We start from the raw sequence: 57,391 nt of genomic DNA on the forward strand, positions 1-57,391 counted from the left end.
CCAAGGTACCTCTCATGAATATAATTTTTGTCCTGATCCCCATCGCTATCCTGTTTGTGATCATCGCCGGGGTCGTCTTCTTCTGGGCCATTCGCTCCGAGCAGTTTGAAGATCTCGACCGGCAGGGTTCCAACATCCTGTTTGACGAAGAGCAACCTGCCCACAAACCCGTAAAGCCTGCTGACCATGACCCACAACCTTGATCTGGCCGGCGCCCTGCTGGTCGGACTGGCAGGCTCTGCCCACTGTATCGGCATGTGCGGGGGGGTCTCCGCCGCGCTCTCCATGGCGATCCCCGCCAACAAGCAGCATTTTTGGGGGCGGCTTGCCTATCTGCTCAACTACAACCTCGGCCGTATCCTGAGCTATGTCATTGCAGGTGCACTGGTGGGCGGCCTGCTCGCCACCACCAGCGAGCTGGGCGCAGGCAAACACGCCATCGCCGGATTGCGCTTGGTGGCAGCGCTTTTGATGATTGCGCTTGGTCTCTATCTGGCGGGCTGGTGGCAAGGGATCTTGCTGCTGGAGCGGCTCGGCGCCAGACTTTGGCCCCGTCTCAAACCGCTGGCGGGCAAGTTTCTCCCCTTCACCTCACCTGTGCAGGCACTGCCCTTTGGCATGGTGTGGGGTTGGCTCCCCTGCGGGCTGGTCTACTCCATGCTGACCTGGAGCGCGGCGGCGGGTTCGGCCGGTGGCGGGGCGCTCATCATGCTCTTTTTTGGTCTCGGCACCCTGCCCACCCTGTTTGCGTTGGGAGGGCTTGCCGATCGCCTGAGATACTGGCTCACCCTGCGCAGTTTGCGCCTTGGCGGTGCCCTGCTGCTCATTTTGTTCGGGGTACATACCTTCTGGATTGGCATTGCTTCCTTTTGAAACCCTATCCAAAACGGATGAGTTGATGGTAAACTTGTTTGATATAAATCAATTATTCGTATGAGCCTATGATCCCGGAAAAGAAACCTGGCAGACGTATCCAGAGCGGTGGCTGTGCAATTCATTGCCAGGATTGCAGCATCAGTCAGCTCTGTATTCCCTTCACTCTGAACGACAACGAGCTTGATCAGCTGGACAGCATCATCGAGCGCAAAAAGCCGATCCAGAAGGGTGAAGAGCTGTTCAAGGCTGGCGATGAGTTCAAATCGCTCTATGCCATCCGTTCCGGGACCATCAAGTCTTACACCATCACCGAGCAAGGGGATGAGCAGATCACTGCTTTCCACCTCGCTGGCGATCTGGTCGGGTTTGATGCCATCAACAAGCAGGCCCATCCCTCCTTCGCTCAGGCGCTGGAAACGGCCATGGTGTGCGAGATCCCGTTTGAAGTGCTGGATGATCTCTCCGGCAAGATGCCCAAACTGCGCCAGCAGATCATGCGTCTGATGAGCAGCGAAATCATGGGCGATCAGGAGATGATCCTGCTGCTCTCCAAGAAGAATGCCGAAGAGCGCCTCGCCGCCTTCCTGCACAATCTTTCGGTACGCTTCTCCGAGCGCGGTTTCTCCGCCAAGGAGTTCCGTCTCTCCATGACCCGTGGTGACATTGGCAACTATCTGGGTCTGACCGTCGAGACCATCAGTCGTCTGCTCGGCCGTTTCCAGAAGTCCGGTCTCATCAGCGTCAAAGGCAAATACATTACCGTGCTTGATCAGGTCGCGCTGGGCATGATGGCCGGTGCAACTCGCCCGCCCTGCGGCTGATTTTTCCGCTTACCCTCTCGCTTTTCTCCTGCTTTCCCTGCCGGATCCTTTCCTCTGGAATGTGATCCGGTACGTTCCCCATACCCTCCTCCTGCGCTAAGCTGTAATGGCTAAGATTCTGCTGTCATTGGACTTTTCCAAGGAGGAGAAGATGGTCAAATATCAGAATATTCTGGTGGTTATCAATCCAGAAGAGGAGCGTCAAATCGCCCTCGAACGGGCAGTCAAAGTCGCCGAGCTGGACGAAAACGCCCATCTGACCCTGCTGCTCACCATCTATGACTTCTCGTATGAAATGACCGCCATGCTCTCGGTGGACGAGCGGCAAGAGATGCGCGACGGCGTCATTTCACAGCGACGTGAGTGGCTGGACGAGATCCTGACCCCCTATCGGGCACAGGGGATAGAGTGCGAAGTGAAAGTGGTCTGGCACAATCGTCCCTTCGAGTGCGTCATTCAGGAGGTGCTGGAGCAGCGCCACGATCTGGTGGTCAAAGCCACTCACCATCACAGCTTCCTGCAAACCTTCATCTTTACCCCCACCGACTGGCACCTGCTGCGCAAATGCCCCTGTCCGGTGCTGCTGGTCAAAGAGGGTCACTGGCAACGGGGCGGCAACATCATCGCCGCCATCAACTGCTCAAGCGACGATCCGGATCAGAAACTGCTCAACGAACGGATCACCCAGGAGGGAAGCGACATCGCCGAGCTGCTGGGCTCCAACCTCTATCTGGTCAACACCTACCCGGGCACCCCGGTCAACGTGGCCATCGAGCTGCCGGAGTTTGACCCCAACGCCTACAACGAAGCGATCCGCAAGCACCACGAAAGCCTGCTGCTCAGCCATGCCGACAAGTTCGGGATCGGTCATCTCTGGACCCGGGTAGCTGAAGGACTACCGGAAGAGGTGTTGCCGGATATGGCCGAAGAGCTCAAGGCGACCTTGATGATCATGGGCTGCGTCGGGCGTACCGGGCTTTCTGCAGCTTTGCTCGGCAATACCGCCGAACATGTGATTGACCGCCTCTCCTGCGACATCCTGATCCTCAAACCGGCGGACTACAGCTGCCCGGTCGACAGCCGTCGCAATCAATCATAAGGTGCCTGGCACCTTGCCCTCCCCCGGGACATGGCTATAATAACGCGCTTATTTGTGTCCCGGGTTTTACGAGCATGCTAGAAGAGCTGAACGCCAAAGAAAAATACAGTTTTAACAAACTGCAGAAGCGCCTGCGGCGCAACGTGGGTCAGGCCATTGCCGACTTCAACATGATTGAAGAGGGCGACAAGGTCATGGTCTGCCTCTCCGGCGGCAAGGACAGCTTCGGTATGCTCGACATACTGATGAGCCTCAAAGCCAGTGCCCCCATCCATTTCGATCTGGTTGCCGTCAACCTGGATCAGAAGCAGCCCGGTTTCCCCGAGCATGTGCTGCCCGAGTATCTGGATTCCCTCGGCATCGAGTACAAGATCGTCGAGGAAGATACCTACTCCATCGTCAAAGAGAAGGTACCGGAAGGCAAAACCACCTGCTCCCTCTGCTCACGGCTGCGCCGCGGTATTCTCTACCGCACCGCCCAGGAGCTGGGTTGCACCAAGATTGCCCTTGGCCACCACCGCGACGACATCCTCGAGACCCTGTTCCTCAACATGTTCTACGGTGGCAAGCTCAAGTCCATGCCGCCCAAGCTGGTGAGCGACGATGGCAAGAACGTGGTGATCCGCCCGCTGGCCTACTGCAAAGAGAAGGATCTGATCCGCTACGCCGACGTCAAAGCCTTCCCCATCATTCCGTGCAACCTGTGCGGCTCGCAGGAGAACCTGCAGCGTCAGGCCATCAAACAGATGATGCAGGATTGGGATCGCCGCTTCCCCGGTCGTATCGAGACCATGTTCACCGCCATTCAGGACGTGATCCCGAGCCACCTGCTCGACCACAAGCTGTTTGACTTCAAGAGCATCAACCGCGACTCCGGCATCATCGATGGTGGCGACAAGGCGTTTGATCCGCCCGAGATGCCAAAGGCGCCGCTGCTGGACATCGACGAGATGGACATGCTGGATGTGATTGAAGTGCGCTAAGCCGCGCTCACAGGGCAAAACGCCACGCAATAAAAAAGGAGCGATGATCGCTCCTTTTTTGCTTTCTTTATCTGCCTGTTACCAACGTGACAACACCATCGGCATCAGCCCTTGTGCAACCAGGGGGTCAGTCGCAGCACGTCACCCTGCAGGCGCAGTTGCCCGGCGGCGAACGCGGCCAGTTGCTCATTGCTCAGCAGCAGGTGGCCTTCCTGCCAGGGCAGCGCCTCCTGACGGGCACCATCAATCAGATAAGCTGTTCCGCTCTGCTGCACCAGGGTAATGCGTACCCCTTCCATCTTCGGCAGGAAGTGCTTGCCGACCATGCCCGCCATCTTGTCGAGCAGCAACTGCATCTGCTGCTGACGGGCCGCCAGCTCCGCCAGCGGCAGCTCGGGCCCGTTCGGTGCGTCGGCCATCACCTGTACCGTCATATCGCAAGTGGCGTGCTCTTCTTTCAGGCCGACGGTCACGATCCCCTTGTCGAGGTTGAGATCCTCATCAAAAGGCAGGCGCAGTTCGCTATCGACCGTTACCTCGCCCGCCACTTCCTTGCTGTCGGTTGCAACCCGGGCAAAGGTGAGGCCGCAGCGCTGACCATTTTGTGGATCGGTCAGATAAAACCCCAGTCTGGCGTGACCAAACTCCCCTTTGGCAAAGGTCTTCATCTGGCTGTAGAAGGTGCTGTATTGCAGATCCAGCACCGGCTCAGCCAGCGCCAGCCCTGGCAGCAAGAGCGTGGCCAGCAGACCCTGGCGCACAGCCTTGGTCACTCCATATCGACGGGTCATTCAACATCCTTTTGCATCATGCATTGAAATGGTTGGGGCCTTCTGTCACCTCGTTAACCTCTACCCCCACCCCGCAGAGATCCCGATAGAGGATCCCCTTGCAGTTGAAATAGAGCGGTGCCACCCAGATAAGCCCCAACCCCATGGGGATCAGAGCCAGGAAGAAGAGCGCGGTCATCACGCCGTGGAACAGCACAATGCTGGGCCAGCCGCGAGCAAAGAGTTTGAGAGAAACCAGAATGGCCTGGGGCGGCGTCAGGCCACGCTCCAGCACCAGCGGGACGGTAAAGAGCAGCCCCATGCCGATCAGGGCCGAGGGAATGAAAGAGAGCACGGCGGGCAAGCCCAGCAGATCGAATAGCGGGCCAAACAGGCTGGTGAGCAGGCTGCCAAGCAGGCTCAACATGCCGAGACGTACAAAGTGACGGAAGAAGTCGAACACTTGGTTGGCACGGGCGCGCACCCCGACCGACTGCTGCAACCCCAGCATATCGAGGGAGCTGGTCATGGGGGCCATCACCACCGTCATCAGCAGGCTCAGCACCATGGCCACATTCATCTGGCTGTCATCCCCCAGATAGGGCAACAGCAGCACATTGCTGAGCAGGATCCAGATCGCCGTCACTCCGACAATCGCCAGCAGCAGGCCAAATCCGGTACGGCGGGTCTGTTGCCATCCCTCCTGGATGACCCCTTTCAGATCAAGGCGATAGCCCTGGTTCAGAGACTGCTCAAGGGAGCCGCCAATACGCATTTTATTACTCAATTGACTATCCAATATCGAAAACGACCAAATCAGGTGGCACATTATAGCGATTTGGTCTGCTATTCGTAGCCGTTTTTCCTGCGCACTTGCGGCTAATTCGGGCCAAAAAGCCTTTAATTTCATGTGTCGGCTGCATAGAATGCGGCCCTCTTTCAACACGATGGCCACTGGCTGGGGTGAGACTGGCGGATGATGAACAATCCACAGGTAATTGTCGCGCTGAACAAGATCAGCAAAAAATACGATGGCAAGGTGATCCTGAGTGACCTTGACCTTGAAATCTATGACGGTGAATTTCTTACCCTGCTGGGCCCCTCCGGCTGTGGCAAGACCACCCTGCTGCGCCTGCTGGCCGGGCTCGAATCGGTCGACGGTGGCACCATCCATCTGGCCGGTGACGAGATCACCCATATCCCCGCCGAACACAGGCACATCAACACCGTGTTCCAGAGCTATGCGCTCTTCCCCCATATGACGGTGTTTGAAAACGTCGCCTTTGGCCTCGAGATGCAGAAAGTACCGGCCAGCGAGATCCGCCAGCGGGTCGAGGAGACCCTCGCCATGGTGCAGCTCACCGAGCTGGCCAACCGCCGCCCGGATCAGCTCTCCGGCGGTCAGCAACAACGGGTCGCCATTGCCCGCGCCGTGGTCAACAAGCCCCGTCTGCTGCTGCTCGATGAATCCCTCTCGGCGCTAGACTACAAGCTGCGCAAGCAGATGCAGAGCGAGCTCAAGGCGCTGCAGCGTCGCCTGGGCATCACCTTTGTCTTCGTCACCCACGATCAGGAAGAGGCGCTCACCATGTCTGATCGCATCCTGGTGATGGAGGGGGGCCAAATCATCCAGCGCGGCACCCCGCGCGATATCTACGAATCGCCAGCCAATCTGTTCGTGGCCCGTTTTATCGGCGAGATCAACGTGATGGATGGCAAGCTGATCAGCCAGCGCGAGCCCGGTATCTGGCAAGCCGAGGTAGAGGGGCGCGAATGCCTGCTTCATACCGCCTTGCCGTTCCAGCCAGACGACAAGGTGCTGGTGTTGCTGCGCCCGGAAGATCTGCGCATTCTCGATCATGATGACGATCAGAGTGGTGCGCTGCGAGGCAATATCCGCGAGCGCAACTATAAGGGGGCGACGCTGGATTCGGTGATCGAACTCGAAAGCGGCAAACAGCTGCTTATCTCCGAGTTCTTCGACGAGGATGACCCCGACTTTGACTACCGTCTCGGTCAAGAGGTGGCGATCCACTGGGTCGACAGCTGGGAGGTGGTGCTGCCCTATGAGCCTCACTAATCTGCGGGTACCGCACAGCTTTGCCCACAATGGCTTTCGCAACGGGGCCATCGCGCTGATCCTGGGCTGGCTGACACTGTTTGTCTTCCTGCCCAACCTGATGATCATCGGCGTCAGCTTCCTGACCCGTGATGAGTCCGAGCTTATCGCGCCGCTCTTTACCCTGAGCAACTATGGCCGCCTGCTGGACCCCCTCTATTTCGAGGTGCTGCTCCACTCCCTCTGGCTGGCGCTGCTCGCCACCGCCATCTGCCTGCTGGTGGGCTACCCCTTTGCCTGGCTGCTGGCCCATCTGCCAGCGCGTATCCGCCCGCTGCTGCTGTTTCTGGTGGTGGTGCCGTTCTGGACCAACTCCCTCATTCGTACCTATGCGCTGAAAGTGCTGCTTGGCACCCGGGGACTGATCAATGGCTGGCTGCTGGATCTGGGGCTTATCGAGCGACCGCTGCAGATGATGTATACCGAGGTGGCCGTCATCATCGGGCTGGTCTATGTGCTGCTCCCCTTTATGGTGCTGCCGCTCTACTCCAGCATCGAGAAGCTGGATGGCCGTTTGCTGGAGGCGGCGCGAGATCTTGGCGCCAACGGCTGGCAGCGGCTGGTGCGGATCATCTTGCCCCTCACCCTGCCCGGCATCATTGCCGGTTGTCTGCTGGTGTTCCTGCCCGCCATGGGGATGTTCTATGTCTCCGATCTGCTGGGGGGCGCCAAGCATCTGCTGATCGGTAACCTGATCAAGACCCAGTTCCTCAACAGCCGTGACTGGCCCTTTGGCGCCGCCATCAGCGTGATGCTGACGGTGCTGATGGCGCTCTTGGTCTACTGCTACTGGCGGGCGGGCAAGCTGCTCAGCAAGAAGGGGGAGCTGGCATGATGCGCGCACTGAAAGCTCTGTTCCTGCTGCTGGTGTTTGGCTATCTCTATGTGCCCATCGGGGTGCTGATCGCCAACTCCTTCAACCTGTCGAAATATGGCATCGACTGGCGCGGCTTTACCCTGGGCTGGTATGAAAAGCTGTTTGCCAGCGCCAGCCTGATGCAGGCGGCCCAGCACTCCCTGACCATCGCCGCCCTCACCGCCACCGCAGCCACCCTGATCGGCACCCTCACCGCCGTGGCGCTGTTTCGCTACCGCTTTCGCGGCAAACAGTACGTGAGCGGCATGCTGTTTGTGGTGATGATGTCCCCCGATATCGTCATGGCCATCTCCCTGCTGACCCTGTTTGTGGTGACCGGCATTGCGCTGGGCTTCTGGTCGCTGCTGATCGCCCACATCACCTTCTGCCTGCCGTTCGTGGTGATCACCGTCTACTCGCGGCTGTGCGGTTTTGATGTGCGGATGCTGGAAGCTGCGCGGGATTTGGGGGCTGGCGAGTGGATCATCCTGCGCCGCATCATACTGCCGCTGGCGCTGCCGGCGGTGATGGCGGGCTGGCTGCTCTCCTTTACCCTGTCGCTGGACGACGTGGTGGTGAGCTCCTTTGTTACCGGCCCGGCCTACGAGATCCTGCCGCTCAAGATCTACTCCATGGTCAAGGTGGGCGTCTCCCCCGAGGTCAACGCCCTGGCCACCCTGATGCTGGTCGCCTCCCTCGGGATGGTGCTGCTGGCACAACTGTTACTGCGTAAACGGCAGGGTTGACCCTGCCGTTTCGTCCCCGCCATCTTTGGCGAACTCTGTCACGGTGGGCCGCAAGGCCCCATAACCCCAAGGAGTTGTTGATGACAATCCAACACAAGGCCGGCGCCCTGCTGGCAGCCGCCCTCACCCTCACCACCCCGCTGCTGAGCCAGAGCGCTCACGCGGCCGACGACAAGGTGGTCTACTTCTACAACTGGTCGGAATATGTGCCGGACGGCCTGCTGGAGCAGTTCCAGCAAGAGACCGGCATCAAGGTGATCTACTCCACCTACGAATCCAACGAGACCCTCTACGCCAAACTGAAAACCCATGGCGACGGCTATGACGTGGTGGTGCCCAGCACCTATTTCATCTCGAAAATGGCCAAAGAGGGAATGCTGCAGCCGCTGGATCGCGCCCAGCTGCCCAACTTCAAGCACCTCGACCCCACCCTGCTCAACCACGAGTACGACCCGGACAACCGCTACTCCATCCCCTATATCTGGGGTGCGACCGGGATCGGCACCAACACCGACATCATCGAGCAGCCGGTGACCAGCTGGAAGCAGCTCTGGGCACCGGAGTGGAAAGAGAGCCTGCTGCTGATGGACGATGCCCGCGAGGTGTTCCATATCGCGCTGGTGCAGCTGGGCTACAGCCCCAACACCCAGGACAAGGCGCAAATTGCCGAAGCGTTCGAATACCTGAAAAAGCTGATGCCCAACGTCAAGGCGTTCAACTCCGACAACCCGGCCGACCCCTTTATCGCCGGTGAGGTCAATATCGGTATGCTGTGGAACGGCTCGGCCTACGGCGCCCAGCGCGAATACCCCTCCATCCAGATGACCTACCCCGAAGAAGGGGCGGTACTCTGGATGGATAACCTCGCCATCCCGGCCAAGGCCAAGCATGTGAAGGAGGCCCACGCCCTGATCAACTTCCTGATGCGCCCCGATGTGGCCGCCAAGGTGGCCGAGGCAATTGGCTACCCCACCCCGGTCAAGGATGCCATTCCCCTGCTCACCCCGGCGTTTCGCAACAACCCCATGGTCTTCCCGAGTGACGAGATCAAACGCAAGGGCGAGTTCCAGTCCGATGTGGGAGATGCATCCCGCCTCTACGAGCAGTACTTCCTGCAGTTGAAAGCCATGGTGGCCAAGGCGGGTTAAGTCGGTGGTTAATCCGCCCTGACGGGATTAATGGATTAAGGGGGCAATATTTGCCCCCTTCTCTTTTTAACCACCAGCGCAATTTTTAAGCACAACAGTCATTGACACAGAGAGGCTCAGGCGCGCATAGATTAAAAGCAAAATATATAGATAGTCACCTTTAAGCCAGACAGACCACAACTCTTGTCCGCTCTCCACAACAGCCAGCTTCAAAGCAAACTTGCAGGGAAATATGAGAGTGGTAGTGGTGTCTTTTTCTATTCAGAATGGATTCAGCATTGCTCCATTGTGGAGATATAGGCACAATAGATACGTTTATGGGGAATGACTGGCAGTCTTATCGAAACCGCGAAGGTCCGATTACGCTTCGCTAATCGAACCGATGTCCCAGCCATTCATCTAATCTCTATTATGAGAAAATAAATTGGAGCGACTACGAACTAAAATATGGATAGCTCAAAAATAACGCCTGAAAGAATTACAAAACCAATACAGCTACTCGGGGCATGGCTTGTTGGCCTACTTTCTGTTGATAGTGCTTTTCTAGTTGCTGCCACTAGAATGGATGCTAGTAGTTGGCAAGCTGGCGCTTTAGTTATCGCTGCAATTATTAACGTGCCAGTTTTTATAGGTGCGTTATTTCTTCTTCAGACCAAATTTCGACCAGAGCTTCAAGAAGACTCTTATTACTCCACATATCTAAGTAGTCGCACAAATGAACCGATAAGAGTCTCCAGAAAAGATGCGCATGTGATAGATCTTGAGAAGAAAATTGATTCTATTGAAAAACTTTTGTCTTCAAACAAGACTGAACCCCCGTCTGGTTTAGCTTTATCTGACCTTTCATGTGGAGTAAATATTCATCTTTCAGACAGAGTACAGATTCTTAAAAAACTAAATTCAATTGGCATATTAGGATTTACTGAATTTGGTGATGATGCAGCCCCTCCACCTTTCAGAAAAGTTGCTGTTTCAGAAACGTTATCTCATTCGGAGTTAAAGGAAGTTCTAAGGTTGGCGCAAGAACTTGGCTTTACTCATTATGGGTACATTCAACCTTTTGAAGAAATATCCGAGGATATATTGTTTGGTGCATATGGAACAGATGACCTCAGGCTGATCACTCCAGCTTAAGATACATGTCAAAGGCGGCAATCATACCTCGTGCGCTTCACGTGGGAGTTAAGATATAAGTAACTCCTCCCGCCTATATAAGCAGTACTTAAAGAAATGGTGATCAAAGCCGATTAAATTCGGCGCTTTTTCATTACCCCTCAGGGGTGTAGATTGGTTGGGGGGCAAACGTTGCCCCCTCTCTTTTTTCATGACTGCCCGTGGTGCTCCGCGAAGCAATCTTTCGCCGATATTGCGGGTGGCCTGAGCCAATCAGGAGTATTCATGTCCGATCTGACCCTCTATTTCGCTCCCGGCACCTGTGCCATGGCCGTGCAGATTGCCCTGCTGGAAGCAAATGCCCCGTTCCAACCCCGTCTCGTCAACCTCGCCGCCGGTGAGCAGCGTGATCCTGCGTATCTTGCCATCAACCCCAAAGGGCGGGTGCCTGCCCTGATCACCGAGCAGGGCACTCTGACCGAGACCCCGGCCCTGCTGCTCTATGTGGCGCAGCGCTTCCCCGATGCCAAGCTGGCGCCGCTGGACAACCCGTTTCTGCTGGCCCGCATGCAGGAGGTCAACAGCTTCCTCGCCTCCACCGTGCATGTCTCCCATGCCCACGGTCGCCGTGGCAGCCGCTGGGCCGATGACGAGCAAGCCATTGCCGCCATGCAGCAGAAAGTCGCCAGCAATATGCGCGATGGCTTTGCCCAGATTGAGCAGCACTATCTGGCAGGCCCCTGGGTGCTGGGCGAGCAGTTCAGCGTGGCGGATATCTATCTGTTCGTGGTCGCGGGCTGGCTGAAAAGCGATGGGGTCGAGATCAGTGAATTCCCCAAGGTTGCCGAGCATTATCAGCGCATGCTGAGCCGTCCGGCGGTCGCCAAGGCAGTGGCCAACTAACCATAAAATCAATAGCTCGATGAATAACAAGGGTGTCAGGGCTCTGCTGACACCCTTCCTGCCTCCTCCCCTGCACTTCTTCTCCCGCCTTTGAGATCGTTTTCACATTTCCGTGGTTTTGCCGTGGCCCTTCCTTAGTAAAAAGCCTATCTTTGCGTCATGACGCAACCGGTTGCGTAACCGGTTGCCTAGCGGTTCACAGATTGACGGGCCAAGGCCTGATGAGGTGCTGTATGAAACGAGGCGTACTGCTCAATGCTCCCCTGAGTGCTCTGGTGGCACAGATGGGCCACACCGACGAGATCACCGTCTGCGATGCAGGCTTGCCCATTCCGGCAGGTCCGGAGCGGATCGATCTGGCGCTGATGGCGGGGACGCCCAGTCTTGAAACCGTACTGACCGCCCTGCTCACCGATCTGGTGGTGGAGAAAGCGATCATGGCAAGCGAGATCAAGCAGATCAGCCCCGCCGCCCATCAGGCTCTGGTCGATCAGCTTGAGGCCCACGCAGCCGCTCAGGGCAAGCCCATCGCCATCGAATACTGCCTGCACGAGGAGTTCAAGACCCGCTCCCGCCAGAGCAAGGCGATCGTGCGCAGCGGCGAGGTGACTCCCTACGCCAACCTGATCCTCTGCGCCGGTGTGGCGTTCTGACATTCTTCAAAGAAGGCCTCTTCAAGGAAGCTGCAAATGAGCACAACCTCCCCCCTCTCACCCATTCTGGAGCTGACCGGGATCGTCAAGACCTTCCCCGGTGTACGTGCCCTCGACGAAGCGGGTCTGCGGGTCTATCCGGGCCAGGTGATGGCCCTGCTCGGTGAAAATGGCGCCGGCAAATCCACCCTGATGAAGGTGCTGACCGGTATCTATCAGGCCGATGCGGGCAGTGTCAGCTACCGCGGTCAGTCGGTCCACTTCAAGGGCCCCCGCGACTCTCAGGATCAGGGGATCAGCATCATCCACCAGGAGCTGAACCTGCTGCCGGAGCTCTCTATCGCCGCCAACATCTTCCTCGGGCGCGAACCCCGTACCCGTTTTGGCAGCATCGACCACAAACAGCTGCGCGAACGGGCGAGCGGGCTGCTGGCGCGACTTGGCGTCAAACACGGCCCGGATACCCGGCTCGGGGATCTCTCCATCGGCGAACAGCAGATGGTGGAGATTGCCAAGGCGCTGTCGTTCGATGCCAGCGTCATCATCATGGACGAGCCGACCGATGCGCTGACCGATACCGAGACCGAGCAGCTGTTCAAGGTTATCCGCGAGCTGCGCGAACAAGGCTGCGGCATCGTCTATATCTCCCACCGCCTCAAGGAGATCTTCGAGATCTGCGATCGGGTCACTGTGCTGCGCGATGGCAAGTGGATCGGCGAGAAGGCGGTGAGCGATCTGGATGAAGACAAGATCATCGAGATGATGGTGGGCCGCCGACTGGAAGAGCAGTATCCGCGTCTTGAGCGCGAGCTTGGCCCCGTCAGCCTGCAGGTTAAGGATCTGGCCGGTCCCGGCGTGCGCGGGGTGAGTTTCTCCCTGCGTCAGGGGGAAATTCTGGGCTTTAGCGGCCTGATGGGCTCCGGCCGTACCGAACTGATGAAGCTAATCTATGGCGCCAGCCCCATCAGCGCCGGTGAAGTGGCAGTGGACGGTCATGCTCTGGTGCCCAAAAGCCCGGCCGATGGTCTGGCCGCAGGCATCGCCTATATCTCCGAAGATCGAAAAGGAGATGGACTGGTGCTGGAGCTGTCGGTGCGCGAAAACATGAGTCTCTGCGCCCTCGACGAGTTCATCAGCAACGGCAAGATTGACGGCAAGGCCGAGCGGCAGGCGGTGAGCGACTATGTGCGCCTGTTCAACATCAAGACCCCGAGTCAGGATCAGCTGATAAAGCTGCTCTCTGGCGGCAACCAGCAGAAGGTAGCCATCGCCAAGGGGCTGCTGACCCGGCCCAAGGTGCTGATCCTCGACGAGCCGACCCGCGGCGTCGATGTGGGGGCGAAGAAGGAAATTTATCAGCTGATCAACCAGTTCAAGAAGGAGGGGATGAGCATCATTCTGGTCTCCTCCGAGATGCCGGAAGTGCTCGGCATGAGTGATCGCATCATGGTGATGCACGAAGGGCGCATCAGCGCAGAGTTCAACACCCGCGATGCCAATCAGGAGAAGCTGATGGCGGCGGCAGTCGGTAAACAGTGGCAAGCAGAGCAAGAGGCATCCCAATGACAACCCAAACCCTTTCCCGCCGTGGCGTCATGAGCAAGGCGTGGTGGATCGAGAACAAATCCCTGGTCGCGCTGCTGGTCCTGATTGGTGTGGTCTCGGTCTTAAGCCCCAACTTCTTCACCGCCGACAACCTCCTCAACATCCTGCGCCAGACCTCGGTCAACGCCATCATGGCGGTCGGTATGACGCTGGTTATCCTTACCGCCGGTATCGATCTGTCGGTCGGCTCTGTGCTTGCCCTGTGCGGCGCGCTGGCCGCCACCATGGTCGCCATGGAGTTGCCCATCTGGCTGGTGGTGCCCCTCACTCTGGGTGCCGGTGCCCTGCTGGGTGGCGTCAGCGGTCTCATCATTGCCAAGGGCAAGGTGCAGGCATTTATCGCCACTCTGGTCACCATGACCGCCCTGCGCGGTATCACCATGGTCTATACCGAGGGCCGCCCCATCTCCACCGGTTTCAGTGACGGCGCCGATCACTTTGCCTGGCTCGGTACCGGTTACCTGTTCGGTCTGCCGGTGCCCATCTGGCTGATGGCCATCGTCTTCCTGCTCGCCTGGTTCATGCTCAACCACACTCGTCTGGGTCGCTACATCTACGCGCTGGGCGGCAACGAGTCTGCTACCCGCCTCTCCGGTATCAATGTGGATCGGGTGAAGCTGGCGGTGTATGGTCTGTGCGGTGCGCTCTCGGCGCTGGCAGGGCTTATCGTTACCTCTCGCCTCTCCTCTGCCCAGCCAACCGCTGGCATGGGTTACGAGCTGGATGCCATCGCCGCCGTGGTGCTGGGGGGTACCAGCCTGATGGGCGGCAAGGGTCGCATCATGGGGACCCTGATCGGTGCCTTGATCATCGGCTTCCTGAACAACGCCCTCAACCTGCTCGACGTATCCTCCTATTACCAGATGATCGCCAAGGCCAGCGTGATCTTGCTTGCCGTGATGATCGATAACAAAAGCAATCGTTGATAAGACAAGCCACACACAAGGAATGAAATGATGAAAAAGCTCAATACCCTGCTCGCTGCCGCCATCATGTCCGTGCTGGGCACAGCCCAGGCCGCCGATCAAACCCTGGCCATGGTGGTCTCCACCCTCAACAACCCCTTCTTTGTCACCATGAAAGAGGGTGCCGAAGCCAAAGCCAAAGAGCTTGGCTACGAGCTGGTGGTACTGGACTCCCAGAATGACCCGGCCAAAGAGCTCTCCAACATGGAAGATCTCACCGTGCGCAAGGTCGGCGCCATCCTGATCAACCCCACTGACTCCGAAGCGGTGGGCAACGCCATTCGTCTGGCCAACCGCGCCAGCATTCCGGTACTGACCCTGGACCGCGGCGCTGCGCAGGGTGAGGTCAAGGCCCATATCGCCTCCGACAACGTGGCGGGCGGCAAGCTGGCCGGTGACTTTATCACCGAGAAACTGGGTACCGGTGCCAAGGTCATTCAGCTGGAAGGGATTGCCGGTACCTCCGCCGCCCGCGACCGTGGCGAAGGTTTTGCCCTGGCCGTGGCGGCCAACAAGCTGCAGGTGCTGGCTTCCCAGCCTGCCGACTTTGACCGCACCAAGGGTCTGAACGTCATGGAAAACCTGCTGGCTGCCCACCCGACCGTACAGGCGGTGTTCGCCCAGAACGACGAAATGGCGCTGGGTGCCATCCGCGCCGTGCAGGCTGCCGGTAAAGAGGTGATGATCGTTGGCTTCGACGGCACTGACGATGGCAAAGCCGCCGTAGCCAAGGGTAAACTGGCCGCCACCGTAGCCCAGCAGCCTGCCCTGATCGGTGCCATCGGCGTCGAGACTGCCGACAAGGTGCTGAAAGGTCAGCCGGTTGAGAAATCCATTCCGGTACCGCTGCAAGTGGTCAGCAAATAAATCACAAGGGGGAGGCTCGCCTCCCCTTTTCCCTCTCGTTCAGGTGCCTCCCGGCTTGAGCTCACGCCATCACAGTGTTCAAACCAAGATGCATCAGGAGTAGTAAACATGAATCGTCTCGTCGTTCTGGGCAGTGTCAATGCAGACCATGTATTGCGCGTTCCCCACTTTCCTCGCCCGGGTGAAACCCTGACCGGTCACAGCTATCAGGTCGTGCCCGGTGGCAAGGGGGCTAATCAGGCAGTCGCTGCCGCCCGCCTTGGCGCCCCCGTCTCCTTTATCGCCCGTATCGGTGATGACGCCATCGGCCACCAGATGAAGAGCGGTTTTGCCAAAGATGGCATCGACGTCAGCGCCGTCGAGCTCGATCCCAAGCTCCCGACCGGTATCGCCATCATCTATGTGAGCGATGAGGGGGAGAACAGCATCGGAATCTCAGCCGAAGCGAACGGTGCCATCACCCCTGCCGTGGTGAAAAACCACGAAGCGATGATCGCCGACGCCCACACCCTGCTGTTGCAGCTGGAAGTGCCGCTCGAGAGCGTTCATGAAGCAGCACGGCTGGCTCGTGCCCACGGCACCCGGGTGGTGCTCAACCCCGCCCCCGCTCGCCCGCTCTCAAGCGAGCTGCTGGCGCTGGTGGATCTTATCACCCCCAACCAGACCGAGGCCGAGCTGCTGACCGGCGTCAAAGTCACCGACGAAGCGAGCGCCCGCGAGGCGGCCGCCCGCTTCCACCAGATGGGCATTGCGGACGTGATGATCACCCTGGGGTCGCAGGGGGTCTATTGCAGCAACGCCCAGCAGCAACAGCTGATCCCGGGCTTTCGGGTCAAGGCGGTGGATACCACTGCCGCAGGCGATACCTTCAACGGTGCCCTGTTGGCGGCGGAACTGGCGGGTGCCGATTTCCACAGTGCGGTGCGCTTTGCCCACGGGGCGGCGGCGCTCTCCGTGACCCGATTCGGTGCCCAGAGCTCGATCCCGAGCAAGCAGGAAGTTGACGCCTTCCTGCTTGAGCAGACTGCGCAGGGGCACTGATGGCCAATATCAAGGAGGTGGCGGCGCTGGCGGGGGTCTCCACCACAACAGTATCCCATGTCATCAACGAGACCCGCTTTGTGGCCGAGGAGACCCGCGAACGGGTCTTTGCGGCCATGCGCGATCTCAACTATGCCCCGAGTCTGGTGGCCCGCAGCCTCAAGGTGAAGGAGACCAACAGTATCGGCATGCTGGTCACCACCTCCAGCAACCCCTTCTTTGCCGAGGTGGTGCGCGGGGTGGAGCGTTACTGCTTCGAGCAGGGCTACAACCTGATGCTGGGCAACACCGAGGGTCAGGCGGAAACCGCTCTCTCCTACCTCAAGATGATGCTGCGCAAGCGGGTCGATGGCCTGCTGATCATGTGTAGCGAAGGACAACAAGAGGTCTTCAACCAGCTCGACTGGCTCAAGAGCCTGCCGGTGGTGGTGATGGATTGGGGGCTGGTCAGCGAGGATGTGGATCTTATCGCCGACAACTCCTTCCACGGTGGTTATCTCGCGACCCGCCATCTGATTGAGCTGGGCCATACCGCCATCGGTTGTATCACAGGCCCCCACAGCCGCGCCCCCGCCAACCAGCGCCAAGCTGGCTTTGAGCAGGCGTTGCAGGAGGCAGGTCTCACGCTCAATCCTGACTGGATCCAGGAGGGGGACTTTGATTGCACCAGCGGCCATCAGGCGATGACCCGTCTGCTGGCATTGCCCGAGCGTCCCACCGCCCTCTTTGTCTGCAACGACATGATGGCAATGGGAGCAATCAGTGCCGCCCATCAGGCGGGGCTGGTGATCCCGCGGGATATCTCCATCGTCGGCTACGACAATGTGGCGCTGGCTGAATTTATGTCGCCGCCGCTCACCACCGTCAACCAGCCCAAAGAGGAGCTGGGGCGCCTCGCCGTCACCCGCCTGTTGGCGCGGATCAACGGCGAAGTGGTGGAGAATCACCTGATCACCGTCGACCCTGACCTGGTGATCAGACAATCCTGCGCCCCTCGCCCCTGACGTTCAGGGGCAATAAATGAAACAAGGCGACCCCGAGGTCGCCTTGTTTCATTTTGTCTCTTGCCGATGCAATACCGCTTTTTGCCCTCAGGCCAGCGACCGGGTCTCCCTAGCCGACAGCACTTGCAGTGGCACCAGCCCCAATCGTCTGGCCAGAGGCTGCAACAACTCGCCATCATCATCACCCTGCGGCAACCAGTAGCGAACGGGCCAGCCGGCTGCCAGCTGCGCCGCGGTGGTACTGCCAATCTCTCTGAGCGCCAGAGTGCAAGCCTGCTGCCGCAATCCCGCTAGCAGGGCACCATCCGGCTGTAGCGTCGGTACCAGCAACACTAGCGGCGTGCAGGAAGCCTCCGGCAAATAGGCCAGTAGATGGGTCAGCTGGGCCTGATTGTCGAGCGGGACCAGCAGTGCCCGACCATCGGCATACTGCGCCTCGTGTGTTTGCAGCACACGGGCCAACACGGGCCCCAGCACACCGCACTCCTGCAGCCAGCGCATGTGGCAAGGCACTCCCTGCTCACGCCACTCAAGCGCCAATTGCCACATCTCGTTGCCCTGTCCGTCCGTCAGCTCCTGCAATGCCACTCGCAGCGGTGCAGGCTCGCGCCCTGCCAGCCACTCTCGCAGCTGATGAAGCTGCTGCTGACTCAACTGCAACTGCTGCAGCATGGCAGGCTCAAACCAGCTGATCGCCCCCTCCTGGCTACGCTTGGCCTGGTTGAGGGCCAGGATGGCCTGATCCAGCAACCGGGCGGCATCCTGTTGCTGCGCCTTGGCGACCCCGAGTCGACAGGCCAGATCGAAGCTGCACTCCCGGGTCACGAACTCGAAATGGAGCAGATCCACCAGCTCATGAATGGCGGTTTCCAGCGCATCATCCGCCTTGGTCAGCACCACGGCAAATTCGTCACCACCGAGCCGGTAAGCGTGACTGCCATGGGCCTGTTGCAGCTTGTTGGCCACCATCTGCAACAACCGATCACCGACCTGATAACCCAGCAGATCATTGACCTGCTTGAAGCGCTTGAGATCGAGCACCACCAAAGCGCTCACCTCGCCGGCATGCAGAGCGCGAGAGAGCTGCTCCTGCAGGGCACGGCGGTTGCCAAGCTGGGTCAGAGGATCGAGCAGGGCAAGCCGACGGTTCGCCAGATTGGCGCGAATGAGGGCAGCGACCAGAGCGCCACCGGTCAGCAACAGGATCAGTTGCCAGATCTGCAGCCAGAACAGGCTGTTGCGGATCTGGCTGACCGAATGCTCCCGCTCCTGGCCGGAGAGGATCTGATCCCCTATCTGTTCGATGAGACGGGTCTGGCTGGCGATCGCCTCCTGCAAGCGGGCAAGCTCAGCCCCCTCGCGCAGCGCACCAGACTCCATCTGGGGTTCGAGCTGCTTGATCTGCTCGAACAGGGTGGCCAGCACTTTGCCGAGCCCGTGCCGCTGGCGCATCTCGGCGGTTTCACTGCTGATGAGGAAGATATCGAGCCGGTTCCACAGCAGATCGTAATCTAGGCTCAGGGTCTCCATCGACAGTCTGCCAGCCCGATAGAGCTGCAGATCGTAGAGGAAACGCTGGGATTCGAGCATCACCTGGCTGATGTTCCAGTGGACATTGCGGTAGAAAGTATCGACCAGCTGCTCCTGCCGATACTGCAGATAGAGGCTGCTGCCCGACGAGAGCAGAAACAGCAGCGACACCGCAACCAACAGCAGATTTTGGCGGGATAGCCCCATCAATCGACGATCTCGATGCGGGTCACCTGCCACACCATGCAGTTGTGAATGGCAGGCACGTCCAGCTTGGGATAGGTGGTGAACGGGATGAGCAGCCAGAGCGGCCCCTTGTTGCGCCGGGTCAGCGGTTTGCCGTCCTCCTGACGCACCAGGGTCAGCGGCACGCCGTCGAACAGGGCCAGATCCACCACCTGCTGATAGCCGTTGAGGGCCGAAACGGCGATCTTGCGGGCATCCGGGATCCCTTGCGCCGCCAGCACGGCTGACAGGGTCGGCCCGCGATAGTGGTGGGCGCCCTGAGTCCAGGGGGTAGTGGTGGTGAATTCGGTCTGTGGCAAGGCGGAGAGGGCCGCCTCATCGAGGGTCACCTGCTGGCCATCTGACAGTACCAGGGTCATCAAGGGGATGGAGGCCGATGCGCTGGCACTGGCCAGCATCAGGAGAAAAAAAGCGATCCATTGCTTTACTGCGGTCATGGTAATTTGCGCCAACTGCGTCCCATTTTTTAAATGGTTGCCAGTGTGGCGATTTCACCGAACCATTGCAACTGTCCCATCGCACAGTAGCTCAGGGACCGCGCATCTCCATCCAGTTGTGCCCCTCGACTTGCCTCGGTTGATGAATGCCGCACGCCTCCAGCAACTCATCGACATAGGCGGGCACCAGCAGGGAGGCTGGGCCATAACGTTTCTCGTCAAACTGGCTGCCCACTTCGCTCGGCTCGAGATTGAGCTCGATGGTGTGGGCCCCGTTTAGGCCCGCTTCATGGACAAACCCGGCGGCCGGATAGACTGCGCCCGAGGTGCCGATGGAGATAAAGAGATCGCACTGGGCCAGCGCACTGTAGATGCGATCCAACCCGAGCGGCATTTCGCCAAACCAGACCACATGGGGACGCATCGGCTGGGGGAACTGGCAGCAGGAGCAGAGCTCGTCCTGATGGAGATCGCCGCGCCACTCGATCACCTGACCGGACTCGGGGCAGCGGGCCTTGAGCAGCTCCCCGTGCATATGGATAAGGTTCTTGCTGCCAGCGCTCTCGTGCAGATTGTCGATGTTCTGGGTGACCAGGGTGACCGTGCCGGGCAGCAGCCGCTCGAGACGAGCCAACGCATAGTGGGCCGGATTGGGATGAACCTGGGGCTGTTGCAGCTGTTTGCGGCGGGAGTTGTAAAAGCGCAGCACCAGTTCGGGATCCCGGGCATACCCCTCGGGGGTCGCCACATCCTCGACCTTGTGCTCTTCCCACAAACCGTCGCAGGCACGAAATGTCTTGATGCCGGATTCGGCAGAGATCCCCGCGCCGGTCAGGATCACGATATGTTTATATGACTGCGCCATAAGCTGCTCCGTCTATCCCCGCACAATAAATGTGACCTTAGCACAGGGAAAAAAGTGTCACTATTCGCCCTTGGTCTTAAGCGGCGCCGCTGGCGGTGCGGGTAACCAGGCATCCAGTACCGACAGATCCAGCCTGACAAAGACCATCTCCCGCCCGGTCACCAGGGTCAGCGGCAAGCCAAGGCGCTTGAGCAGGGTCAGCATCGGCCGGTTCTGGGCCAGCACTTCCGCCGTCCACTCCCGGATCCCGTCCTCCCTGGCCAGCAGTGCCAGCGCCAGCAGAATGCGCCTCCCCGCCCCCTTGTGCTGAAAGTGATCCGCTACGATGCAAGAAAACTCCGCTCGATCGGGATGAAGGCGGCGGCGGATTGATTGCGCCTGAGCCAGCGGCTCACCGGCCAGATCGGTCAGCAACAGCGAAATCTGTTGTTCGGGATGGTAATTGAGAAATTGGGCCACCTGTTCCGGTGGCGGCGTCCGTTTCGGGCGCATAAACCGCAGATAGATGCTCTCTTCACTCAATGCATCGTAAGCGGCCAGCATGCGGGCAGGCGCCACACCATGCAGCTCGCGTAGCAGGCAAGGCACCCCGGAGACCTGCATCGCCAGTGGCAGCGCGGCCCGGGAAACCGGATGGGGCCAGCCCTCCAGCCCTTTGCCGAGGCGCTCCCGGTGCATGGGCCAGCAGAGGTAGCGCGGCATGGCTTACCAGCGCCCCGTCATACCGCGCTCTCGCCACACCTCGACGTCGAGCAGGTTGTAAGGATCATCCAGATAGACGGCGATCCCCAGCTCCCGGACCCTGGCCATAAAGCGTCCCAGCAGGGAGTCACCGGTCAAGGACTCCATCTCCGGCAAGATCCCCTGCCCCAGCAGCAAGGCTTGCAGCGGCAAACGCTCCAGCAGATCGAATGGCAGATGCTGGCTGTTATCTAGCAGCAGCGCAAGCTTGCTCCCCGCCAGACTGGCTTGCAGCACCAGCGCGAAGCGATCGGCATTGCCGAGCAGGTGGTCACGACGGTGGATCAGCAGGGTCAGTTCGGCTGGGGTACGCGACTGCTCCGTCAGCCAATCCTTGAGCGCCTCCCAGCGGCTGGGTAAACCCGTTACCGCCAGCCAGACCGGATGAGGGGTCGCGGGACTGGAGAGCAGCCCAAGCTGACCCTGCACCTCCCCCTGCCACCGGCGGATGGAACGGCGCTGGCCGCTCAAGCGCTGCTGACGCAGCGGGCCCAGATAGAGTCTACGCAGCAACCTGAGCAGCTCGTCGCAATCAAGCGGCTTGGCCAGCGCCGCCAGAATATTGAAACCGGCATCGTGTAGCAGGCGGCGGGCACCGTCGATCAGCGTCTGCTCATGGGCCGAAAGCAGCACAATGGGCAGCCCGGCCTCCTGCAACTGGGGCTGGTTCATCAGCAGACTGATGGCATCTTGCTCCACCAGACTGAGATCGCACACCAGCAGGCTGATGTCGCCCGCCGACAATGCCGCAAGACAGGCCGATTCATCCTGTACCCACTGACAGGAGAGCCCCAACCCGGCGATGGTCTGTTGCAGTTGCATCCCCTGAAACGGGTGATCCTCGAGCAGCAGCACCTTGTTAGCGGCCAGCCAGTTGCACCAATCACGATAACTGGCGGCAAGCCCCCCCAGCCAATCTTCGCCGATAGCGTAAATCCCCTCATGCTGCTGCAACTGGGGGAAGTAGTCCGCCTGCTGATGAGCGGCGGGGTCGTAAAGTGCGATGGCGCCAGCCGCAAACAACCCTTCCCACTGCCAGCAGGCATCCGGTCGGGTACGGTGCAGCGTGACATAGGAGGGCAATGTCATGGTGCTGGCCAACTCATGGGCGGTGCTGTCGAGGGCATAGAGCACAATGGGGCAAAATCCTGCCGCCTCATGCTCTTCCGAATCGAGCAACGCCAGTAATTCTTCATCAGTGATGATCATTTTGAGCCCTCTTTGAAAACTGCTGGCTGAACTCATCCAGTGCCCGGTTCAATCTGGCTTGCAGCATCGGATGGGGCGCCTGTTGCCACTCTTCAATGACCGCAACCAACGCAGTCGCCCCTACCATTCTGGCGGCCCCCTTCAACTTGTGTAAAGCAGCATTCACGCCAACTTCATCTTCTTCTGTGCTGCAGCGCTCAAGTTCGGCCAAATCATCACGGGTAGCCTTCAGATAAAGGGCGGCCAGTTCATCGGTCAGCAGCGAGGCAACCAGTGTCGGGGCGACAACATTGCTCCCCTCTTTGGCAATATGGCGCAGCAAGGTCGCCAGCTCCTTGAGGGCGACCGGCTTGTCCAGATGGCCATCGCAGCCGCAGGATTGCAGCTCCCTTGCCGCCTGATCACTGAGATCTGCGGTGATCACATAGACTGGCAGACGGGCCCAACGGGCGGATTGGCGCAATTGCCTGCACAGCTCGGCCCCGTTCATCACCGGCATCTGCAGATCGGTCAGCACAAAATCCACCTCCTGCTGCGCCAGCATCTCCAGCGCCAGCTGCCCGTTGGCGGCAGTGATAACGCTGGCACCAAGTTGCCCCAGTTGCAGGCTGATCAGCTCGCGATTGACATCGTGATCTTCAACCAGCAGTACCCGCATGCCAAGCCCTGGCTGGGTGCCGGCCACCGGTTGATCCGGGGTCAACCGTGGCTGCAGCAGAGTGATGATGGTCCCGGGCACCCAGGACTCCCCTTGCCAGGCCCAATAGTAGAGCCCCTTCTCGTCCACCTCCGCTTGCAGCGTATCAACGGCGTTGCTGACGGTGGCGATCCCCAATCGACTGAGCCAGGGCAACAGTGCTTGCGCCTCATCGTGCGGTAAAGAGAGCGCCAGCTGCCGCACATTGGGCTGCCAGTCCGGCTCCTGCTGCACCCGCTTCAGCGGCAACTCGCAATAGAAGCGGCTACCGCCACCGACACGCCCCTCGACATCGATAAGCCCCCCCATCTGCTCGACCAGCTGCTTGCAGATCGCCAGACCAAGACCGGTGCCCGGCGCCCGCAGCTGCCCTTCAACGGCAAACTGCTCGAACGGCATAAAGAGCGTGGTGCGCATCTTGGCGGTGATCCCCGGTCCCTGATCATCCACACCAAAGCGCAAGGTCGATGCGACCACCTCGGCCCACAGCACCACTTCCCCACGCAGGCTGAACTTGATGGCATTGGAGAGCAGGTTGTGGAGCACTTGCCGTACCCGATGAGGGTCGAGGGTCTGCAGGGCTGGCAGAGCCGGGTTCAACTTAAGGCGCAGTTGCAATCCCTTGGCCCGCGCCTTGGTCCAGTGCACCGCCGCCACGTGCTCACACAGCTCGGCAAAATCGGTGGGTTGCGGCGAGAGGGAGAGTTTGCTGTTTTCGTTGCGGCTAAAGTCGAGCACATCGTTGAGCAGGCCGAGCAGCTCATCCCCCGCCTGACGCACCCGCGCCAGCGCCGAATCCTGCTCTCTCGACAAAGGGGTGCTGGCCAGCCACTCCAGCAAGCCGAGCATGGCGTTCATCGGCGTGCGGATCTCGTGGCTGATGGCGGCCAAAAAGCGCCCCTTGGCCAGAACTGCCTGTTGCGCCTGCTCATGGGAGTGCTGCAATGCTTGATCCTGCTCGACCCGGGCAGTGGCATCCTGCATCACCGCATAAATTCGCCAACCCTGCGGTTGACTGCGGCCACGGCCGTAGAGCTGCAACCAGCGCAGACCCTTGGTCGGATGGTAATAGCGCATGGTGAACGCGAAGGGTTTGCCAGCCTGCAACATGGCGAACATCTCACGGCTTACCCGACGACGATCCTCGCGCTCCAGCATAATGAGCACCCGTTTGGGCTCACGACGGATCTGCTGACTCGCCAGCCCCAGCAGCTCGTAACAGCCCCGGCTGATAAACTCGATCCCCCCTACCCGTCCCCGCTCGAACATAAACTGCAGCACCACGCCGGGAACGGTATTGGTCAGGGCGCGCAGGCGGCGCTCTGCCTGACGCAGGAAACGGGCCTGCTCACGCAGCACGCTGATATCCGACAGGGCGATAAGATCTGTGGCGGGTGCTTGCTTGTCCAGCCGTAGCGGATGCTGGGCATAGGCGAAGACCTGATCCCCCAGCACCAACTCCCCTTCACTCTTCTGAGGCTGCACCGGCGGCAGCATCAACTGCTGCGAATAGCGCAGGGCCAAACGTCGCCCCTGTTTATTGGATTTGATCACCTTGCCCTGGCTATTGCGCAGATAGACGGGCACCGGCAACGCCTGAAACATGGTTTCCCGCAGCTCGCTCTCGATGGCCAGCGCCTTCTCGGCGGCGTGACGCTGGGCCACCTCCCGTGCCAGTTGCTGACGAGACCGCCAGATCCCGCCGATGACGATACCGCTGATCAGCAGTGCCATGGCGATGGAGCCAAACCAGGCGGCGTAGCTCACGCCGGGCTGCTGCACGACGAGCAAGCGGCGCCAGCGCTGGTTAAGTTCGTCAATCTGGGTGCTGGTAAGCGCCATCAGGTTGCGATCCATCACCCCGGCCAGTTCGGTCTGACTCTTGTTGATGGCAAAGCCAAGACTGAAGCGATCTTCCAGCTCCTCGATATCGAGCCCTTCCAGCAAGTTGGTACGCTGGGGATATTGCAGCTGATAAAGCTCGCTCAGCATGGCGTCAGCCTTGCCCTGTTTGATCGCTGCAAGCCCCTGCTCGATGCCGTCGGTGCGAAGCCACTCCTGATCACCGAGCAGGGCGAGCAAGGAGGGATCGTAGAGGGATTCCGGCACCAGAATACGTTGGCGCTTGAGTTGGGTAATGCGATCAGCAGCCAGCTTGCGCTTGCTGATCAAGGCAAACCGGTTGGTGGAGATCGTCCGGCTGAAAATGAACTGATCCGTCAATGCCGGGGATTCCGGCAAGCCGGCCATCATATCCGCCTCACCACGGCGCAGCTTTTCTACTGCCTCCGCCTTGCTGGCGGCAGGCACCAGCTTGTATTTCAGGCCGGTCTCCTGGGTGACCCAGCGCAGCACATCCGCGCTCCACCCTTTCGCCTCCCCCAGATCATTGACGCCGCTATAGGGCATCAACTCAGGATTGACCACCAGGCGAATGGTGCGCCCGCGGCCGGATAACCAGGCCTGCTCGGTATCGCTGAAGTGGGGCTGGTTGACATAGAGCGACCCCTGATCGAGATAACGAGCCAGATCGGTATAGATAGTACCGGCCGGCATATGACGGATCAGGGTGTCCACCAGATTGGCCAACTCCGGCTGATCACGCATCATCAAGCGATAGCTGATGATCCGATCCTCACCAAACAGGCGGCGCAGGCGCAAACCATCGGCAGGAAACTCGCGCATCAGATAGCGCAGTTGCAGATAGTCCCCCAGATAGGCATCACCCTTGCCACTCTGCAGCGCGTCGTAGACCTTCTCTCCGCTTTTTAGGGAAATAATGCGTGCCTGAGGATAGAGCTCGTGCAACAGGCGGGCAGAGTCTGCCACCGAGTAGACCAGAAAGCGGGCCTGTTTGAGATTTTCACCCTTGTAGAGGATGGCGGCATCGGTCTCCATCATCGGACGGCTTAACCGCATGCCCTCCACGGCCTTCTTGCGGGTTCCGACATAGGGAATGATGTCGCAGTCACCCTCTGCGAGCCCGTTGCGCAATGTTTGCCAATCGGGCAGCTCTTTGAGCACCAGCGGAACCGGGAACAGCTCCTGCAACCGGGCGAGACGATCCTTGAGCAGTCCCCCCTCGGCCATCAGGTATGGTGGAGGAAGCGTCGCAGGATAGCAGAGCGAAAGCTGACTCAGTGAATTTACATAAGCTTGGGTCGCCGGCGCCAACGGCAGCACTGTTGTCTGCAAAGGCTTGGCGTGCAATGGCAGTGCCAGCACGGCACCCAGAAGAAAAACGGGGAATTTGGTCATCTGAAAACAAAAGCCAGGCATCTGCCTGGCTTTTTATCACTCGTTGGGTTCAACATTTTCTACCCTGGCCTTGAGCTTCTGGCCAGGCCGGAAGGTCACCACGCGGCGGGCGCTGATAGGAATATCCTCGCCCGTCTTGGGGTTACGTCCGGGACGCTGATTCTTCTCACGAAGGTCAAAGTTACCGAAGCCTGAAATCTTGACTTGTTCACCACGCTCAAGCGCCTGTCGGATTTCTTCAAAGAAGGCTTCCACCATATCTTTGGCTTCACGCTTGCTCATCCCGAGCTGGGTGAACAGGTGCTCTGCAATGTCGGCTTTGGTAAGCGCCATAGATCAATCCCTCAAGGATGCATTCAACTCTTCACCAAGGGCCCGCACGACATTGTCTACGGTCTCGGCAATCTCTTTCTCCTCCAGGGTGCGCTGGGTGTCTTGCAATACAAGACTGATGGCCAGGCTCTTCTTGTCCTCTGCCATACCAGCACCCTGGTATACGTCAAACAAGTTTATTCCAACTACCTGATTTCCGCCAACTTTTTTAATTACCGCAAGCACATCACCTGCCAGAACCTGACGATCGACCACGACGGCGATGTCGCGACGGTTCGCCGGGAACTTGGAAACTTCGGCTGCCACAGGCACCTTGGCCGGGGTCAGCTTGTCCAGCTCCAGCTCAAACATCACCGCGCGGCTCTTGAGGCCCAGCTTCTTCTCGAGGCTCGGGTGGATCACGCCGATGTGGCCGATGATCTCGCCATTGCGCAGGATGGCTGCGCTCTGGCCCGGGTGCAGGGCGCTGTGCTCGGTACGCTCGAAGGTAAAGGTGGCCCCTTCGGCGGTCAAATCCAGCACCGCTTCCAGATCCCCTTTCAAATCAAAGAAGTCGGCTGCGCGAGTTTTGATGTCCCAGTGCTCGTCGCTCTGGTTGCCAGTGATGATACCGGCCAGCATCGGCTCCTGACGGATGCCATTCTCGGCGCTTTCATCCTTGATGAAACGCAGACCCTGTTCAAACAGACGCACACGCGGCTGCTGACGATTCTGGTTGTAAACAACGGCTTGCACCAGGCCCGGGAATAGAGAGACACGCATGGCGGACATCTCGACCGAGATGGGGTTCGGCAGCACGATGGCATCGCTCTGCGGGAACAGGGTTTGCTGGGTCTTGGGATCGACGAAGCTATAGGTGATCGCTTCCTGGAAACCGCGGTCAACCAGCAGGTCGCGTACGCGCTTCAAGGTCACCTGCCCTTCTGCCTGCTCAACCATCGCCAGAGAGGCTGCGGGTTTCAGGTTCGGGATGTTGTTGTAGCCGTAGATGCGAGCCACTTCCTCGATGAGGTCTTCCTCGATGGCGATATCGAAACGCCAGGAGGGTGCCAGCGCAGTCCAACCGTCAGCATCCACAGTGACCTGCATGCCAAGGCGAGTCAGGATCTCGACCACCTGAGCGTCAGCCACGCTGATACCGATCACCTTGTCGAGCTTGCTGCGACGCAGCTTGATGGGGGCCGCTTTCGGCAGATGGGCATCGGATTTGACCTCGATGACCGGACCCGCTTCGCCGCCGCAGATATCCAGCAGCAGACGGGTGGCTCTGTCCATCACCTTGGCCTGCAGCTGCGGATCAACCCCGCGCTCGAAGCGATGGGAAGAGTCGGTGTGCAGACCGTAGGCACGGGCACGGCCTGTGATGGAGAGCGGCGCGAAGAAGGCACACTCCAGCAGGACGTCGGTGGTGGTCTCGGAAACACCGGTGCGATTGCCACCGAAGATACCGGCCATGCAGGCAGGACCTTTGGCATCGGCAATCACCAGGGTGGTCTCTTTGAGCTTCACTTCGTTGCCATCAAGCAGGGTCATCGGCTCATCAGCGTGGGCGCGACGTACCACCAGTTCCCCTTCAAGCGTCGCCAGATCGAAGGCATGCATCGGCTGACCGAATTCCAGCAGCAGGTAGTTGGTGATATCGACGATGGCATCGATGGAACGAATGCCGCCACGGCGCAGCTTCTCTTGCATCCAGAGCGGGCTCTGGGCCTGCAAGTTCAGCCCCTTGATGACGCGGCCCAGATAACGGGGGCAATCAGCTGGTGCTTCAACCCGGATCGGGAAAGTTGCATCAATGGTGGCAACAGCTGGTGCCCAGGTCGGCTCGACCACGTCCACGCTGTTGAGTACGCCAATTTCACGGGCCAGACCGGCGATACCGAGGCAATCGGCACGGTTCGGAGTCAGATCCACGTCGATGGAGACGTCGTTCAGATTGAGGTAGTCGCGAATATCGGTACCGATGGGGGCATCGGCCGGCAGCTCGATGATGCCATCGGCTTCAACGTCGATACCCAGCTCACTGAAAGAGCAGAGCATGCCATGGGACGGCTGGCCACGCAGCTTGGCTTTCTTGATGGTGAAATCACCCGGCAGGGTCGCCCCTACTTTGGCCACACACACTTTCAAGCCCTGACGGCAGTTTGGCGCGCCGCAGACGATGTCCAGCAGCTCGGCTTCACCCACGTTGACCTTGGTCACCCGCAGCTTGTCGGCGTCAGGATGTTGGGCGCACTCGACCACTTCACCCACGACCACATTGTTGAACTGGCCAGCCACCGCTTCCACGGCGTCCACTTCCAGACCAGCCATGGTGATCTGCTCGGCCAGCGCGTTGTCACTCAACTCGGTGCGGACCCACTCCATCACCCAGGATTTACTGAATTTCATGTTCTCTCGCCCTTACTTGAACTGCTTGAGGAAGCGCAGGTCGTTTTCGAAGAAGGCACGCAGGTCGTTGACCCCGTAACGCAGCATGGTCAGGCGCTCAACGCCCATGCCGAAGGCAAAGCCGGAGTATTTTTCCGGATCGATGCCGACCGAACGCAGTACGTTCGGGTGAACCATGCCGCATCCCAGCACTTCCAGCCACTTGCCGTTCTTGCCCATCACGTCCACTTCAGCGCTCGGCTCGGTGAACGGGAAATAGGAAGGACGGAAGCGAATGGTCAGGTCTTCCTCGAAGTAGTTGCGCAGGAAGTCGTGCAGAATGCCCTTCAGCTCGGTAAAGCTGGCATGCTCGTCAACCAGCAGACCTTCAACCTGATGGAACATCGGGGTGTGGGTCATGTCGTAGTCGTTACGATAGACGCGGCCCGGTGCAATGATGCGGATTGGCGGCTGTTGCTGCTGCATGGTGCGGATCTGCACACCGGAGGTGTGGGTACGCAGCATCAGATCAGGATTGAAGTAGAAGGTATCGTGATCGGTACGCGCCGGGTGATGAGCCGGAATGTTCAGCGCATCGAAGTTGTGGAAGCCATCTTCAATCTCGGGACCACGGGCAACCTTGAAGCCCATCTCGCCAAACAGGCGCTCGATGCGCTCGATGGTGCGGGTTACCGGGTGCAGACCACCATTCTCGATGCGACGACCCGGCAGGCTGACGTCGATGGTCTCGGCAGCCAGCTTCTGGTTCAGCACAGCAACTTCGAGCGCTTCACGACGCTCGTTCAGCGCGTCCTGAACCTGTTGTTTTGCCTGGTTGATCACGGCGCCCGCGGCGGGACGCTCTTCGGCAGACAAGGCACCTAGGCCCTTCATCTGCTCGGTAAAAAAGCCCTTTTTACCCAGATATTTGACCCGGATTTCGTCGAGGGTAGCGATATCGCTCACGCCCTCAATTTCGGCTCTGGCTTGGCCGACTACTTCTTCAAGCTGTTGCATGTCTTCCTCGTCACCACTCCCAGTACAGGAGCCTTTAGGCTAAATAAGGTCAAGAGGGGAATAATACAAAAAAAGCCCCTTCGCTGACCATAGTTAAGGTGGGCTTTTCTCCCTACAAATCATTTTGTTATATCAAGCGAGTCTTATCGGTTGACCGCCACTTCTGAAATACTAGAACAAACACGTAGTTTGTTGGCATATAAACCCATTTGTAGAACAGGTCATCTCGCACATATCGCCTTGTGTGGAGAAAACTGTAGCGCGTGTAAAACAGTGGACAGAATATGGATGGGACAAAGGGAAAAGTAATGTAAAACCGCAAATGACAGATACAAAAAAGGAGGCCTGAGCCTCCTTTTAGCGTTTATAACAGAACTGGATTAAACCAGAGCTGCTTTAGCTTTTTCAACCAGGGCGGTGAAAGCCATTTTGTCGTGAACGGCGATATCGGACAGGATCTTGCGATCGATCTCGATGGAAGCCTTCTTCAGACCGTTGATCAGACGGCTGTAGGACAGACCGTTCTGACGGGCTGCAGCGTTGATACGCGCAATCCACAGCTGACGGAACTGACGCTTTTTCTGGCGACGGTCACGGTAGGCATACTGACCAGCTTTGGTTACCGCTTGTACCGCTACGCGGTAAACACGGGAACGGGCGCCGTAGTAACCTTTGGCGGCTTTCATTACTTTCTTGTGACGAGCTCGAGCAGTCACACCACGTTTAACTCTTGGCATTTTTCACATCCCCCCTTATGCGTATGGCAGACAAGCGACAACACGTTTGTGGTCGGCAGCAGAAACCATGAATTTCGGCCCCAGCTGACGCTTACGCTTGCTGCTCTTCTTGGTCAGGATGTGACGCAGGTGGTTGTGCTTGCACTTGAAGCGACCCGAGCCAGTCTTCTTGAAGCGCTTTGCAGCACCCCGGTTGGTTTTCATCTTCGGCATTTCATACTCCGCATTGTGAGTGACAACAAAATCGCAAGGCGAACCAACTCATGGGGCAAGCCCCATGAGTCAATTTCTTGTGGGCCTTAAGATTTCTTCTTAGGTGCGAGGACCATCACAGCTTGACGGCCTTCGACTTTCGGGAACGACTCGACTACGGCCAACTCTTCCAGATCGTTCTTGACGCGCTCCAGAACCTTGATACCAAGATCCTGGTGGGCCATTTCACGACCACGGAAGCGCAGGGTGACCTTAGCCTTGTCCCCGTCTTCCAGAAAGCGAACCAGGTTGCGTAGTTTTACCTGATAGTCGCCTTCGTCAGTGCCAGGACGGAATTTGATTTCCTTAACCTGGACGACTTTCTGCTTTTTCTTCTGTTCTTTGGTTGTTTTGCTCTTTTCGTAGAGGAATTTGCCGTAATCCATGATCCGGCAAACGGGCGGCTCAGCATTTGGACTGATCTCGACCAGATCAACTCCGGCCTCTGCGGCCAAGTTCAGAGCATCCTGAATGGAGGTAATGCCAATGGCTTCACCATCCAGACCAGTCAGACGAACTTCTTTCAGACGGATCTCTTCATTGATCCGGTGAGCGCGGGCTTGCGGTTGCTTGCCCAGTTTTTTTCCGCCTTTTATAGCTTATTCCTCCACTTTCTTTTGTCCGCGGGTCTGAACTTCCTGGGTCAACAGAGCGATGAACTCTTCAACAAGATAAGTGCCCAGGTCAGCCCCTTTACGAGTCCGTACTGCAATCTTACCGGCTTCAACTTCTTTATCGCCGCAGACCAGCATGAAAGGTACTCGCTTCAAAGTATGCTCGCGGATTTTAAAGCCAATCTTCTCATTTCTCAAGTCCGCTTTTGCGCGAAGGCCCGCATCATTCAATGCTTTGGCTACTTTCACCGCATAATCGGCCTGATTGTCCGTGATATTCATGACCACAGCCTGAGTCGGTGCCAACCAGGTCGGGAACAGACCGGCGTACTCTTCAGTCAGAATACCGATGAAGCGCTCGATAGAACCCAAGATGGCCCGGTGGATCATCACAGGTACATGGCGATCGTTGTTTTCGCCCACATAAGTGGCACCCAGACGACCAGGCAGGGCAAAGTCGAGCTGCACGGTACCACATTGCCACGCACGATCAAGGCAATCGTGCAGGGTAAATTCAATCTTGGGACCGTAGAACGCCCCTTCACCCGGCTGCAGATCGTACTTCAGACCGTTGAGCTCCAGCGCTTCGGCCAGCGCTTTCTCGGCGCGATCCCACATCTCGTCGGAGCCGATACGCTGCTCGGGACGAGTGGAGAGCTTGACCACGATGTTCTCGAAGCCAAAGGTACCGTAGACGTCATAGACCATACGAATACAGCCGGAGACCTCTTCCATGATCTGCTCTTCGGTACAGAAGATGTGAGCGTCATCCTGAGTGAAGCCGCGCACCCGCATCAGACCGTGCAGGGAACCGGACGGCTCGTTGCGGTGGCAGGAACCAAACTCGGCCATACGCAGCGGCAGATCGCGGTAGGACTTCAGACCCTGGTTGAAGATCTGGACGTGACCCGGGCAGTTCATCGGCTTGATGGCGTACTCGCGGTTTTCGGACTGGGTGGTGAACATGGCCTGGGCATATTTCTCCCAGTGACCTGAACGCTCCCACAGGACGCGGTCCATCATGAACGGACCTTTCACTTCCTGATAGTCGTACTCTTTGAGCTTGCCGCGGATAAAGGTTTCCAGCTCACGGAAGATGGTCCAGCCATCGTTGTGCCAGAACACCATACCGGGTGCTTCTTCCTGCATGTGATACAGGTCGAGCTGCTTGCCGATCTTGCGGTGGTCGCGCTTGGCGGCCTCTTCCAGGCGCTGCAGATAAGCCTTGAGCTGCTTCTTGTCAGCCCAGGCGGTACCGTAGATACGCTGCAGCATCTTGTTGTTGGAGTCGCCACGCCAGTAGGCGCCGGACATCTTCAGCAACTTGAAGTGGTGGCAGTGACGCATGTTGGGCACGTGCGGGCCGCGACACATGTCGATGTACTCTTCGTGATGATAGAGACCTGGCTGGTCATCACGGGCAATGTTCTGATCCAGGATTTCGACTTTGTAAGACTCGCCGCGCGCCTCGAATACATCGCGCGCTTCTTGCCAGGAGACTTTCTTCTTGATGACGTCGTAATCCTTGGCTACCAGCGCCAGCATGCGCTCTTCCAGGGCAGCCAGATCTTCATCGGTCAGGGTACGGTCAAGATCAACGTCATAGTAGAAGCCGTTGTCGATGACAGGACCGATGGCCATCTTGGTCTGGGGCCAAAGTTGCTTGATAGCATGACCCAGCAAGTGGGCGCAGGAGTGGCGCAGGATGTCCAGACCTTCTTCGTCTTTGGCGGTGATGATGGCCAGCGCAGCATCGGCTTCGATCAGCTCGCACGCATCCACCAGTTCACCGTTTACCCGACCGGCAATGCACGCCTTGGCGAGACCGGGACCGATGTCCGCAGCCACATCCATGACGGAAACAGAGTGGGCAAATTGACGTTGGCTGCCGTCAGGCAGAGTAATGATTGGCATTATGTGTTTCCTTATACAGTGGTGACCCCTACCAAAGGTCACATGCGGGATGGAAAAGAGATTCAAAAAGGTGATGTTCTGGTTCTCCACAGCACTTTGCGAAGACGGCCTGACACGCAAACAGCGTGTCTAACGTGACAAACCAAGCCAAAACGGCCCCATGCTACCAGAAGTCTGGCGTGCTGTATCGGATTTGCAGATATTTTCTACAGTCAAATGAGTCGCCTGCCGACTATTCACCAAGCAGAGATTGCCAGTTGAAGTCAAAGTCACTGCTCCCCTCCTCGGCCAGCGCCAGCTCTTGCAGCACCTGAAGCGCCAGCTTGTTGCCCTTTTGCGCCGCCTGATAGAGCCACTGTTTCGCCTGAGGCAGATCGACCCTGCCGCTGACCCCCATCAGATGAAGGACGCCGACTTTCAGCATGGCCGGGACATCACCATTGCGGGCAGCCTGATCCATCCAGTGAAAGGCTTGGCGCAGATCCCGCTTGACCCCGACACCGCGCAGATAGAGCTCTGCCAGCCGATATTGGCCGAAGGGATCCCCTGCCAGCGCCGACTGGCGATAGAGGCTGATGGCCTGATGGATATCCTGTTCGCTCCCCTGCCCCACCTCATGGCTCCAGCCCATCAAGGCTTGCGCCCGAGGTTGGCCTTGATCGGCCAGTGGCGACCAGATCCGGGTCGCCTCATCAAAGTGACCGGTACGCCAGGCACGGTTGGCAGCAGCCATCTCCTGCTCGGTGGAGAGCGGAAGCAGACGCCAGATAACCAGCGCAATCAGACCGATAAATAGCCAACGGGAAGTGGTGGGACTCATGATGATTTCCGTGATCCAGTTCTCATTTCGTCTATGTAAACGAAATGTAGTGCCGCAATCAAGCAAGAGATCCCTGCAACAACCCTTTTTGCACCCGGTCGCTCAGCAGTAGTTGTCATTTATCCGGGGCACCTGCAAAATAACTGTATGTATAAACAGTATAGGTGCGCACCATGGCAGGACGAGGCAGCCCCCACAATATCGATCACCGTTTTAGCGGTCCCCTTGTCGAAGCGGTCGATGATGGCTGGCAATCGTCCGATTGGGATGCCGCTTTCACTTCTTCTGTGCCTGGCACCGAGGTGCGGGAGATCGATGCACGCAGCATCATCAGCTACAACAGCTCGCCGGATGTCCCCTTTGGTCGCTCCATCAACCCCTATCAGGGGTGCGAACACGGCTGCATCTACTGCTATGCCAGACCCAGCCATGCCTATCTGGAGCTCTCCCCCGGTCTCGATTTCGAGAGCAAGCTGTTTGCCAAACGCAATGCAGCTGACCTGCTGCGCCGGGAGTTTGCCAAACCGGCCTATCAGCCACAGACCATCTTCATTGGCGCCAGTACCGACCCCTATCAACCCGTCGAGCAGCGCTATCGCCTCACCCGGCAGTTGCTGGAAGTGATGCTGGCCCACCGCCACCCGGTCGGGCTCATTACCAAGAGCGCCATGATCTTGCGCGACCTTGATCTATTGACCGAGCTGGCCAGAGAGGGACTGTGTCAGGTGATGGTGTCGGTGACAACCTTGAATGAACCCCTGCGGCGACAGCTGGAGCCCCGCGCCAGCACGGGCACCGGCCGCTTGAAAGTGATCGAGAAGCTTGCCAACGCTGGTGTACAGGTGGGGGTATTGGCCGCTCCCATGATCCCGCGGCTCAATGAACCGGAGCTGGAGCAGATCATCAAATCGGCTGCCGAGGCTGGCGCCAGTTGCGCCGATTACATCCTGCTGCGCCTGCCCCACGAGCTGGCGCCGCTATTTGATGACTGGCTCGATACCCACTATCCGGGCCAGAAGGAGGCTATTTTGAATCAGTTGCGAACCAGCCACGGTGGCGGGCTCAACAGTACCGCCTTCGGTACCCGCATGCGCGGTGAGGGGCACTTTGCCGATCTGCTGGCCCAGCGCTTTCGCCTTATCAGCAAGCGCCTCGATCTGGGTAAACGCCATATTCAGCTCAGGCTGGATGGGTTTATCCGCCCCGGAGAGCAGCTGTCGCTCTTCTAATCCCCCGGCTCACGCCCTTCACACATCAGGCGTGCCAAGAGGTTGAGAGGAAGGCCTGCCGCAACACATCCTGTGGAAACCCCGCTTTTCAGAATTTTCCAACGAAGTAGCCATGTCGCGACAAGAAAGCGCTACCCGCTAAAGAGAGGGCTAACGCCTTAGCCTGCGCGCTGATCCCGACCCTGCTGCACTATTTCAACCGGTAGTCGCGAGGGTTCATGAGCCACTTCGTGCTCATCCTCTTCATACAGCGGCACCTCTGACTCGCCCCATACCCGGCTCCACCAAATTTCCCACGTGATCCAACTGGTCATATGCAGCTCCTGACGGTGAAGGTGATGGCAACAACGCACCACTCGCCCGGCAGGATAGCGGCTGGGAATGACAGGGAAATGACAAAAAAATCACTTGTAAAAAGGCAACTGGCGGTGGCGAGGAAAAGCCGAAACAGTTCACATATTCGGCGAAATCATCCTGAAAGCGGTCACAAATCTGCAGGTTGTGGATTGCAGCTCACTCTGTTCCCGCCAAAGCTGGCTTGCCCATTCAGGCATCAATAAAAACAGGGACACAATAATGAAACACACAGCGGGAATATGGGCGATCGCAGGCATGCTGATCGCCCCCTTGGCGCACGCCGACGTCATACTTCACGCCTTCAACTGGAAGTACAGTGAAGTGACCGCCAAAGCCGACCTTATCAAGTCGGCCGGTTACAAACAGGTACTCATCTCGCCGCCTCTCAAGTCATCAGGCAACGAATGGTGGGCCCGTTACCAGCCGCAGGATCTGCGCCTTGTCGACTCCCCTCTTGGCAACAAGCAGGATCTCGAGCAGCTGATCGCCGCCATGAAGGCGCGTGGCATCGCCGTCTATGCCGATGTGGTGCTCAACCACATGGCCAACGAAAGCTGGAAACGCAGCGATCTCAACTATCCCGGCAACGAGCTGCTGCAGAGCTACGCCAGCAACCAGGCCTATTTCGAGCGCCAGAAACTGTTTGGCGATCTGGGGCAAAACTTCCTCTCCGGTCAGGATTTTCATCCGGAAGGGTGCATCACCGACTGGAACAATCCGGGTCATGTCCAGTACTGGCGACTGTGCGGCGGACCCGGTGACAAGGGGCTGCCGGATCTGGATCCCAACAACTGGGTGGTGAGCCAGCAACAGGCCTATCTCAAGGCGCTCAAGGGGATGGGGATCAAGGGCTTTCGGGTCGATGCGGTCAAACACATGAGCGATTACCAGATCAATGCCGTGTTCACCCCCGAGATCAAACAGGGGATGCATGTGTTTGGCGAGGTGATCACCACAGGGGGCGCAGGCAGCGCCGATTACGAGCGCTTCCTCAAACCCTACCTCGACAGCAGCGGCCAGGGTGCCTATGACTTTCCGCTGTTTGCCTCCCTGCGCGGTGCCTTCAGTTACGGTGGCAGCATGAACCTGCTGGCGGATCCGGGCGCCTATGGTCAGGCGCTACCGGGCAGTCGTGCCGTCACCTTTGCCGTGACCCACGACATCCCCACCAACGACGGCTTCCGCTATCAGATCCTGAGCCAGACTGACGAGAAGCTGGCCTATGCCTACCTGCTCGGCCGCGATGGTGGCTCGCCGCTGGTCTATTCGGATCACGGCGAGACCCAGGCCAAGGATGGACTGCGCTGGCAGGATTACTACCAGCGCGCCGATCTCAAGGGGATGATCCGCTTCCACAATGCGGTACAGGGTCAACCCATGCAGCTGGTCGGCAGTGGCGACTGCTTCGTGCTGTTCAAACGGGGCAAACAGGGGCTGGTCGGTATCAACAAGTGCGACTACGAGCAGGAATATTGGCTCGATACCGCCAGGTTCGAGATGAATTGGTATCGCAACTATCGGGACGTGCTCGACCAAGGGGCCGTAGTCAACGTGCAGAGCCAGTGGGTACGGGTCGCCATTCCCGCCCGCAGCGCCAGAATGTGGCTGCAGGAGTGATCCAGCCGTAAGATCAGCGGAGAGTCATAAAAAGCAGACAAATAAAAAGAGCGACCACCAGGGTCGCTCTTTTTGCTCAGAGACGTTGCTCGGGTAACAGGTAACGATTACTCGTCGCCCGCTTCCCCAGCATCGACCGCATCAGTGCCGGTCGCGGTATCGGTACCTTCAGATACCTCACCGTCAACGGCCAAAGCGTCGTTCTCGTCTTCGTCGCTCTCGGCGATACGCTGCAGGCCAACCACGGTCTCGTCTTCACCGGTACGGATCAGACGGACACCGCCGGTGTTACGGCCAATGACGCTCACCTCGGCAACACGGGTACGCACCAGAGTACCGCCGTTGGTGATCAGCATGATCTGGTCGGTATCTTCGACCTGGATCGCATCGATCACCTTACCATTGCGCTCATCCACCTTGATGGAGATAACGCCCTGGGTACCACGGCTCTTGGTCGGGTATTCGGCCAACGCAGTCCGCTTGCCGTAACCATTCTCGGTGGCGGTGAGGATGGCACCTTCGCCGCGCGGAACGATGAGGGAAACCACCTTGTCACCGGCGCCCAGCTTGATGCCACGGACACCGGCTGCGGTACGACCCATCGGACGCACGCCCTTGAAGGTGCCCTTGCTTTCGGTGCCTTCGCCGTTGTCGCTGCCATCATCGTCATTGCCAGCATCGTCGTCGGTTTCAACGTCATCGCTGACATCGGCATCAGCGCGACCGCTGCCTTCGGCGAAGCGAACGACTTTGCCCGCGTCGGAGAAGAGCATGATCTCGTTGCTGCCGTCGGTGATATCCACCCCGATCAGCTCATCGCCCTCTTTGAGGTTGATGGCGCGGATACCGGAGGAGAGCGGACGGCTGAAGTCGGAGAGGCTGGTCTTCTTCACGGTACCGTTGGCGGTGGCGAAGAACACATACTTCTCGGCGTCATATTCCTTCACCGGCAGGATAGCGGTGATACGCTCACCCTCTTCCAGCGGCAGCAGGTTGATGATCGGACGACCACGGGCGCCACGGGAGGCTTCCGGCAGCTGGTAAACCTTGAGCCAGTAGACCTTGCCACGGGTGGAGAAGCACAAAATGGTGTCGTGGGTGTTGGCCACCAGCAGACGCTCCACAAAGTCCTCTTCCTTGATCCGGGTGGCCGACTTGCCACGACCACCACGGCGCTGGGCCTCGTAGTCGGAGAGCGGCTGATACTTCACATAGCCCTGGTGAGACAGGGTAACCACCACGTCTTCCGGGGTGATCAGATCTTCGATGTTGATCTCGGCACTGGACATGCTGATCTCGGTGCGACGCTCGTCGCCATACTGCTCACGCACGGCCAGCAGTTCATCGCGGATCACTTCCATCAGACGAGCCGGGCTCGCCAGGATGTGCAGCAACTCGGCAATCAGATCCAGCAGAGACTGGTACTCTTCCAGGATCTTCTCGTGCTCGAGGCCAGTCAGCTTGTGCAGACGCAGGTCAAGGATGGCCTGGGCTTGCTGTTCGGTCAGGAAATATTGACCTTCACGGATACCGAACTCCGGCTCCAGCCACTCTGGCCGTGCCGCGTCGTCGCCCGCTTTTTCCAGCATGGCGGCCACGTTGCCGAGTTCCCAGCCCTTGGCAACCAGGCCCGCTTTCGCATCGGCCGGGGTCGCGCTGTGGCGGATCAGCTCGATGATGGGATCGATGTTGGCCAGCGCAACCGCCAGACCTTCCAAAATGTGCGCCCGATCCCGCGCCTTGCGCAGTTCGAACACGGTCCGGCGAGTCACCACTTCACGGCGGTGCAGCAGGAACGCATCCAGGATCTCTTTAAGGTTCATCACCTTGGGCTGGTTGTTATCGAGCGCCACCATGTTGATGCCGAACGTGGTCTGCATCTGAGTGTGCTTGTAGAGATTGTTCAGCACAATCTCGCCGGACTCGCCGCGCTTGATCTCGATAACGATGCGCATGCCGTCTTTGTCAGACTCATCGCGCAGGGCACTGATGCCCTCGATCTTCTTCTCTTTGACCAGCTCGGCGATCTTCTCGATCAGTCGAGCCTTGTTCACCTGATAGGGGATCTCGTGAACGATGATGGTCTCGCGACTGGTCTTCTCGTCCACTTCCACTTCAGCTTTGGCCCGCACATAGATGGAGCCACGACCGGTACGGTACGCCTGCACGATGCCGGAACGACCGTTGATAATGCCGCCGGTGGGAAAATCCGGGCCGGTGATGTAGGTCATCAGCTCGTCAATGGTGAGGTCGCCGTTTTCGATCAGCGCCAGACAGCCATTGACAATCTCGGTGAGGTTGTGAGGCGGAATGTTGGTCGCCATGCCCACCGCGATACCGGAGGAGCCGTTGACCAGCAGGTTGGGAACCTTGGTAGGCATGACAGCCGGGATCATCTCGGTGCCGTCATAGTTCGGCACCCAGTCCACGGTCTCTTTGTCCAGATCAGCCAGCAGCTCGTGGGAGATGCGGGCCATCCGCACTTCGGTATAACGCATCGCCGCGGCGCTGTCGCCGTCGACTGAACCGAAGTTGCCCTGACCATCGACCAGCATGTAACGCATGGAGAAATCCTGCGCCATCCGGACAATGGTGTCATACACAGCGATATCGCCGTGCGGGTGATATTTACCGATTACGTCACCGACCACACGGGCCGATTTTTTATAGGGCTTGTTCCAGTCGTTCCCCAACTCGTTCATAGCAAACAGAACGCGGCGGTGAACCGGTTTCAAGCCATCACGCACATCCGGCAGAGCTCGTCCTACGATCACGCTCATGGCGTAATCAAGATAGGAACTCTTGAGCTCTTCTTCGATGTTGACCGGCGTGATCTCTCTGGCCAGATCGCTCATAGAAAGCCTTATCCCTAATTAGTTGTTCTTTGGCTTAAACAGCGCGACATGGTAACACACTGAGCCAAATACCTTAAGCCACAAATCGGGTATCAGATCGGGCTGGTGTGACAAAGTCCGTCCGTTATAATGCCCGCCAGGACAATAGATTGCGCCCATGACTCAGCAGCGGGCGCCCTGCCACAGGATCTTCGAAAAATGAACAGTGATGCCAATGTCGATCTGACAGAAATCGCCAAGTTTGAAGCCATCGCCTCCCGCTGGTGGGACATGGAAGGTGAATTCAAACCCCTGCATCAAATCAATCCGGTACGCCTTGACTGGATCACCGACAAAAGTGGCGGTCTGTTTGGCAAACGCATTCTCGATATCGGATGTGGCGGCGGCATCCTCTCCGAGAGCATGGCCCGCCGTGGCGCCAAGGTCAACGGCATCGACATGGGCAAGGAACCCCTCGGCGTCGCCCGCCTGCACGCCCTGGAGCAGGGTATCGAGCTCGAATATCGCCAGATCACTGCCGAAGCCCATGCCGCCGAAGTGCCGGGCCAGTATGACGTGGTCACCTGCATGGAGATGCTGGAGCATGTGCCGGACCCCGCCTCCGTGCTGCGCGCCATCGCTACCCTGGTGCGCCCGGGCGGACGGGTGTTCGTCTCCACCATCAACCGCAACCCCAAATCCTATCTGATGATGATCATCGGGGCCGAATACCTGATGAAGATGGTGCCCAAGGGTACCCACGATCACAAAAAATTCATCACCCCGGCCGAACTGTGTCGCATGGGGGAAGCAGCTGGCCTGCTGGTGCGGGACATGAGCGGCGTCCACTACGCCCCCCTCACCAACCAGTTCAAGCTCGGCAAAAATGTCGACGTCAACTATATGGTGGAGTTTGTCCGCCCGGAGCACGGTTGATGAGTGCCTCTCACCCTCTGCCCCTGCGCGGTGTGCTGTTCGATCTGGATGGCACCCTGCTCGACACAGCCCCGGATCTGGGGGCCGCCGTCAACCATGTACTGATCAGCGAAGGCTTTGCGCCGCTCTCTGACGACATTATTCGTCAGACCACCTCCCACGGGGCGCTCGGGCTGCTGAAAGCGGGCCTCGACGACGAACTGCTTGAAGAGCTGGGGGCCACGCGCCTGCGCAATGCCCTGCTCGACTACTACGCGGCCAATCTCTGCGTCGGTACCCGTCCCTATGAGGGAATGGTGGATCTTATCGAGTGGCTCGACGAGAAACTGCTCCCCTGGGGCATAGTCACCAACAAGCCGGGCTTTCTCACCGAGCCGCTGCTGGCGGCCCTGCCAGAGCTTGCCAGTTGCGGCGTCACCGTCAGCGCCGACACCCTGCCGGTACGCAAGCCCGACCCCGCCCCCATGTTCTTTGCTTGTGAAAAGCTGGGGGTCGAGGCGGCTCACTGCCTCTATGTGGGGGATCATGTGCGGGATATCGAAGCGGGCCGCAACGCCGGCATGCGCACTGCGGTCGCTGGCTGGGGCTATCTCAATAATGAGGAAGATCCCGCCCAATGGGGCGCCGATCTGCAGTTTGATACCGTGCAGGCCCTGCACCACTGGCTCCGCTATGAGTTGACGGCCAAAGCGTAACGCGCAGCCTTACCGGCTGACATGCGATAACGGGGCGAAGAGACTCTCCGCCCCTTGCATCTTTCCTTTACGCTCCTGCGTCCTGCGCCACCATCACTCGTCTATTCATGGATAATAAAGGCAGCTTTCTGCCTGTTGGATACCCATTTGACAAGCTCGCAGCCATCACAAAGCGGCTACAAACCACCGTCATCTGATGCAAAGCCCTTGCCACGCTGAGCCCGCGGCTGCGACAACTGGACAGCTTTTGACCCTTGTTGCATAAGGGATAATCAGCCGCCGTTTGCTAGTAAAAAGCCCCCCGTTTCGCAAGCAAAAAAAGTTATTTAAATTTTCCATCTTCGATCGGGAGACTTGCATTTAGCGGAGCGGACGAATGAAAACCCGCTCACTGTGAGCAGTCACTAACTGATGGGGCAAGACTCACAATTTATCCACAGCTCGTCACTTATCCACACATTGCAATGGCGGGCTGACCTCACTATCTTGTAGCTCGAACTTAAAATAACACTACATCTTGTGATTCATCGCACAATCTCTACCCAACTCCCGCATATCGCCGGGGCAAGGGTAGCGCCATTGTGCGATGGTTTTTCGGGAATCAACTGAAGGTCATCAGCCAATGAACTTGTTTGTGACGAAGCGTAACGGACACAAAGAACCCATCGATCTGGATAAAATTCACCGCGTGCTGGACTGGGCCGCCGAAGGGCTCGACAACGTGTCGGTCTCCCAGGTAGAGCTCAAATCCCACATCCAGTTCTATGACGGTATCCGTACCGCCGACATTCACGAAACCATCATCAAGGCAACGGCTGACCTCATCTCCGAGCAGACCCCGGACTACCAGTACATGGCAGCCCGTCTGGCCATCTTCCACCTGCGCAAGAAGGCCTACGGCCAGTTCGAACCGCCCCACCTCTACCAGCACGTGGCTCGTCTGGTGGACATGGGCAAGTACGACAAGCACCTGCTGGAAGACTACACCCAGGCCGAATTCGAAGAGCTGAACACCCATCTGGATCACTGGCGCGACATGGATTTCTCCTACGCGGCAGTCAAACAGCTGGAAGGCAAATATCTGGTCCAGAACCGCGTCACCGGCGAGATCTACGAGAGCCCGCAGTTCCTCTATATGCTGGTTGCGGCCTGCCTCTTCTCCAAGTATCCGAAAGATACCCGTCTGGACTACATCAAGCGCTTCTATGATGCGGTCTCGACCTTCAAGATCTCCCTGCCGACCCCGATCATGAGCGGCGTGCGCACCCCGACCCGTCAGTTCAGCTCCTGCGTACTGATCGAGTGCGATGACAGCCTGGACTCCATCAACGCCACCGCCAGCTCCATCGTGCGTTACGTTTCCCAGCGCGCCGGTATCGGCATCAACGCCGGTCGCATCCGCGGTCTGGGCAGCCCCATCCGTGGTGGCGAAGCGTTCCACACCGGTTGCATCCCCTTCTACAAATACTTCCAGACTGCCGTGAAGTGCTGCTCCCAGGGCGGCGTGCGCGGCGGTGCGGCCACCCTGTTCTACCCGCTGTGGCATACCGAAGTCGAGAGCCTGCTGGTACTGAAGAACAACCGCGGCGTGGAAGAAAACCGTGTCCGTCACATGGACTACGGCGTGCAGATCAACAAACTGATGTACCAGCGCCTCATCAAGGGTGGTGACATCACCCTGTTCTCCCCGTCCGATGCGCCGGGTCTGTACGATGCCTTCTTCGCCGATCAGGACAAGTTTGAAGAGCTCTACGTCAAGTACGAGCAGGATCCGGCCATTCGCAAGAAGACCCTGAAAGCGGTAGACCTCTTCTCCCTGATGATGCAGGAGCGTGCCGGTACAGGTCGCATTTACATCCAGAACGTGGATCACTGCAACACCCACAGCCCGTTCGACCCGAGCGTGGCGCCGGTACGCCAGTCCAACCTCTGCCTCGAGATTGCGCTGCCGACCAAGCCGCTCAACAACATCGACGACGAGAGTGGCGAAATCGCCCTGTGCACCCTCTCCGCCTTCAACCTCGGTGCCATCGAGAAGCTGGAAGATCTGGAAGAGATGGCCGATCTGGCCGTGCGTGCCCTCGATGCCCTGCTCGACTATCAGGATTACCCGATTGCCGCCGCCAAGAAGGGCAGCATGGGTCGTCGCACCCTGGGGATCGGCGTCATCAACTACGCCTACTACCTGGCCAAAAACGGTGCCCGCTACTCCGACGGCTCCGGTCTGGCCCTGACTCACCGTACCTTCGAGGCCATTCAGTACTACCTGCTGAAAGCCTCCGTGCAGCTGGCCCGCGAGTTCGGCCCCTGCCCGCTGTTTGGCGAGACCACCTATGCCCAGGGCATCCTGCCCATCGACACCTACAAGAAGGATCTGGATGCGCTGTGCAACGAGCCTCTGCATCTGGATTGGGAAAGTCTGCGTGAAGAGATCAAGTCCGTGGGCTTGCGCAACTCCACCCTGACCGCCCTGATGCCGAGCGAGACCTCCAGCCAGATCTCCAACGCCACCAACGGCATTGAGCCGCCACGCGGCCTGGTCTCGGTCAAGGCCTCCAAAGATGGCATTCTCAAACAGGTGGTGCCCGAGTATGATCGCCTGAAAGATCAATACGAATTGCTCTGGAAGCAACCGAGCGTTGACGGCTACCTGCAGCTGGTCGGTATCATGCAGAAGTTTGTGGATCAGGCGATCTCCGCCAACACCAACTACGACCCTGCCCGTTTCGAAGGCAACAAGGTCCCGATGAAACAGCTGCTCAAGGACTTGCTGACCGCCTACAAATACGGCCTCAAGACCCTGTACTATCACAACACCCGTGATGGTGCAGACGATGCCCAGACCGATCTGCAAGATGACGGTTGCGCTGGCGGGGCTTGCAAAATCTAAGTCACGGCAAGAACTGATAACCGGGCGGGAGCGACAAGCTCCCGCTCTCCTGTTTTCTCCATACAGACATTCTGGTAACCATGGCCTATTCAACTTTCTGCCAAACCCAAAACGACCAGCTCAAAGAGCCGATGTTTTTTGGCCAATCGGTCAACGTAGCCCGTTATGATCAACAAAAGCACGAAGTGTTCGAGCGGCTGATCGAGAAGCAGCTCTCCTTCTTCTGGCGCCCGGAAGAGGTGGATGTCTCCCGTGATCGCATCGACTATCAGGCCCTGCCGCCCCATGAGCAGCACATTTTCATCTCCAACCTGAAGTACCAGACCCTGCTGGACTCCATTCAGGGTCGCAGCCCCAACGTGGCCCTGCTGCCGCTGGTCTCCATTCCGGAGCTGGAAACCTGGATCGAGACTTGGGCCTTCTCCGAGACCATCCACTCTCGCTCCTACACCCATATCATCCGCAATATCGTCAACACCCCCGCCCAGGTGTTCGACGACATCGTGACCAATGAGCAGATCTTGAAGCGCGCCGGCTCCATCAGCCACTTCTACGACGACCTGATCGAAGCGACCGCCCTCTACAACCTGCATGGTGAAGGGACCCACACCGTCGCGGGCCGCGAAGTGACCATCACATTGCGCGAGCTCAAGAAGAAGCTCTATCTGTGCCTGATGAGCGTCAACGCGCTGGAGGCAATCCGCTTCTACGTCAGCTTCGCCTGCTCCTTTGCCTTCGCCGAGCGTGAACTGATGGAAGGCAACGCCAAGATCATCAAGATGATCGCCCGCGACGAAGCGCTGCACCTCACCGGCACCCAGCACATGCTGAACCTGATGCGCACCGGCCAGGATGACCCGGAGATGGCCGAGATCGCCGCCGAGTGCGAACAGGCCTGCTTCGAGATCTTCAAGGAGGCGGCCATTCAGGAGAAGGAGTGGGCCGAGTACCTGTTCCAGGACGGCTCCATGATCGGCCTGAACAAGGACATCCTCTGCCAGTACGTGGAGTACATCACCAACTTGCGCATGAGCGCGGTCGGCCTGCAGCCAGCCTTTGCCGGCACCAAGCAGAACCCGATCCCCTGGATCAACACCTGGCTGTCATCCGACAACGTGCAGGTCGCCCCGCAAGAGGTAGAGGTCAGCTCCTATCTGGTCGGTCAGATCGACAGCGAAGTCAATGCCGATGACCTGGGTGATTTCGAGCTGTGAGTGATGCCACCAACACGCTGACCCCTGCCCCGCACGCAGCTGCTGAACAGCAGGCGGTCGTGGCACCACGGGTACATACCCGGGATGGTGCCGTGCTGCACGCCCATCCCGGCGAAAGCGTGTTGGAGACCCTGGAGCGCCATGGTCATCATGTGGAATTTCAGTGTCGCAGCGGCTATTGCGGCGCCTGCCGCACTCCGCTGATGGCTGGCAAGGTGCACTATCCTGCGGTGCCGCTGGCATTTGTCGCCCAAGGGGAGTGCCTCCCCTGCTGCTGCAAACCGGTCGGCGCCATCCGGCTGGATATCCAGAAGAGCTGACACAGCCACCAGCTGCCACTCTCACAAAATAGAAAGCCGCCGGAGCAATCCGGCGGCTTTTTTTGTCTCTTCACATTGCTCGGGCGCCCGATGACAGACGCCCAAACCCTCAGAGGATTACAACCAGGGGGCGGCAGTCGGCCCATGGTGCAGGCCCAGTTTCCAGACTCGGCCGAAGTGCTTGTAGTGACCGGCTGCGACGCCAGCCTTCTCGCCCATGCCGTGGTAGAGATCGAGGTGGCCCTTCTTCACCGCCCCGCCCACATCCAGCGCAATCAACAGCCGCAGCTGGTGCTTGCCGGTCCAGTTGCCCTCTTTGTCGAGCAAAGGGACTTCGGCAAGGATCGGGGTCCCCATCGGCAGCAAGGTCTTGTCGGCGGCAACGGCCGCCAGCGGCAGCAGCGGGATACCGGCGGCGCCGATCACATCATTGGTGGGTCGACGCTCGAAGAAGACATAGGAGGGGTTCTGCTCCACCAGCTCCTTGACGCTCTCCTCCGGCTGGCGGTTGGCCCACTCCTTGATGGCCTTCATCGACATCTGCTCTTTGGGCACTTCACCGCGGTCGATCAGTACCCGGCCGATACTGACGTAACCGTGGCCGTTCTTGCCGCTATAGCCCAGATATTGCAGCCGATCGTCATCCCCGTAGTGGACAAAGCCCGAGCCCTGCACATCCATCAGGAAGTTGTCGATAAGGGATTTGCTGTAACCCAGCTCCAGCCCGCGGTTGGCCAGGGCCCCCTGATGGATCTCGGCCCGGGTCGGACAACGACCGCCACATTTGGGCATGGCATAGATGGGATATTTGTATTTGGCATCCGGGCGGTGGCGCACCTCCAGCACCGGCGAGTAGTAACCGGTAAAGAGCACGTTGCCCATGCGATCGGCACCGCCCAGCTGAGCGAGGCTGATACCGTAACGGGTGATGTCGGCAGGATTGCCACCGCCCGCTACCCAGCGGGAGAGCTGGTGATAGAGCTCGCCATAACGGCGGGTCATCTTGCCGGAGCGCTCCAATACCAGTCTGCTTTGCGGGCCAAACTTGCTGTAGTCGGCACGCGCACGGCTATTGACCCGCTCCACCCTCACCAGATCCTCTGGCAAGGTCCCGTCCAGATACTGCTTGCCCAGATTTTCCGGCACCTCGCAGTTAAGAAAGCATCTGTTGTCGGTCTGTTTTTTGGGCACTTCTGCTTTGTCAGAATTGCCCGCACAACCGGCCAGTCCCAGCACTGCGGCGGTCAGCCAGTACGCGTGTTTGTTCATATGTCCTCATATAACGCCAAGAGCCATGCTCGGCGGGGAAGATGCCAAATTTGCAGGGGGAAAGCAAACGACATCAATCACTTGAAGCAGGATTTCTCCAAAGGGGATCCGCTGGGTTATAACAAGGTGACAGGATGTGCGAGGTGATGGATGGAACAGCTCGAAATATTCCCGCTGCAGAGCCCCTGCATCGGGGTCTGCGAAGTGAACAACAAAGGCTACTGCAAGGGGTGCATGCGCAATCGCGAAGAGCGTTTCAACTGGCTCACTATGACCCCTGCCCAGCAACAAGAGGTGATGCGCCTGTGCCGGGATCGCAAACGCCGGGTCGAGGCTGCGCGGCGCAAGGCACAGGAAGGCGCGCCCAATGAACCACAAGCACAACCAGGCTGGGATTTTTAAGCGCCTCCCATAGGCCCCCTACTCCCCGCCCCCCATCCCCGCTACCCGGGCCAGTTCACTAAACGCCACAAACAGATGATAAAACGTGCTGGCTGGCGCATGAGAGGTCAGCGGCTTTCCCTCGCTATCTACTTGATCAATCCATTGTCCGGGCGGTGCGGGCAACAGGTAGTAGTGGAAGATCCGCGCAACCACCTCGCTGATCTGGCAGGCGGTAGCCTCATCCCCCTGATGCTCATAGGCCGCCAGGAGCGCTTTCAAATGTTCGGTCTGGCACCAGAGCCGGCTGGTATCGCGATAGATTTGCCCATCATCGGTCAGCTCATCGATAACTAGCCCGGTTTGCCCGTGCCCGTGGCGGATGGCAAAGCGGGTCAATATCCCGATTGCCTCGTCAATCTCGGTGCTGGTTGGCCGGATTTCCCAGTTGCTAGCAAGGGTCCGGTAGCGCGCCAGCAGCCAGCCCCACTCGTAGTGATGACCCGGGTCGATAAGACGGGAATCGGCATGACGCACCAGCAGCGCGTCGTCGAAAAACTCGCGCAGTAAACCGGGTTCCAGAAAACGCTGACGAAACAGCCGATACAGCGCGGTTGCCCGCTGCTGCCATATCACATCATCAAAGCTGTCTGCCGCCACCAACAGCGCCTCGAACAGATGCATATGGGGATTTTGGCTGCGCAGTGGGCCAGATGGCCAACTGGAGTGGAATCCACCGTGCAGCGGGTCCGCAAAGAGTTGCTCAATGGTCTGATAGCGCGACTCGGCCTGTTGTTGCCAGCGTGGATCGCCACTCAGACGATAGAGCCAACACTCAGCCAGCAGGGCAAACGCGTATTCATAGCTGCAGACTGATGCGTCAGCAATCGAACCATCCCGATTAATGGAGAAAACGCTATGCCCAGCCCCATCGTCAAAATGACCCATACCGACCAAAGCAGAACGCTCGGCAAGGGTGCGCCCGTCGTACCACCCCAGCAGGGTGGCGTGGCTGAACACATAGATCTGGCGGCTCTGCACCCGAAAACGGGTCGGCTGCCACAAAGGCTGGCCAGCACTATCCAATCCCTCGGCAAACAGACCACGCTCGGGGTCAACCCCCTGCGCGCCCCAAAGGGGCAGCGCCTCGGAGACCAGCCAGCGATGGCAACGCTGTGCGGCCTCAGTCACCTCGATATGCATAAATTACCTCTCGCAACGGCGATAAAAAGGGAGAGCCAGGCTCTCCCTTTGTTGACCAAATGGCCTTGACCCCATCAGAACAGACCGATGGCGACCCCGAAAAAGGCCAGCACCAACAGCCCGAGCATCGCTTTGACCGGCGAGACGTTGCGCTTGGCCATCAGATACCAGGTACCCAGCACCACCACCAGCGGCATCAGTTTGGGGAAGATGCCATCCAGCATGCTCTGAACCTGGATATTGACCCCGTCCGAGGTGACAAAATCGAGCCCGGTGGAGAGGTTGACATAACTGGCCGCTACCCCGCCCATCACAAAGACCCCAAGCAGGGAGAGCGCCTCGCGCAGCTTGGCCGACTCGGAACTGACCAAAGACTCCACCGAACCAGTGCCCAGCTTGTAGCCCTTCATAAACAACATGTAGGAGCCAGTAATGGCTATGGCGTTGAAGCTGATGATGTAAAACAGCGGCCCCAGCACACTCCCCCCTGCCGCCAGCGCCATACCGATACTGAGCAAAATGGGCACCAACATACCGGGGATCATGGAATCACCGATGCCAGCGATGGGACCCATCAGGCCGACCTTGAGGGTATTGATGGTCTCACCGTCGATCTTCTCGCCATTGGCCCGCTTCTCTTCAAGCCCTACTGCCAGCCCGTTGATAATGGCGCCGATCTGGGGCTCGGTGTTATAGAAGGAGGCATGGCGTTTCATCGCCTCCATCCGTTCAGCTTTGCCGGGATAGAGCTTCTTGAGCGCCGGCATCATGCCAAGGCAAAAGCCGAACGATTCGAGACGCTCGAAGCTCATTGAGGAGAGGTTGTACATCATCCACGAACGCCAGCAGGCACGCAGATCCCGTGAGGTAAGAGCAACCGGCTGCTTGGCCGCCAGTTCTGCTGATTGCAGCTCTGTGTTCATCAGAATTCATCCTCATCATCGGTTTGGGTGGCAGCACGGGCAGCGACTGCAGGGCGTTGTTCCGGCTTGTAGTTGTAGTGAATGAGCGCCAGCAGGGCCCCAATCATTACCAGCCCCACCATGTTGAGCTTGAGAAAAACGATGCCGACAAAACCCACCAGAAAATAGATCAGCATGCTGCTCTGCTTGATGATCTGCTTGAGCAAGATGGCAATGCCGACCGCAGGCAGAATGCCGCCCACCACCGTCATGGTACGGATCACCAGCTCCGGCAGGCTGTTCATGAACCCTTCGATGTACTGGTTGCCGAAGTAGACGGCAATGAAGGTCGGCACAAAACGCAGCACAAAGTTGCTGGCCTGCGGGAAGATGGCGCTGTTGAGGTAAACCCCCTGTTCATCGCCCTGCTCCAGCGCCACATCGGCCCTGTGGTTCCAGTAGGAGTTGAACACCATCATGAAGTTGAAGAGGATGGTCCCGGCGATGCCGATGGTGGCGGCAATCGCCACGGCAACCGACGGCTCCTTGCCCGACATGATGCCCAGCGCAATGGCCGGAAAGGCGACGAAGTTGAGATCCGCCGGCATGGAACCGCCTGGCGTCACCATGGCGATATAGACTGCCTGCACCGCCACCCCGATCAGGATCCCGGTCTGAATATCCCCCAGGATGGCACCGACCAGCATGCCGGATACCAACGGGCGGGTAATGGTGTACCAGCCACCGGTCAAGCCCAGCAGCCAGGGGCTGCTGAGGGCACCGAGATAGCAGAGTATCCCGATGAGTGTTGCTTCCAGAAACATGATCTCTGCTCCCTATTTCAACTTTTTCTGGGCATCTGCCCAGCTGTAGTGACTGGCATCCGGTACCAGCCGAAAGTCGATCTCGTGGCCAAGGTTGGCCAAGTAATCAAAAGCGGCGATCTCCTGCGCCGTCACCGACTGGTTGGGGCCTATGGTGGTAGTCTGCTCGCGGGCACTCATGGGCCCGACGTTGATCTTGCCGTTGAGATTATCCAGGGAGATCCCGGCGGCGCACAGACGCTGCAGGGTGACCGGCGACTTGCCAATCACGAAGTAGCGCTTATCACTGGCGATCACCTTGGGCAACTTGGTAATGGCGGTTGCCACATCAAACAGCCACACCTTGGTGTCCGACACGGCCCCCGTCATCACCTGAGAGAGCAGCGGATCGGCCGCCACCTCATCATCGATCGCGACGATACCGTCACAAGGAAGCTCTCTGGCCCAGCGGGTCACCAACTGACCGTGGATCACCCGATCGTCAATGCGTACAAATGAAATCGCCATCTCGCACTCCTAGAAGTTGTCATCTTGCTGGTGTGCCGCCGGGGCCGCGATCACCATGGATTCCAGTGCCTGGGCCAGCAACTGGCGGGCCGCCTCGTGTACATCGGTCGCAGCAAGCCAGTCGGCACTCATCAGCAGCATGGGAAAATTCACCCCGGTCACCACGGCTACCGGCTGCGGCCATGCGGAATCAAATGCAAAGCGGCATGCCACGTTGTAGGGAGTGCCGCACTCCATGTCGCACAGCACCAACACCCCGTCAGCCCCCGCGCCATGACGGCGCAGGGTCTGTTCAAACTCGGCGCGAAACGCCTCTATTCCCCCCTCTTCGGTCAGAGAAACTGTGGCTACGGCGGGCAACTCGCCGTAGACCATATTGGCGCTGGCCAGCAGGGCCGGCGCCAGTGAACCATGGGTTGCGATAAGGATCCTCAGCATCTTGGTTACCCCCTCACATAGGCCTTGATGGTGGCAATGGTCTGCCCTTCACTCTCGCCACTCGGGCGGATACGATAGCGCCCTACCGACGCCGGTACGATGAAGGTCTCGGCGTAGTGCACCACGAAGGGGGTGAAGGCGTTGTCGGGGCTATCTACCGTTGCCTCCCGACCCTCTATCAGGTTGAGCACTTGTACAGTGCCGCCGGTGTCGTGCTCTACCGGCACGCTGAACCAGTGGCGACGAGTCTCGATAAATTCCCGCTCATGCAGTCCAGTGCGCTCTTCACGCCACCCTTCCCCTTCAGCGACGGGCTCAATGCAATTGACCAGATTTCGCTCGGTCCAGTCGGTATCCCGATCCCACTGGATCACCTTGCTGCCATGCTCCAGATGGATGGGGCGCGGAATGCCGTCGAGCCCGACCCGGCCCCAGTCCCACAGTTTGAAGGTGAAAATGTAGGGGGTGGCGCTGATCTCAAGTACCATGGATCCCTCTCCCGAGCAGTGGACGGTTCCAGCCGGGATCAGGAAGTGGTCGTGCTTGCGGGCCGGGAAGCGGTTGATGAAGCGCTCGTCGTCGAAGGGTTTATCACCGCGCTGGGCGGCGGCCAGATCCGCCAACATCTCCTGCGGGTCGATACCGTTACGGGTGCCGAGGTAGACGCAGGAGTCCGGCTTGGCATCGAGCAGGTAGTAGCTCTCGTCCTGGGTGTAGTGCATACCGAACTCCTGCTGGATGTATTCAGTCAGCGGATGCACCTGAAGACTGAGCGGCTGCCCCCCCACCGTATCGAGAAAATCGAACCGGATCGGGAACTCGGCGCCAAAGCGGGCGTGTACCTGCTCCCCAAGCAGGGCTTTTGGCTGGCACAGCACCAGGTTTTGCGACGGGATCTCCACCCTCACCTCGCCAAAGCGCAGGTAGAGGCTGTTCTCCTCGGGCACACAGTCAAAACACCAGGCGTAGTTGGGTTGGGCTGGATCCAGATCACACACCTGCTTCATCCACTGCCCGCCCCAGACCCCAGGATCGAAGAAGGGAACAACCCGGAACGGCTGGCGCGCCGCCTGATGCAACCCTTGTTGCAGTGCCGCCCCCGTTACCATGGTCGGCTTGTCCCTGGTGTTGGTGTCGAGCAGGAAATCGATGGTGGGCAGCTGGGCCAATTTATGGCGATCAAACACTCGCCACTCGATGAAGAAGGCGCGCTTGTAGCGGCGCAGTATGTCCTCTTCGGTGTTATCAGCGCCCCAGTTGCCAATCTCTTTACGGCGCAGACGCTGCTGGATCTCCCAGCGGGCAAGATCGGCATAGACTCGCACATTCCCTTTCGCCACCAACGAGGCGCCGCAGCCCATCACCACCACCAGACCTTCGGCTATCTCTGCGACCTGCTGTTGCAGGCGCGCCAAGGCGACCGGGTCAAAAAACTCCACCATCTTGTGGGGCGCCAGCACACCAAAGACCCTGTCATCTGTGATGAAACGATCCAGCATCGCCAGCACTTTGGGTTCGGGCAGGCGCGCCTGTTCCACATCGATGAGCGTGTGAGGCCCGAATCTGGTCAGCAGCTGGGTGCGTAGCTCGGTCTGATCCACACCGTGATAGCAGTCGATCACCAGTACCACTTTCGCCTTGTCTTGCCCGTTCACTTTGGCTTGCAACTGATGGGCAATCTCATCCCATCCCGCACAGGCGGACCGCTCATATCCAACAACGGTCACTTCTGGATATTTGTCGTAGTTGGAAACGTAACTCGAATGAATCATTGGCTTGCTCTCTCGTTGACACCTACGACAGAGATAAATCGATTAACCCATTAACCACAACCTGATAAACACGATTAACCTCAAACATTGGGATATATCATCGGCATGGGCGGTGAAATTCGTGATCAACCGCTCACTTGCAACCTTCTCTCATCTGAAATCAAGGTTAATCGATATATCTTGATGGCACGATCATGACTGGACCCACACCATGAGCAATGTGACTGTTGCCGATATTGCCCGCCACTTGGGCGTTTCCACCGCCACCGTCTCCATGACCCTGCGCAACAAGGGACGCATTTCCGACCACACTCGCCAGCGGGTACTCAAGGCCATCGACGAGCTCGGCTATGTTTACAACCAGACTGCCGCCAACCTGCGCAACAAGAGCAGCAATCAGGTTGGCCTGTTGCTGCACGACATTACCAACCCCTTCTATGCAGAGATGACAGCGGGCCTGAGCCGGGAGATGGAACACCACGACCTGATGCTGTTTCTCGCCAACAGCGAAGAGTCGGCGGCAAGGCAGCAGCAATTTATGGATTCGCTGCAACGCAACAGCGCCGCCGGCATGGTGATCTGCGCTGCCCAGCCTACGCCCCACAGCTTTTTCGAGAGCCTGCAACGTCGCCATATGCCCACCATTCTGGTGGTGCGACCGGTGCCGGATGTAGCGATCGACTTTGTCGGCACCGACAACTTTCTGGGCTGTCAGCTGGCGACCGAGCACCTGCTGAAAATCGGCCACCGTCATATCGCCTTTGTCGGGGGCGCCCCCACCTCCATCAGCCGATCCCAACGCCTCGGTGGTTATATGAGCAAGCTGCTCGAACACAGCATCTCGCCCAAACCGGAGTGGATCATCGGTTGCGGCGCCAGCCGGGTAGAGGGCACCCGCGCCATGACGGCGCTGCTGGAGCAGCACCCCGAGGTGACGGCGGCGGTCTGCTATCAGGATGTGGTGGCGCTCGGCGCCATGCTGGCGCTACGCAAACAGGGGCGGCTCATCGGCCAGCACTTTGCACTGGTGGGTTTTGACGATCTGCCGGAAACCGCGCTGGTCGAACCGGCGCTCACCACCGTCTCGGTGGCGGCGCGGGAGATTGGCCGCAAGGCGGGTGAACTGCTGCTCGAGCGGATTGCCGGCAACGACGAGCCGGCCAAGAGCATCATTCTGCCCCCTACCCTGGTGGTACGCCAATCTTGCGGCAGCCGCTAACGGGGTCGCTCACGACCCATGCAGGCTGATGGTTAGGTGATTGAGACACTCACCTCGCTGCTCACAACACAAGGTTCCCCTTCCTTCCCTGCGACCACCCGCAGGCCAAACCCCCGCTCTGCCATCAGCCGGTAATCATGACCGGCAATGGCAGGCCAGACCGCCAACGCCGAGAGCTGCGTCTCGCCAGTGTTGACGAGTCGATGGGCAACGTGGCCAGGGATATGATGAACGCTGCCGGCAAAGACCTGCTCCAACCGGCAAACACCGGCCATATCCTGCAACAGCAATAGTCCCCTTCCGCACAACCCGAAGTAGTACTCCGCCTGCTCGGCGCGAGCATGGATATGACCGCGGGTCATAAAAAACTCGTTCCCTATCCTGCCGGCCTCAAGATGGGTGACACCCATGTTGAGATCCCCCTCCACGCCACTGCTGGGCAACATCGCCACACGATAGAGCACAGTTTGCGGGTCAACCCCTGCTTCAGAAGCAGGATCGGCAAACAAGCCATGCAGATCAGCCAACCTTGTACGCTTCTCCACCAGTTCGGCACCAGACAAGCTGCCGGTCGCAAAATCCACCATGGGCGGGATCATCAGCTTCATCATCTACTCCTCAGTGACGCTTTATCAGATGGTGCATCTGCACCTCGCCAAAACACGCTAATTGGTTAATCCATTAATCACAAGAGAAGCACACTATTAGAAAGAGATATTCGATGACGAAAGTTCAGCCAGAAAAACCATAACGAGTCGTCAATCAAATAATGAAGAAGAGCCTTCTTATCTGTTTACCTCAAGAACAAAAAACATCTGGTGGAGATACAACTCCACTGAAAATTCATAGACACAAAAAATGCCGCCCGATCTTTCGACCGGGCGGCATTGTCATTGTGATGCGCGTTATGAACGCGGCAGATCAACCAAACAGATGGTGGCTGACGATGAACAGGCCGCCGGAGAGCAGCATGGTCAGCGGCAGGGTCAGCACCCAGGCCATCAGGATGGTCTTGATGGTCTGGCTCTGCAGGCCGGATTTGTTGGCAATCATGGTCCCCGCCACCGCAGAAGAGAGGATGTGGGTAGTGGACACCGGCATACCAGTCAGACTGGCGACCCCGATGGAGGTTGCTGCCGTGATCTGGGCCGCGATGCCCTGGCTGTAGGTCATACCGGTCGTGCCGATCTTCTCGCCCACGGTATGAACGATACGACGCCAGCCCACCATGGTGCCGCAACCCAGCGCCAGCGCGATGGAGACGATAACCCAGGTCGGTGCGTATTCAGCGGTCGCGGTCAGATCCTTGCGCCATTTGGCCAGATCGGTCAGCTCCTTGGCTGGCAGCGGCAGCTTGGCAGCCTTGCGGGCGGTGTCATCGATACAGAGCAGCAGACGACGCACTTCGCGGCGGTCGGTCAGGCTCATCTGATCATAAGTACGCACGGCACCCAGACGGGCATCCAGGGTGGCCATCGCCTGCAGCACGCCATCGGCGGAGCAGTGAGTCATCAGCTCTTCCTGAGCCGTTGCCGGTGCAGAGAAGTTGATGACACCGGAGAGGGCGGACTGGTTGCGCTGGTAGATCTCCATGATGCGCTGGTTGGCATCCTGGGTCCGGTCCAGATCATAGGCGCGGCTGTTCATGTCCAGTGCGAAATAGGCAGGCGCCATACAGATCAGCACCAGCATCACCAGACCGATGCCCTTCTGGCCATCGTTGGAGCCGTGTACGAAGCTGACGCCCATGGCCGAGGCCACCAGGGTCAGACGCGCCCAGAATGGCGGGTGCTTCTTGCCATCCACCAGCTGACGCTCTTCCGGTGTTTTGTGGATCTTGTTGCTGGTCCAGATACGCTTCATCGCCAGCAGCAGCAGTGCCGCGATGATGAAGCCGATGGTGGGAGAGATGATGAGGGAAAGCATGATGTCGATCGCTTTGCCCACGTTGATCCCTTCTGTCACCGGTTTATGGGTGATCCAGGCATAGGCGCCGCCTACCCCCAGAATGGAACCGATCAAGGTATGTGAACTGGAGGCCGGGATCCCGAAGAACCAGGTGCCCAGGTTCCACACGATGGCGGAAAACAGCAAGGAGAAGACCATGATCAACCCTTGGGTGGAGTCCATCCCAAGCAGCAGGTCGATGGGCAACAGATGGACAATGGCATAGGC

General features: G+C 58.7%; 53 protein-coding genes (1 of these 53 cut by a window edge). 26 read left to right on the top strand and 27 right to left on the bottom strand.

Annotated elements, in window-relative coordinates; all coding sequences use genetic code 11:
• The first annotated feature begins 14 nt into the window (after positions 1-14).
• The 5 genes from ccoS to ttcA all read left to right on the top strand — a co-directional run bounded on the left by ccoS (position 15) and on the right by ttcA (position 3,779).
• Positions 15-203: a cbb3-type cytochrome oxidase assembly protein CcoS gene (gene ccoS / locus AB5Y67_RS10515; protein ID WP_005336630.1), complete on the top strand. Its 189-nt coding sequence runs from the start codon at positions 15-17 to the stop codon at positions 201-203.
• Entirely contained in the window at positions 187-873 is a 687-nt protein-coding gene (locus AB5Y67_RS10520) for a sulfite exporter TauE/SafE family protein (protein WP_199416455.1), read from the top strand. The genes ccoS and AB5Y67_RS10520 overlap by 17 nt, the downstream gene beginning before the upstream one ends.
• Positions 874-941: 68 nt before the next feature.
• Positions 942-1,697 carry an FNR family transcription factor gene (locus AB5Y67_RS10525; protein WP_005351934.1) on the top strand — a complete coding sequence of 252 codons (756 nt, stop codon included), beginning with the start codon at positions 942-944 and terminating at the stop codon, positions 1,695-1,697.
• A gap of 151 nt (positions 1,698-1,848) precedes the next feature.
• Positions 1,849-2,796: a universal stress protein UspE gene (gene uspE, locus AB5Y67_RS10530; RefSeq protein ID WP_005345417.1), complete on the top strand. Its 948-nt coding sequence runs from the start codon at positions 1,849-1,851 to the stop codon at positions 2,794-2,796.
• Positions 2,797-2,870: 74 nt separating this feature from the next.
• Positions 2,871-3,779, top strand: a complete 909-nt coding sequence (gene ttcA / locus AB5Y67_RS10535) for a tRNA 2-thiocytidine(32) synthetase TtcA (RefSeq protein WP_005336634.1) — start codon at positions 2,871-2,873, stop codon at positions 3,777-3,779.
• 104 nt (positions 3,780-3,883) lie between these two features.
• Here the strand turns inward: ttcA and AB5Y67_RS10540 are convergent, their stop codons facing one another.
• Together AB5Y67_RS10540 and AB5Y67_RS10545 are read right to left on the bottom strand one after the other, a co-directional pair.
• Positions 3,884-4,570 (bottom strand): DUF2987 domain-containing protein, encoded by a 687-nt coding sequence (locus AB5Y67_RS10540; protein WP_199428551.1) that lies wholly within the window; start codon positions 4,568-4,570, stop codon positions 3,884-3,886.
• 16 nt (positions 4,571-4,586) lie between these two features.
• A complete protein-coding gene (locus AB5Y67_RS10545; protein ID WP_005351939.1) occupies positions 4,587-5,324 on the bottom strand; it encodes a hypothetical protein in 738 nt (245 codons plus the stop codon).
• Between the two features lie 201 nt (positions 5,325-5,525).
• Here AB5Y67_RS10545 and potA point away from each other — a divergent pair, with 201 nt between their 5' ends.
• The 12 genes from potA (at position 5,526) to AB5Y67_RS10605 (ending at position 17,569) form a co-directional block, all read left to right on the top strand.
• Positions 5,526-6,629, top strand: coding sequence for a spermidine/putrescine ABC transporter ATP-binding protein PotA (potA, locus tag AB5Y67_RS10550; protein ID WP_199428550.1), 1,104 nt, complete (start codon positions 5,526-5,528; stop codon positions 6,627-6,629).
• A complete protein-coding gene (gene potB, locus AB5Y67_RS10555; RefSeq protein WP_042083135.1) occupies positions 6,616-7,503 on the top strand; it encodes a spermidine/putrescine ABC transporter permease PotB in 888 nt (295 codons plus the stop codon). The genes potA and potB overlap by 14 nt, the downstream gene beginning before the upstream one ends.
• Entirely contained in the window at positions 7,500-8,270 is a 771-nt protein-coding gene (gene potC, locus AB5Y67_RS10560; protein ID WP_005336644.1) for a spermidine/putrescine ABC transporter permease PotC, read from the top strand. Before potB ends, potC begins: the two co-directional genes overlap by 4 nt.
• Positions 8,271-8,350: 80 nt before the next feature.
• On the top strand, positions 8,351-9,418 hold the full coding sequence (locus AB5Y67_RS10565; protein WP_005345409.1) for an extracellular solute-binding protein: 1,068 nt from the start codon (positions 8,351-8,353) through the stop codon (positions 9,416-9,418).
• Positions 9,419-9,865: 447 nt separating this feature from the next.
• Positions 9,866-10,552, top strand: coding sequence for a hypothetical protein (locus tag AB5Y67_RS10570; protein ID WP_139443769.1), 687 nt, complete (start codon positions 9,866-9,868; stop codon positions 10,550-10,552).
• 264 nt (positions 10,553-10,816) lie between these two features.
• A complete protein-coding gene (locus tag AB5Y67_RS10575) occupies positions 10,817-11,434 on the top strand; it encodes a glutathione S-transferase family protein (RefSeq protein ID WP_199428548.1) in 618 nt (205 codons plus the stop codon).
• Positions 11,435-11,667: 233 nt separating this feature from the next.
• Positions 11,668-12,087, top strand: coding sequence for a D-ribose pyranase (rbsD, locus tag AB5Y67_RS10580; protein WP_103252053.1), 420 nt, complete (start codon positions 11,668-11,670; stop codon positions 12,085-12,087).
• A gap of 36 nt (positions 12,088-12,123) precedes the next feature.
• A complete protein-coding gene (gene rbsA / locus AB5Y67_RS10585; protein ID WP_058057685.1) occupies positions 12,124-13,653 on the top strand; it encodes a ribose ABC transporter ATP-binding protein RbsA in 1,530 nt (509 codons plus the stop codon).
• Positions 13,650-14,618 (top strand): ribose ABC transporter permease, encoded by a 969-nt coding sequence (gene rbsC, locus AB5Y67_RS10590; protein WP_219594230.1) that lies wholly within the window; start codon positions 13,650-13,652, stop codon positions 14,616-14,618. The genes rbsA and rbsC overlap by 4 nt, the downstream gene beginning before the upstream one ends.
• A gap of 30 nt (positions 14,619-14,648) precedes the next feature.
• Entirely contained in the window at positions 14,649-15,524 is an 876-nt protein-coding gene (rbsB, locus tag AB5Y67_RS10595) for a ribose ABC transporter substrate-binding protein RbsB (protein WP_005360585.1), read from the top strand.
• 108 nt (positions 15,525-15,632) lie between these two features.
• On the top strand, positions 15,633-16,565 hold the full coding sequence (gene rbsK, locus AB5Y67_RS10600) for a ribokinase (protein ID WP_139733248.1): 933 nt from the start codon (positions 15,633-15,635) through the stop codon (positions 16,563-16,565).
• Entirely contained in the window at positions 16,565-17,569 is a 1,005-nt protein-coding gene (locus tag AB5Y67_RS10605; RefSeq protein ID WP_199428433.1) for a substrate-binding domain-containing protein, read from the top strand. Before rbsK ends, AB5Y67_RS10605 begins: the two co-directional genes overlap by 1 nt.
• 87 nt (positions 17,570-17,656) lie before the next feature.
• Here the strand turns inward: AB5Y67_RS10605 and AB5Y67_RS10610 are convergent, their stop codons facing one another.
• The 14 genes from AB5Y67_RS10610 to AB5Y67_RS10675 all read right to left on the bottom strand — a co-directional run bounded on the left by AB5Y67_RS10610 (position 17,657) and on the right by AB5Y67_RS10675 (position 34,609).
• Positions 17,657-19,306 (bottom strand): diguanylate cyclase, encoded by a 1,650-nt coding sequence (locus tag AB5Y67_RS10610; protein ID WP_199428434.1) that lies wholly within the window; start codon positions 19,304-19,306, stop codon positions 17,657-17,659.
• Complete coding sequence (locus AB5Y67_RS10615) at positions 19,306-19,782, bottom strand: hypothetical protein (protein WP_199428435.1); 477 nt, start codon at positions 19,780-19,782, stop codon at positions 19,306-19,308. The genes AB5Y67_RS10610 and AB5Y67_RS10615 overlap by 1 nt, the downstream gene beginning before the upstream one ends.
• Positions 19,783-19,873: 91 nt before the next feature.
• Positions 19,874-20,647 (bottom strand): Sir2 family NAD+-dependent deacetylase, encoded by a 774-nt coding sequence (cobB, locus tag AB5Y67_RS10620; protein WP_005351956.1) that lies wholly within the window; start codon positions 20,645-20,647, stop codon positions 19,874-19,876.
• A gap of 60 nt (positions 20,648-20,707) precedes the next feature.
• The gene (locus AB5Y67_RS10625; RefSeq protein WP_101531644.1) at positions 20,708-21,349 is read right to left on the bottom strand and encodes a GNAT family N-acetyltransferase; all 642 of its coding nucleotides are present in this window, start codon (positions 21,347-21,349) and stop codon (positions 20,708-20,710) included.
• A gap of 3 nt (positions 21,350-21,352) precedes the next feature.
• Entirely contained in the window at positions 21,353-22,597 is a 1,245-nt protein-coding gene (locus AB5Y67_RS10630) for a response regulator (RefSeq protein ID WP_128815039.1), read from the bottom strand.
• Positions 22,584-26,573, bottom strand: coding sequence for a transporter substrate-binding domain-containing protein (locus AB5Y67_RS10635; RefSeq protein WP_199428437.1), 3,990 nt, complete (start codon positions 26,571-26,573; stop codon positions 22,584-22,586). The genes AB5Y67_RS10630 and AB5Y67_RS10635 overlap by 14 nt, the downstream gene beginning before the upstream one ends.
• Positions 26,574-26,588: 15 nt before the next feature.
• A complete protein-coding gene (gene ihfA, locus AB5Y67_RS10640) occupies positions 26,589-26,885 on the bottom strand; it encodes an integration host factor subunit alpha (protein WP_005300715.1) in 297 nt (98 codons plus the stop codon).
• Positions 26,886-26,888: 3 nt separating this feature from the next.
• A complete protein-coding gene (gene pheT, locus AB5Y67_RS10645) occupies positions 26,889-29,276 on the bottom strand; it encodes a phenylalanine--tRNA ligase subunit beta (protein ID WP_150389087.1) in 2,388 nt (795 codons plus the stop codon).
• 12 nt (positions 29,277-29,288) lie between these two features.
• Positions 29,289-30,272, bottom strand: a complete 984-nt coding sequence (gene pheS, locus AB5Y67_RS10650) for a phenylalanine--tRNA ligase subunit alpha (RefSeq protein ID WP_005351972.1) — start codon at positions 30,270-30,272, stop codon at positions 29,289-29,291.
• A gap of 380 nt (positions 30,273-30,652) precedes the next feature.
• The gene (rplT, locus tag AB5Y67_RS10655; protein WP_005336687.1) at positions 30,653-31,009 is read right to left on the bottom strand and encodes a 50S ribosomal protein L20; all 357 of its coding nucleotides are present in this window, start codon (positions 31,007-31,009) and stop codon (positions 30,653-30,655) included.
• Between the two features lie 15 nt (positions 31,010-31,024).
• Positions 31,025-31,222: a 50S ribosomal protein L35 gene (gene rpmI, locus AB5Y67_RS10660; protein ID WP_005336688.1), complete on the bottom strand. Its 198-nt coding sequence runs from the start codon at positions 31,220-31,222 to the stop codon at positions 31,025-31,027.
• Positions 31,223-31,308: 86 nt separating this feature from the next.
• Complete coding sequence (gene infC / locus AB5Y67_RS10665) at positions 31,309-31,839, bottom strand: translation initiation factor IF-3 (protein WP_196783562.1); 531 nt, start codon at positions 31,837-31,839, stop codon at positions 31,309-31,311.
• Positions 31,840-31,860: 21 nt separating this feature from the next.
• Entirely contained in the window at positions 31,861-33,789 is a 1,929-nt protein-coding gene (gene thrS, locus AB5Y67_RS10670) for a threonine--tRNA ligase (protein WP_064337967.1), read from the bottom strand.
• A gap of 232 nt (positions 33,790-34,021) precedes the next feature.
• Positions 34,022-34,609 (bottom strand): tetratricopeptide repeat protein, encoded by a 588-nt coding sequence (locus AB5Y67_RS10675; RefSeq protein ID WP_162632578.1) that lies wholly within the window; start codon positions 34,607-34,609, stop codon positions 34,022-34,024.
• Positions 34,610-34,782: 173 nt separating this feature from the next.
• Between AB5Y67_RS10675 and AB5Y67_RS10680 the strand changes: the two genes are divergently transcribed.
• Complete coding sequence (locus AB5Y67_RS10680) at positions 34,783-35,838, top strand: PA0069 family radical SAM protein (RefSeq protein ID WP_368207701.1); 1,056 nt, start codon at positions 34,783-34,785, stop codon at positions 35,836-35,838.
• A 158-nt stretch (positions 35,839-35,996) separates the two neighbouring features.
• On the opposite strand, the gene AB5Y67_RS10685 is transcribed toward AB5Y67_RS10680, so the two are convergent.
• Positions 35,997-36,152 carry a hypothetical protein gene (locus tag AB5Y67_RS10685; protein ID WP_368207702.1) on the bottom strand — a complete coding sequence of 52 codons (156 nt, stop codon included), beginning with the start codon at positions 36,150-36,152 and terminating at the stop codon, positions 35,997-35,999.
• A 262-nt stretch (positions 36,153-36,414) separates the two neighbouring features.
• Here AB5Y67_RS10685 and AB5Y67_RS10690 point away from each other — a divergent pair, with 262 nt between their 5' ends.
• Positions 36,415-37,812: an alpha-amylase family protein gene (locus AB5Y67_RS10690; protein ID WP_368207704.1), complete on the top strand. Its 1,398-nt coding sequence runs from the start codon at positions 36,415-36,417 to the stop codon at positions 37,810-37,812.
• Positions 37,813-37,919: 107 nt separating this feature from the next.
• Here the strand turns inward: AB5Y67_RS10690 and gyrA are convergent, their stop codons facing one another.
• The gene (gyrA, locus tag AB5Y67_RS10695) at positions 37,920-40,667 is read right to left on the bottom strand and encodes a DNA topoisomerase (ATP-hydrolyzing) subunit A (protein ID WP_043170192.1); all 2,748 of its coding nucleotides are present in this window, start codon (positions 40,665-40,667) and stop codon (positions 37,920-37,922) included.
• Positions 40,668-40,865: 198 nt separating this feature from the next.
• Between gyrA and ubiG the strand changes: the two genes are divergently transcribed.
• The 5 genes from ubiG to yfaE all read left to right on the top strand — a co-directional run bounded on the left by ubiG (position 40,866) and on the right by yfaE (position 46,701).
• Entirely contained in the window at positions 40,866-41,582 is a 717-nt protein-coding gene (gene ubiG / locus AB5Y67_RS10700) for a bifunctional 2-polyprenyl-6-hydroxyphenol methylase/3-demethylubiquinol 3-O-methyltransferase UbiG (protein ID WP_368207706.1), read from the top strand.
• The gene (locus AB5Y67_RS10705; RefSeq protein ID WP_150389084.1) at positions 41,582-42,277 is read left to right on the top strand and encodes an HAD family hydrolase; all 696 of its coding nucleotides are present in this window, start codon (positions 41,582-41,584) and stop codon (positions 42,275-42,277) included. The genes ubiG and AB5Y67_RS10705 overlap by 1 nt, the downstream gene beginning before the upstream one ends.
• A gap of 622 nt (positions 42,278-42,899) precedes the next feature.
• Positions 42,900-45,167 carry a class 1a ribonucleoside-diphosphate reductase subunit alpha gene (gene nrdA, locus AB5Y67_RS10710; RefSeq protein WP_019838757.1) on the top strand — a complete coding sequence of 756 codons (2,268 nt, stop codon included), beginning with the start codon at positions 42,900-42,902 and terminating at the stop codon, positions 45,165-45,167.
• A gap of 80 nt (positions 45,168-45,247) precedes the next feature.
• Positions 45,248-46,381: a class Ia ribonucleoside-diphosphate reductase subunit beta gene (gene nrdB, locus AB5Y67_RS10715; protein WP_005336708.1), complete on the top strand. Its 1,134-nt coding sequence runs from the start codon at positions 45,248-45,250 to the stop codon at positions 46,379-46,381.
• On the top strand, positions 46,378-46,701 hold the full coding sequence (gene yfaE / locus AB5Y67_RS10720) for a class I ribonucleotide reductase maintenance protein YfaE (protein WP_019838758.1): 324 nt from the start codon (positions 46,378-46,380) through the stop codon (positions 46,699-46,701). The genes nrdB and yfaE overlap by 4 nt, the downstream gene beginning before the upstream one ends.
• Before the next feature lie 117 nt (positions 46,702-46,818).
• Here the strand turns inward: yfaE and mltA are convergent, their stop codons facing one another.
• Positions 46,819-47,970, bottom strand: a complete 1,152-nt coding sequence (gene mltA, locus AB5Y67_RS10725) for a murein transglycosylase A (RefSeq protein ID WP_019445143.1) — start codon at positions 47,968-47,970, stop codon at positions 46,819-46,821.
• 150 nt (positions 47,971-48,120) lie between these two features.
• Here mltA and AB5Y67_RS10730 point away from each other — a divergent pair, with 150 nt between their 5' ends.
• Positions 48,121-48,372, top strand: coding sequence for a DUF1289 domain-containing protein (locus AB5Y67_RS10730; RefSeq protein ID WP_150389083.1), 252 nt, complete (start codon positions 48,121-48,123; stop codon positions 48,370-48,372).
• 18 nt (positions 48,373-48,390) lie between these two features.
• Here AB5Y67_RS10730 and AB5Y67_RS10735 read toward each other — a convergent pair whose 3' ends face one another.
• From AB5Y67_RS10735 to AB5Y67_RS10760, 6 genes are all read right to left on the bottom strand, one after another.
• Entirely contained in the window at positions 48,391-49,554 is a 1,164-nt protein-coding gene (locus tag AB5Y67_RS10735; RefSeq protein WP_150389082.1) for an AGE family epimerase/isomerase, read from the bottom strand.
• Between the two features lie 74 nt (positions 49,555-49,628).
• Positions 49,629-50,477 (bottom strand): PTS system mannose/fructose/sorbose family transporter subunit IID, encoded by an 849-nt coding sequence (locus AB5Y67_RS10740; RefSeq protein WP_150389081.1) that lies wholly within the window; start codon positions 50,475-50,477, stop codon positions 49,629-49,631.
• On the bottom strand, positions 50,477-51,280 hold the full coding sequence (locus AB5Y67_RS10745) for a PTS sugar transporter subunit IIC (RefSeq protein WP_150389080.1): 804 nt from the start codon (positions 51,278-51,280) through the stop codon (positions 50,477-50,479). The genes AB5Y67_RS10740 and AB5Y67_RS10745 overlap by 1 nt, the downstream gene beginning before the upstream one ends.
• Before the next feature lie 12 nt (positions 51,281-51,292).
• A complete protein-coding gene (locus AB5Y67_RS10750; protein ID WP_064341276.1) occupies positions 51,293-51,787 on the bottom strand; it encodes a PTS sugar transporter subunit IIB in 495 nt (164 codons plus the stop codon).
• Between the two features lie 9 nt (positions 51,788-51,796).
• Positions 51,797-52,225, bottom strand: coding sequence for a PTS sugar transporter subunit IIA (locus tag AB5Y67_RS10755; protein ID WP_064337979.1), 429 nt, complete (start codon positions 52,223-52,225; stop codon positions 51,797-51,799).
• A gap of 5 nt (positions 52,226-52,230) precedes the next feature.
• On the bottom strand, positions 52,231-53,997 hold the full coding sequence (locus AB5Y67_RS10760; protein ID WP_150389079.1) for a class I mannose-6-phosphate isomerase: 1,767 nt from the start codon (positions 53,995-53,997) through the stop codon (positions 52,231-52,233).
• A 211-nt stretch (positions 53,998-54,208) separates the two neighbouring features.
• Here AB5Y67_RS10760 and AB5Y67_RS10765 point away from each other — a divergent pair, with 211 nt between their 5' ends.
• The gene (locus tag AB5Y67_RS10765; RefSeq protein ID WP_190973242.1) at positions 54,209-55,216 is read left to right on the top strand and encodes a LacI family DNA-binding transcriptional regulator; all 1,008 of its coding nucleotides are present in this window, start codon (positions 54,209-54,211) and stop codon (positions 55,214-55,216) included.
• Positions 55,217-55,248: 32 nt separating this feature from the next.
• On the opposite strand, the gene AB5Y67_RS10770 is transcribed toward AB5Y67_RS10765, so the two are convergent.
• Entirely contained in the window at positions 55,249-55,827 is a 579-nt protein-coding gene (locus AB5Y67_RS10770; RefSeq protein WP_223849300.1) for a glucose-6-phosphate isomerase family protein, read from the bottom strand.
• A 310-nt stretch (positions 55,828-56,137) separates the two neighbouring features.
• Positions 56,138-57,391 carry the 3' portion of an inorganic phosphate transporter gene (locus AB5Y67_RS10775; protein WP_021230067.1) on the bottom strand. The gene runs 216 nt beyond the window's last position, so the window shows 1,254 of its 1,470 coding nt (coding positions 217-1,470); its start codon lies off the right edge, out of view — the gene reads right to left on this strand; its stop codon occupies positions 56,138-56,140.

It is taken from the genome of Aeromonas sp. s12 (genome assembly GCF_040907925.1).
Classification (GTDB): Bacteria; Pseudomonadota; Gammaproteobacteria; order Enterobacterales; family Aeromonadaceae; genus Aeromonas; species Aeromonas veronii.

Coding starts and splice junctions, on each gene's coding strand:
- uspE (WP_005345417.1), top strand. CDS start 1,849: ATGGTCAAATATCAGAATATTCTGGTGGTTATCAATCCAGAAGAGGAG.
- rbsK (WP_139733248.1), top strand. CDS start 15,633: ATGAATCGTCTCGTCGTTCTGGGCAGTGTCAATGCAGACCATGTATTG.
- rpmI (WP_005336688.1), bottom strand. CDS start 31,222: ATGCCGAAGATGAAAACCAACCGGGGTGCTGCAAAGCGCTTCAAGAAG.
- nrdA (WP_019838757.1), top strand. CDS start 42,900: ATGAACTTGTTTGTGACGAAGCGTAACGGACACAAAGAACCCATCGAT.
- AB5Y67_RS10770 (WP_223849300.1), bottom strand. CDS start 55,827: ATGATGAAGCTGATGATCCCGCCCATGGTGGATTTTGCGACCGGCAGC.
- ihfA (WP_005300715.1), bottom strand. CDS start 26,885: ATGGCGCTTACCAAAGCCGACATTGCAGAGCACCTGTTCACCCAGCTC.
- AB5Y67_RS10615 (WP_199428435.1), bottom strand. CDS start 19,782: ATGACCGCAGTAAAGCAATGGATCGCTTTTTTTCTCCTGATGCTGGCC.
- AB5Y67_RS10680 (WP_368207701.1), top strand. CDS start 34,783: ATGGCAGGACGAGGCAGCCCCCACAATATCGATCACCGTTTTAGCGGT.
- pheT (WP_150389087.1), bottom strand. CDS start 29,276: ATGAAATTCAGTAAATCCTGGGTGATGGAGTGGGTCCGCACCGAGTTG.
- AB5Y67_RS10520 (WP_199416455.1), top strand. CDS start 187: ATGACCCACAACCTTGATCTGGCCGGCGCCCTGCTGGTCGGACTGGCA.
- AB5Y67_RS10690 (WP_368207704.1), top strand. CDS start 36,415: ATGAAACACACAGCGGGAATATGGGCGATCGCAGGCATGCTGATCGCC.
- potA (WP_199428550.1), top strand. CDS start 5,526: ATGATGAACAATCCACAGGTAATTGTCGCGCTGAACAAGATCAGCAAA.
- AB5Y67_RS10635 (WP_199428437.1), bottom strand. CDS start 26,573: ATGCCTGGCTTTTGTTTTCAGATGACCAAATTCCCCGTTTTTCTTCTG.
- AB5Y67_RS10745 (WP_150389080.1), bottom strand. CDS start 51,280: ATGTTTCTGGAAGCAACACTCATCGGGATACTCTGCTATCTCGGTGCC.
- AB5Y67_RS10630 (WP_128815039.1), bottom strand. CDS start 22,597: ATGATCATCACTGATGAAGAATTACTGGCGTTGCTCGATTCGGAAGAG.
- rplT (WP_005336687.1), bottom strand. CDS start 31,009: ATGCCAAGAGTTAAACGTGGTGTGACTGCTCGAGCTCGTCACAAGAAA.
- AB5Y67_RS10685 (WP_368207702.1), bottom strand. CDS start 36,152: ATGACCAGTTGGATCACGTGGGAAATTTGGTGGAGCCGGGTATGGGGC.
- pheS (WP_005351972.1), bottom strand. CDS start 30,272: ATGCAACAGCTTGAAGAAGTAGTCGGCCAAGCCAGAGCCGAAATTGAG.
- AB5Y67_RS10705 (WP_150389084.1), top strand. CDS start 41,582: ATGAGTGCCTCTCACCCTCTGCCCCTGCGCGGTGTGCTGTTCGATCTG.
- AB5Y67_RS10675 (WP_162632578.1), bottom strand. CDS start 34,609: ATGAGTCCCACCACTTCCCGTTGGCTATTTATCGGTCTGATTGCGCTG.
- ccoS (WP_005336630.1), top strand. CDS start 15: ATGAATATAATTTTTGTCCTGATCCCCATCGCTATCCTGTTTGTGATC.
- AB5Y67_RS10735 (WP_150389082.1), bottom strand. CDS start 49,554: ATGCATATCGAGGTGACTGAGGCCGCACAGCGTTGCCATCGCTGGCTG.
- AB5Y67_RS10750 (WP_064341276.1), bottom strand. CDS start 51,787: ATGGCGATTTCATTTGTACGCATTGACGATCGGGTGATCCACGGTCAG.
- AB5Y67_RS10760 (WP_150389079.1), bottom strand. CDS start 53,997: ATGATTCATTCGAGTTACGTTTCCAACTACGACAAATATCCAGAAGTG.
- ubiG (WP_368207706.1), top strand. CDS start 40,866: ATGAACAGTGATGCCAATGTCGATCTGACAGAAATCGCCAAGTTTGAA.
- rbsA (WP_058057685.1), top strand. CDS start 12,124: ATGAGCACAACCTCCCCCCTCTCACCCATTCTGGAGCTGACCGGGATC.
- mltA (WP_019445143.1), bottom strand. CDS start 47,970: ATGAACAAACACGCGTACTGGCTGACCGCCGCAGTGCTGGGACTGGCC.
- AB5Y67_RS10605 (WP_199428433.1), top strand. CDS start 16,565: ATGGCCAATATCAAGGAGGTGGCGGCGCTGGCGGGGGTCTCCACCACA.
- AB5Y67_RS10610 (WP_199428434.1), bottom strand. CDS start 19,306: ATGGGGCTATCCCGCCAAAATCTGCTGTTGGTTGCGGTGTCGCTGCTG.
- rbsD (WP_103252053.1), top strand. CDS start 11,668: ATGAAACGAGGCGTACTGCTCAATGCTCCCCTGAGTGCTCTGGTGGCA.
- potC (WP_005336644.1), top strand. CDS start 7,500: ATGATGCGCGCACTGAAAGCTCTGTTCCTGCTGCTGGTGTTTGGCTAT.
- cobB (WP_005351956.1), bottom strand. CDS start 20,647: ATGGCGCAGTCATATAAACATATCGTGATCCTGACCGGCGCGGGGATC.
- AB5Y67_RS10755 (WP_064337979.1), bottom strand. CDS start 52,225: ATGCTGAGGATCCTTATCGCAACCCATGGTTCACTGGCGCCGGCCCTG.
- AB5Y67_RS10540 (WP_199428551.1), bottom strand. CDS start 4,570: ATGACCCGTCGATATGGAGTGACCAAGGCTGTGCGCCAGGGTCTGCTG.
- AB5Y67_RS10740 (WP_150389081.1), bottom strand. CDS start 50,477: ATGAACACAGAGCTGCAATCAGCAGAACTGGCGGCCAAGCAGCCGGTT.
- potB (WP_042083135.1), top strand. CDS start 6,616: ATGAGCCTCACTAATCTGCGGGTACCGCACAGCTTTGCCCACAATGGC.
- ttcA (WP_005336634.1), top strand. CDS start 2,871: ATGCTAGAAGAGCTGAACGCCAAAGAAAAATACAGTTTTAACAAACTG.
- AB5Y67_RS10765 (WP_190973242.1), top strand. CDS start 54,209: ATGAGCAATGTGACTGTTGCCGATATTGCCCGCCACTTGGGCGTTTCC.
- AB5Y67_RS10570 (WP_139443769.1), top strand. CDS start 9,866: ATGGATAGCTCAAAAATAACGCCTGAAAGAATTACAAAACCAATACAG.
- AB5Y67_RS10545 (WP_005351939.1), bottom strand. CDS start 5,324: ATGCGTATTGGCGGCTCCCTTGAGCAGTCTCTGAACCAGGGCTATCGC.
- rbsC (WP_219594230.1), top strand. CDS start 13,650: ATGACAACCCAAACCCTTTCCCGCCGTGGCGTCATGAGCAAGGCGTGG.
- AB5Y67_RS10625 (WP_101531644.1), bottom strand. CDS start 21,349: ATGCCGCGCTACCTCTGCTGGCCCATGCACCGGGAGCGCCTCGGCAAA.
- AB5Y67_RS10730 (WP_150389083.1), top strand. CDS start 48,121: ATGGAACAGCTCGAAATATTCCCGCTGCAGAGCCCCTGCATCGGGGTC.
- rbsB (WP_005360585.1), top strand. CDS start 14,649: ATGAAAAAGCTCAATACCCTGCTCGCTGCCGCCATCATGTCCGTGCTG.
- gyrA (WP_043170192.1), bottom strand. CDS start 40,667: ATGAGCGATCTGGCCAGAGAGATCACGCCGGTCAACATCGAAGAAGAG.
- AB5Y67_RS10525 (WP_005351934.1), top strand. CDS start 942: ATGATCCCGGAAAAGAAACCTGGCAGACGTATCCAGAGCGGTGGCTGT.
- AB5Y67_RS10565 (WP_005345409.1), top strand. CDS start 8,351: ATGACAATCCAACACAAGGCCGGCGCCCTGCTGGCAGCCGCCCTCACC.
- AB5Y67_RS10575 (WP_199428548.1), top strand. CDS start 10,817: ATGTCCGATCTGACCCTCTATTTCGCTCCCGGCACCTGTGCCATGGCC.
- nrdB (WP_005336708.1), top strand. CDS start 45,248: ATGGCCTATTCAACTTTCTGCCAAACCCAAAACGACCAGCTCAAAGAG.
- thrS (WP_064337967.1), bottom strand. CDS start 33,789: ATGCCAATCATTACTCTGCCTGACGGCAGCCAACGTCAATTTGCCCAC.